At 70.1% G+C, this 54,758-nt stretch carries 59 protein-coding genes (2 of these 59 cut by a window edge); 28 read left to right on the top strand and 31 right to left on the bottom strand.

Annotation, left to right across the window (positions count from 1 at the left end):
• Positions 1–557, bottom strand: the 5' portion of a protein-coding gene (locus SD37_RS26010; RefSeq protein WP_044851215.1) for a TioE family transcriptional regulator. Its footprint begins 178 nt before the window's first position; 557 of the gene's 735 nt are visible here — the first part of the coding sequence; its start codon is at positions 555–557; the stop codon falls past the left edge of the window.
• A gap of 53 nt (positions 558–610) precedes the next feature.
• Entirely contained in the window at positions 611–1,087 is a 477-nt protein-coding gene (locus tag SD37_RS26005) for a DUF6194 family protein (RefSeq protein ID WP_044851214.1), read from the bottom strand.
• A 62-nt stretch (positions 1,088–1,149) separates the two neighbouring features.
• On the opposite strand from SD37_RS26005, the gene SD37_RS26000 reads away from it, so the two are divergent.
• Complete coding sequence (locus tag SD37_RS26000) at positions 1,150–1,866, top strand: MerR family DNA-binding transcriptional regulator (RefSeq protein ID WP_083255082.1); 717 nt, start codon at positions 1,150–1,152, stop codon at positions 1,864–1,866.
• A gap of 46 nt (positions 1,867–1,912) precedes the next feature.
• On the opposite strand, the gene SD37_RS25995 is transcribed toward SD37_RS26000, so the two are convergent.
• Positions 1,913–2,167 carry a hypothetical protein gene (locus SD37_RS25995; protein ID WP_044851212.1) on the bottom strand — a complete coding sequence of 85 codons (255 nt, stop codon included), beginning with the start codon at positions 2,165–2,167 and terminating at the stop codon, positions 1,913–1,915.
• A 154-nt stretch (positions 2,168–2,321) separates the two neighbouring features.
• On the opposite strand from SD37_RS25995, the gene SD37_RS25990 reads away from it, so the two are divergent.
• The 5 genes from SD37_RS25990 (at position 2,322) to SD37_RS25970 (ending at position 8,053) form a co-directional block, all read left to right on the top strand.
• The gene (locus SD37_RS25990) at positions 2,322–2,645 is read left to right on the top strand and encodes a hypothetical protein (protein ID WP_236725116.1); all 324 of its coding nucleotides are present in this window, start codon (positions 2,322–2,324) and stop codon (positions 2,643–2,645) included.
• Between the two features lie 135 nt (positions 2,646–2,780).
• Positions 2,781–4,760 carry a hypothetical protein gene (locus tag SD37_RS25985; protein ID WP_044851211.1) on the top strand — a complete coding sequence of 660 codons (1,980 nt, stop codon included), beginning with the start codon at positions 2,781–2,783 and terminating at the stop codon, positions 4,758–4,760.
• 61 nt (positions 4,761–4,821) lie between these two features.
• Positions 4,822–6,384 (top strand): adenylate/guanylate cyclase domain-containing protein, encoded by a 1,563-nt coding sequence (locus SD37_RS25980; RefSeq protein WP_044851210.1) that lies wholly within the window; start codon positions 4,822–4,824, stop codon positions 6,382–6,384.
• Positions 6,385–6,598: 214 nt separating this feature from the next.
• On the top strand, positions 6,599–7,270 hold the full coding sequence (locus SD37_RS25975; RefSeq protein ID WP_145926728.1) for a papain-like cysteine protease family protein: 672 nt from the start codon (positions 6,599–6,601) through the stop codon (positions 7,268–7,270).
• Positions 7,271–7,279: 9 nt separating this feature from the next.
• Positions 7,280–8,053 (top strand): hypothetical protein, encoded by a 774-nt coding sequence (locus SD37_RS25970; protein ID WP_044851208.1) that lies wholly within the window; start codon positions 7,280–7,282, stop codon positions 8,051–8,053.
• On the opposite strand, the gene SD37_RS25965 is transcribed toward SD37_RS25970, so the two are convergent.
• Together SD37_RS25965 and SD37_RS25960 are read right to left on the bottom strand one after the other, a co-directional pair.
• A complete protein-coding gene (locus SD37_RS25965) occupies positions 8,040–8,978 on the bottom strand; it encodes a helix-turn-helix domain-containing protein (protein WP_044851207.1) in 939 nt (312 codons plus the stop codon). The two genes, SD37_RS25970 and SD37_RS25965, sit on opposite strands and share 14 nt — an antisense overlap.
• 148 nt (positions 8,979–9,126) lie before the next feature.
• Positions 9,127–9,522, bottom strand: a complete 396-nt coding sequence (locus tag SD37_RS25960; RefSeq protein WP_044851206.1) for a RidA family protein — start codon at positions 9,520–9,522, stop codon at positions 9,127–9,129.
• Between the two features lie 92 nt (positions 9,523–9,614).
• On the opposite strand from SD37_RS25960, the gene SD37_RS25955 reads away from it, so the two are divergent.
• The 7 genes from SD37_RS25955 (at position 9,615) to SD37_RS25925 (ending at position 16,221) form a co-directional block, all read left to right on the top strand.
• Positions 9,615–10,589 (top strand): helix-turn-helix transcriptional regulator, encoded by a 975-nt coding sequence (locus tag SD37_RS25955; protein ID WP_044851205.1) that lies wholly within the window; start codon positions 9,615–9,617, stop codon positions 10,587–10,589.
• A 62-nt stretch (positions 10,590–10,651) separates the two neighbouring features.
• The gene (locus tag SD37_RS25950) at positions 10,652–10,924 is read left to right on the top strand and encodes a hypothetical protein (RefSeq protein ID WP_037314457.1); all 273 of its coding nucleotides are present in this window, start codon (positions 10,652–10,654) and stop codon (positions 10,922–10,924) included.
• Between the two features lie 69 nt (positions 10,925–10,993).
• The gene (gene glmS / locus SD37_RS25945; RefSeq protein WP_044851204.1) at positions 10,994–12,814 is read left to right on the top strand and encodes a glutamine--fructose-6-phosphate transaminase (isomerizing); all 1,821 of its coding nucleotides are present in this window, start codon (positions 10,994–10,996) and stop codon (positions 12,812–12,814) included.
• An 82-nt stretch (positions 12,815–12,896) separates the two neighbouring features.
• The gene (locus SD37_RS25940) at positions 12,897–13,256 is read left to right on the top strand and encodes a YciI family protein (RefSeq protein WP_044851250.1); all 360 of its coding nucleotides are present in this window, start codon (positions 12,897–12,899) and stop codon (positions 13,254–13,256) included.
• A complete protein-coding gene (locus tag SD37_RS25935; protein ID WP_044851203.1) occupies positions 13,256–14,440 on the top strand; it encodes an RNA polymerase sigma factor in 1,185 nt (394 codons plus the stop codon). Before SD37_RS25940 ends, SD37_RS25935 begins: the two co-directional genes overlap by 1 nt.
• Positions 14,441–14,497: 57 nt before the next feature.
• A complete protein-coding gene (locus SD37_RS25930; protein WP_145926727.1) occupies positions 14,498–15,391 on the top strand; it encodes a carbohydrate ABC transporter permease in 894 nt (297 codons plus the stop codon).
• Positions 15,392–15,393: 2 nt separating this feature from the next.
• The gene (locus tag SD37_RS25925; protein WP_044851249.1) at positions 15,394–16,221 is read left to right on the top strand and encodes a carbohydrate ABC transporter permease; all 828 of its coding nucleotides are present in this window, start codon (positions 15,394–15,396) and stop codon (positions 16,219–16,221) included.
• Positions 16,222–16,916: 695 nt separating this feature from the next.
• Here SD37_RS25925 and SD37_RS25920 read toward each other — a convergent pair.
• The 5 genes from SD37_RS25920 to SD37_RS25900 form a co-directional block, all read right to left on the bottom strand.
• Entirely contained in the window at positions 16,917–18,098 is a 1,182-nt protein-coding gene (locus SD37_RS25920; protein WP_083255316.1) for an HNH endonuclease signature motif containing protein, read from the bottom strand.
• 113 nt (positions 18,099–18,211) lie between these two features.
• Positions 18,212–19,591, bottom strand: a complete 1,380-nt coding sequence (locus SD37_RS25915; protein ID WP_044851201.1) for a GH1 family beta-glucosidase — start codon at positions 19,589–19,591, stop codon at positions 18,212–18,214.
• A complete protein-coding gene (locus SD37_RS25910) occupies positions 19,588–20,847 on the bottom strand; it encodes an ABC transporter substrate-binding protein (RefSeq protein ID WP_044851200.1) in 1,260 nt (419 codons plus the stop codon). The genes SD37_RS25915 and SD37_RS25910 overlap by 4 nt, the downstream gene beginning before the upstream one ends.
• 26 nt (positions 20,848–20,873) lie before the next feature.
• Positions 20,874–24,527, bottom strand: a complete 3,654-nt coding sequence (locus SD37_RS25905) for a BTAD domain-containing putative transcriptional regulator (RefSeq protein ID WP_044851199.1) — start codon at positions 24,525–24,527, stop codon at positions 20,874–20,876.
• A gap of 102 nt (positions 24,528–24,629) precedes the next feature.
• Positions 24,630–25,544, bottom strand: a complete 915-nt coding sequence (locus tag SD37_RS25900; protein WP_044851198.1) for an RNA polymerase sigma-70 factor — start codon at positions 25,542–25,544, stop codon at positions 24,630–24,632.
• Positions 25,545–25,986: 442 nt separating this feature from the next.
• On the opposite strand from SD37_RS25900, the gene SD37_RS25895 reads away from it, so the two are divergent.
• A complete protein-coding gene (locus SD37_RS25895) occupies positions 25,987–26,745 on the top strand; it encodes an SDR family oxidoreductase (RefSeq protein ID WP_065912978.1) in 759 nt (252 codons plus the stop codon).
• Between the two features lie 12 nt (positions 26,746–26,757).
• Here the strand turns inward: SD37_RS25895 and SD37_RS25890 are convergent, their stop codons facing one another.
• Entirely contained in the window at positions 26,758–28,758 is a 2,001-nt protein-coding gene (locus tag SD37_RS25890; RefSeq protein WP_083255081.1) for a BTAD domain-containing putative transcriptional regulator, read from the bottom strand.
• 202 nt (positions 28,759–28,960) lie between these two features.
• Between SD37_RS25890 and SD37_RS25885 the strand changes: the two genes are divergently transcribed.
• Together SD37_RS25885 and SD37_RS25880 are read left to right on the top strand one after the other, a co-directional pair.
• On the top strand, positions 28,961–29,212 hold the full coding sequence (locus tag SD37_RS25885; RefSeq protein WP_044851196.1) for a hypothetical protein: 252 nt from the start codon (positions 28,961–28,963) through the stop codon (positions 29,210–29,212).
• A gap of 74 nt (positions 29,213–29,286) precedes the next feature.
• Positions 29,287–29,922 (top strand): helix-turn-helix transcriptional regulator, encoded by a 636-nt coding sequence (locus SD37_RS25880; RefSeq protein WP_083255080.1) that lies wholly within the window; start codon positions 29,287–29,289, stop codon positions 29,920–29,922.
• Between the two features lie 11 nt (positions 29,923–29,933).
• Here the strand turns inward: SD37_RS25880 and SD37_RS25875 are convergent, their stop codons facing one another.
• The 3 genes from SD37_RS25875 to SD37_RS25865 form a co-directional block, all read right to left on the bottom strand.
• A complete protein-coding gene (locus tag SD37_RS25875) occupies positions 29,934–30,539 on the bottom strand; it encodes a helix-turn-helix transcriptional regulator (protein WP_044851195.1) in 606 nt (201 codons plus the stop codon).
• 109 nt (positions 30,540–30,648) lie between these two features.
• Entirely contained in the window at positions 30,649–31,176 is a 528-nt protein-coding gene (locus SD37_RS25870) for an EF-hand domain-containing protein (protein WP_174567855.1), read from the bottom strand.
• A gap of 64 nt (positions 31,177–31,240) precedes the next feature.
• Positions 31,241–31,654, bottom strand: coding sequence for a helix-turn-helix transcriptional regulator (locus SD37_RS25865; protein WP_044851194.1), 414 nt, complete (start codon positions 31,652–31,654; stop codon positions 31,241–31,243).
• Positions 31,655–31,742: 88 nt separating this feature from the next.
• On the opposite strand from SD37_RS25865, the gene SD37_RS25860 reads away from it, so the two are divergent.
• The 5 genes from SD37_RS25860 to SD37_RS25840 all read left to right on the top strand — a co-directional run bounded on the left by SD37_RS25860 (position 31,743) and on the right by SD37_RS25840 (position 34,698).
• Positions 31,743–33,044 carry an MFS transporter gene (locus tag SD37_RS25860; protein ID WP_044851193.1) on the top strand — a complete coding sequence of 434 codons (1,302 nt, stop codon included), beginning with the start codon at positions 31,743–31,745 and terminating at the stop codon, positions 33,042–33,044.
• Positions 33,041–33,247, top strand: coding sequence for a hypothetical protein (locus SD37_RS25855; RefSeq protein WP_044851192.1), 207 nt, complete (start codon positions 33,041–33,043; stop codon positions 33,245–33,247). The genes SD37_RS25860 and SD37_RS25855 overlap by 4 nt, the downstream gene beginning before the upstream one ends.
• A gap of 75 nt (positions 33,248–33,322) precedes the next feature.
• A complete protein-coding gene (locus SD37_RS25850) occupies positions 33,323–33,742 on the top strand; it encodes an ATP-binding protein (RefSeq protein ID WP_083255079.1) in 420 nt (139 codons plus the stop codon).
• Positions 33,743–33,783: 41 nt separating this feature from the next.
• Positions 33,784–33,960 carry a CsbD family protein gene (locus SD37_RS25845; protein ID WP_037313578.1) on the top strand — a complete coding sequence of 59 codons (177 nt, stop codon included), beginning with the start codon at positions 33,784–33,786 and terminating at the stop codon, positions 33,958–33,960.
• A gap of 78 nt (positions 33,961–34,038) precedes the next feature.
• Entirely contained in the window at positions 34,039–34,698 is a 660-nt protein-coding gene (locus SD37_RS25840) for a pentapeptide repeat-containing protein (protein ID WP_044851191.1), read from the top strand.
• 47 nt (positions 34,699–34,745) lie between these two features.
• On the opposite strand, the gene SD37_RS25835 is transcribed toward SD37_RS25840, so the two are convergent.
• Positions 34,746–35,081 (bottom strand): cupin domain-containing protein, encoded by a 336-nt coding sequence (locus tag SD37_RS25835; RefSeq protein ID WP_044851190.1) that lies wholly within the window; start codon positions 35,079–35,081, stop codon positions 34,746–34,748.
• A 71-nt stretch (positions 35,082–35,152) separates the two neighbouring features.
• Here SD37_RS25835 and SD37_RS25830 point away from each other — a divergent pair, with 71 nt between their 5' ends.
• Genes SD37_RS25830 through SD37_RS25820 form a run of 3 tightly spaced genes read left to right on the top strand, consistent with a single transcriptional unit; the run spans position 35,153 to position 36,973 of the window.
• Positions 35,153–36,088 (top strand): helix-turn-helix domain-containing protein, encoded by a 936-nt coding sequence (locus SD37_RS25830; protein ID WP_044851189.1) that lies wholly within the window; start codon positions 35,153–35,155, stop codon positions 36,086–36,088.
• Between the two features lie 51 nt (positions 36,089–36,139).
• Positions 36,140–36,580: a hypothetical protein gene (locus SD37_RS25825; protein ID WP_044851188.1), complete on the top strand. Its 441-nt coding sequence runs from the start codon at positions 36,140–36,142 to the stop codon at positions 36,578–36,580.
• 45 nt (positions 36,581–36,625) lie between these two features.
• Positions 36,626–36,973, top strand: a complete 348-nt coding sequence (locus SD37_RS25820; protein WP_044851187.1) for a helix-turn-helix domain-containing protein — start codon at positions 36,626–36,628, stop codon at positions 36,971–36,973.
• Between the two features lie 4 nt (positions 36,974–36,977).
• On the opposite strand, the gene SD37_RS25815 is transcribed toward SD37_RS25820, so the two are convergent.
• From SD37_RS25815 to SD37_RS25805, 3 genes are read right to left on the bottom strand one after another with little or no spacing between them, the layout of a single operon-like run.
• Positions 36,978–37,568 (bottom strand): ClpP family protease, encoded by a 591-nt coding sequence (locus tag SD37_RS25815; protein ID WP_044851186.1) that lies wholly within the window; start codon positions 37,566–37,568, stop codon positions 36,978–36,980.
• Complete coding sequence (locus SD37_RS25810) at positions 37,565–38,191, bottom strand: ClpP family protease (protein WP_044851185.1); 627 nt, start codon at positions 38,189–38,191, stop codon at positions 37,565–37,567. Before SD37_RS25810 ends, SD37_RS25815 begins: the two co-directional genes overlap by 4 nt.
• Before the next feature lie 56 nt (positions 38,192–38,247).
• Positions 38,248–39,462 (bottom strand): serine/threonine-protein kinase, encoded by a 1,215-nt coding sequence (locus tag SD37_RS25805; protein WP_044851184.1) that lies wholly within the window; start codon positions 39,460–39,462, stop codon positions 38,248–38,250.
• 118 nt (positions 39,463–39,580) lie between these two features.
• Here SD37_RS25805 and SD37_RS25800 point away from each other — a divergent pair, with 118 nt between their 5' ends.
• Positions 39,581–41,146: a PucR family transcriptional regulator gene (locus SD37_RS25800; protein WP_044851183.1), complete on the top strand. Its 1,566-nt coding sequence runs from the start codon at positions 39,581–39,583 to the stop codon at positions 41,144–41,146.
• On the opposite strand, the gene SD37_RS25795 is transcribed toward SD37_RS25800, so the two are convergent.
• From SD37_RS25795 to SD37_RS25785, 3 genes are read right to left on the bottom strand one after another with little or no spacing between them, the layout of a single operon-like run.
• Complete coding sequence (locus tag SD37_RS25795) at positions 41,134–42,003, bottom strand: polysaccharide deacetylase family protein (RefSeq protein WP_044851182.1); 870 nt, start codon at positions 42,001–42,003, stop codon at positions 41,134–41,136. The two genes, SD37_RS25800 and SD37_RS25795, sit on opposite strands and share 13 nt — an antisense overlap.
• On the bottom strand, positions 42,000–43,127 hold the full coding sequence (locus SD37_RS25790) for an oxidoreductase (protein ID WP_044851181.1): 1,128 nt from the start codon (positions 43,125–43,127) through the stop codon (positions 42,000–42,002). The genes SD37_RS25795 and SD37_RS25790 overlap by 4 nt, the downstream gene beginning before the upstream one ends.
• Positions 43,124–43,738 (bottom strand): DUF1989 domain-containing protein, encoded by a 615-nt coding sequence (locus SD37_RS25785; RefSeq protein ID WP_044851180.1) that lies wholly within the window; start codon positions 43,736–43,738, stop codon positions 43,124–43,126. Before SD37_RS25785 ends, SD37_RS25790 begins: the two co-directional genes overlap by 4 nt.
• Before the next feature lie 373 nt (positions 43,739–44,111).
• Here SD37_RS25785 and SD37_RS25780 point away from each other — a divergent pair, with 373 nt between their 5' ends.
• The 3 genes from SD37_RS25780 to fahA all read left to right on the top strand — a co-directional run bounded on the left by SD37_RS25780 (position 44,112) and on the right by fahA (position 46,767).
• A complete protein-coding gene (locus SD37_RS25780) occupies positions 44,112–44,645 on the top strand; it encodes a MarR family winged helix-turn-helix transcriptional regulator (RefSeq protein WP_044851179.1) in 534 nt (177 codons plus the stop codon).
• Between the two features lie 104 nt (positions 44,646–44,749).
• On the top strand, positions 44,750–45,595 hold the full coding sequence (locus tag SD37_RS25775; protein ID WP_044851178.1) for a hypothetical protein: 846 nt from the start codon (positions 44,750–44,752) through the stop codon (positions 45,593–45,595).
• Positions 45,592–46,767, top strand: a complete 1,176-nt coding sequence (gene fahA / locus SD37_RS25770; protein ID WP_044851177.1) for a fumarylacetoacetase — start codon at positions 45,592–45,594, stop codon at positions 46,765–46,767. The genes SD37_RS25775 and fahA overlap by 4 nt, the downstream gene beginning before the upstream one ends.
• A 52-nt stretch (positions 46,768–46,819) precedes the next feature.
• Here fahA and SD37_RS25765 read toward each other — a convergent pair whose 3' ends face one another.
• The 10 genes from SD37_RS25765 to bdeA form a co-directional block, all read right to left on the bottom strand.
• Positions 46,820–47,542 (bottom strand): GAF and ANTAR domain-containing protein, encoded by a 723-nt coding sequence (locus SD37_RS25765; RefSeq protein ID WP_052674911.1) that lies wholly within the window; start codon positions 47,540–47,542, stop codon positions 46,820–46,822.
• A 112-nt stretch (positions 47,543–47,654) separates the two neighbouring features.
• Complete coding sequence (locus SD37_RS25760) at positions 47,655–47,888, bottom strand: hypothetical protein (RefSeq protein WP_044851176.1); 234 nt, start codon at positions 47,886–47,888, stop codon at positions 47,655–47,657.
• Positions 47,881–48,336: a DUF6292 family protein gene (locus tag SD37_RS25755; RefSeq protein WP_044851242.1), complete on the bottom strand. Its 456-nt coding sequence runs from the start codon at positions 48,334–48,336 to the stop codon at positions 47,881–47,883. The genes SD37_RS25760 and SD37_RS25755 overlap by 8 nt, the downstream gene beginning before the upstream one ends.
• A gap of 128 nt (positions 48,337–48,464) precedes the next feature.
• Positions 48,465–49,136: a GAF and ANTAR domain-containing protein gene (locus SD37_RS25750; RefSeq protein ID WP_145926969.1), complete on the bottom strand. Its 672-nt coding sequence runs from the start codon at positions 49,134–49,136 to the stop codon at positions 48,465–48,467.
• Between the two features lie 227 nt (positions 49,137–49,363).
• The gene (locus SD37_RS25745) at positions 49,364–50,683 is read right to left on the bottom strand and encodes an ABC transporter substrate-binding protein (RefSeq protein ID WP_044851174.1); all 1,320 of its coding nucleotides are present in this window, start codon (positions 50,681–50,683) and stop codon (positions 49,364–49,366) included.
• Positions 50,680–51,681, bottom strand: a complete 1,002-nt coding sequence (locus SD37_RS25740) for a branched-chain amino acid ABC transporter permease (RefSeq protein ID WP_044851173.1) — start codon at positions 51,679–51,681, stop codon at positions 50,680–50,682. Before SD37_RS25740 ends, SD37_RS25745 begins: the two co-directional genes overlap by 4 nt.
• A 1-nt stretch (position 51,682) precedes the next feature.
• On the bottom strand, positions 51,683–52,561 hold the full coding sequence (locus SD37_RS25735) for a branched-chain amino acid ABC transporter permease (protein ID WP_044851172.1): 879 nt from the start codon (positions 52,559–52,561) through the stop codon (positions 51,683–51,685).
• 10 nt (positions 52,562–52,571) lie between these two features.
• Complete coding sequence (locus tag SD37_RS25730; protein ID WP_083255314.1) at positions 52,572–53,276, bottom strand: ABC transporter ATP-binding protein; 705 nt, start codon at positions 53,274–53,276, stop codon at positions 52,572–52,574.
• Positions 53,263–54,012, bottom strand: a complete 750-nt coding sequence (locus SD37_RS25725; RefSeq protein WP_044851240.1) for an ABC transporter ATP-binding protein — start codon at positions 54,010–54,012, stop codon at positions 53,263–53,265. The genes SD37_RS25730 and SD37_RS25725 overlap by 14 nt, the downstream gene beginning before the upstream one ends.
• A 98-nt stretch (positions 54,013–54,110) precedes the next feature.
• A protein-coding gene (bdeA, locus tag SD37_RS25720) for a bis(hydroxyethyl) terephthalate hydrolase (RefSeq protein WP_044851171.1) crosses the window boundary here: on the bottom strand, positions 54,111–54,758 show its 3' portion. It continues 210 nt past the right edge of the window; only the last 648 of its 858 coding nucleotides appear in the window; the start codon falls outside the window, past its right edge; the stop codon is at positions 54,111–54,113.

Here is a 54,758-nt window from a genome sequence, read left to right as displayed (position 1 = left end):
TGTGCCAGCGGATAGCCGCCTCGCCGGAGCTGGCGGGTCAGTTTGGCGTCGCGTACGTCGGCCGCGCTGTAGACGCGGTAGCCCGTCCGCGGGTCGCGGTCCGGCCGGAGCAGGCCGGCGCTTTCCCATTTGCGCAGGGTGGCCGGCCGGACGCCGAGTTTCCCGGACAGTGGCCCGACGAACAGGTCACCCCGTTCCTGCGGCACCGGTTCGAGATCCCGGAGCGCGGCCGTGACGGCTTGCAGGGTGCGGCGGTCGTCGAGCAACTGGGCGTGGCTCTCGTCGATGAGCCGGAGCGCGTCCTCGACCGCGCCCCGGTTGACCGCTTCCATGATCGAGGTCGCCGTCGCGTGGCCGTGTCCGGGGACGAGCGCGAGGAAAGCGCGCAGGGCCAGTGCGTGCCGTGGCGTGTAGGCGCGGTATCCCTGCGGGCCGCGTTCGGCGGCGGGGAGGATGCCGTCCGCCTCGTAGTTGCGGACGGCCTGGGTGGAAAGACCGTGCTCACGCGCCAGATCGACCGGCCTGAGCCGCTCGCGGTCTCGAAGGTCTCGCCCCACTGTCCAAGGATAAGCGACCCTTGAACGCTGACACCTTGTCCGGCGGCTCCGGCTCACTCGCGCGAGGATTCCGCCTTGCGTTCGAACCGGGAACGCGCCAGCCGGTAGGCCGTGCCGAGCAGTTCCCGGGTGACTTCCTCGGTCTTCGACGCCGGGTTCACCACCGCCAGCCAGCCCGCGTTTCCGTAGACGGGGTGGGCGATCACGGTGTCGGTGACGGCGGCGTCGACGTCGGTTTCGGCCGCTTCCCGAGGTGAGCGGCCGAGCCGCCGGATGAACTCCTCCTTCCCGGCGTGGATGTTCACACGGAAGGTGTCCGGGCGGTCCAGGCGCGAGGTCTCGTCGCCGGGGTAGTTCTTGGTCACCACCGTCGCGAAGGGCTGGACGTTGGTCGGCACGACGCCGTCGGGGGAGTAGTAGAAGAACGCGTCGCCCCAGCTGAGCTCCGGCCATTCGTCACCGGGAGCGGGGGTGAGGGTCAGGACGCCGTCGAAGCCCGACACGAAGGTGATGATCTCGTCGATGGTCATGTGTTCAAGCGTCACATTAAAGTGGTGGTGGAGGGTTCAAGGCGGTTTTCGATGGAGTGTGGATGCCAAGTCTCAACTCGGCCGGGATGCGTACGGCGGAGGTCGCGCGGAGGTCGGGGTATTCGGTCCAGCAGGTGCGCAACCTGGAACGCGACGGCGTGCTCCCGGCGGCGGCGCGTACGCCGTCGGGTTACCGGATCCATGGGGAGATCCATCTCCGGTCCGCGCTGGCCTACCGTGCCTTCGCCGCGGGGGTGGGGCCGGTCGAGGCCAAGCGGATCGTCCGCGCCGCGCACCGGGAACCGGTCGCGCGGCTGCTGGCCCTCCTCGACGCGGCTCACGCCGGGCTCCACGCCGAGCGCTCGGACCTGCGGGAGGCGAGGGAAGCCGTCCGCGTGATCTCGGCCGAACTGATCGGCGATGTCCGCGGCTCGGATTCGATGAGCGTCTCCGAACTCGCTACGGCACTGGGGCTCCGGCCGTCGACGTTGCGGCACTGGGACGCCGAAGGGCTCGTCGTTCCGGACCGCGACCCGCGGGGAACTCGGCGGTACACCCCGGCCCAGGTGCGGGACGCGCGGATCGTGCACCAGTTGCGGCTGGCAGGCTATCGCGTCGCACCCCTTCGGGCACTGATGCCGGAGCTGCGGCGATCCCGGCGGCTGGAGGACGTCGCCACCGCACTGGAGGCCAGGGAGGCTGCCATCACCGCACGCTCCCGGGCCCTTTTCGACGGTACAGCCGCGCTTTCCGGTCTCGTGAGTGGTAATGACGGTTAGAACCGTCATTACCACTCACGAGACCCAGGCAGCTTTCGTTCCGATGTCAGCGCGTGCAGCGCCAGAAGACCGTCGCGTCATACGGTGAGATGACGAGCTTGAAGTACTCTTCGCAGTCGGAGAAACCGGCTCGGTCCGCCTGGTTCCTGGCGTCCTGACGGGCGTAGAAGAGCGCGAGGCCGAAGTCGCTCGACCCGTGGCCGACGAATTCCCTGGTTTCCAGCGCGCTCGCGGCGGCCGGGGTGGCGAGCGTGCCCATCACGGCGGCCGCGCCGAGCAGCGCGAGCGGTATTTTCCTCATGATGACCACGCTAGAACGAGACCGGTCCGCGATTCGCCCGCTGGTTGGGCGCTCCCTCGGCCTCCGTCCGTCGTAGGTGAGTCCCCACGATGCGCGACCCGGCGATGTGAAAACGGTTATCGTTGCGCCATGTCCTCTTCTCGGAAGGCGGGCCGTGGCCGCGGTGACCGACTCCGAGCCGCCCCCGGAACGCGAACCCGGGCTGATCGACCGGATCGGCCGGCCCGACAGTTACGCCGCATGGATTTCCGGCCGGGGTCTGTCCGATGTGGACGTCAAGGTCAACGAACTGCGGCTGACCATGACCCCGGAAGTGGCCTGGCTGGTCATCATCGGCTCGGGGTTTCGAGGCGTGCTCGCCGATCTCGAACCCGGCGTCGTCGAGAAGGTCCGCGAGCGCTACCTCGACTCCCTTCGCGCCGAGGGCGTCACTGAACTCGACGCCACCACGCTGATCGGCTCCGGCATCGTCCGGTGACAATCCGGCAAAACGCCTGATCCCGGCGAAATACCCGGAAGTCCGGCCAAAGGGTCGGTGACCGGCGTGCCGGATCACCGCCCTCGGCGGCATCCGGCATGCTGGGCGCGAACACGAACGTCGGGGAGGAGTGGCATGACCGAGCCAGGGGAATCGGCGGTTCCGGAACGGGTGGAGAGCCCGGTTCGGCAGGCGGCGCCGTCGAGCAAGGCGGGCCGGTGGCTGATGGAGCACCGTGTCCAGCCGGTCGGGCCGGAAAGCCACGACGAGCACACCACTCCGCAATCGTGGTGGAAGGTCATGTGCCTCACCGGTGTGGACTACTTCTCCACGCTGTCGTACCTGCCCGGCATCGCCGCGCTGGCCGCGGGGGCGCTTTCGCCGCTGGCGACGCTGCTGATCGTCGCGCTCACCCTGCTCGGCATGCTGCCGATGTACCGGCGAGTGGCTAAGGAGAGCCCGCACGGCCAGGGTTCGGTCGCGATGCTGGAGCATCTGCTGCCGTTCTGGCGCGGCAAGATCTTCGTGCTGGTATTGCTGGGTTTCGTCGCGACGTCGTGGATCATCACCATCACGCTGTCCTCGGCGGACGCCACCGTGCACGCGCTGGAGAACCCGATCACCCCGTCGTTCCTGCACGGGCATGAAGTGCTGATCACGGTGGTCCTGCTGCTGATCCTCGGCGGGGTGTTCCTGCTCGGGTTCAGCGAGGCGGTCGGGGTCGCGATCCCGCTCGTGGCGATCTTCCTGGTGCTGAACGCGGTGGTCGTGGTCGCGGGCATCGGCGAGGTGATCGCCGAGCCCGCCGCGCTGGACCGCTGGCTGGACGCGCTGACCTCCGGCAGGGGCGGGATCGGCGGTGTCATCGGCCCGGCGATCCTGGCGTTCCCGTTGCTGGTACTCGGGTTGTCCGGTTTCGAGACCGGTGTCAGCATGATGCCGCTCGTCGCGGCCAAGGGGGAGAACGCCGAGCAGAAGCTGGCGGACCGCATCCGCAACACCCGCAAACTGCTCACCGTCGCCGCGCTGATCATGTCGGTGTACCTGATCGCGACCAGTTTCGTCACCACGATCCTCATCCCGGCGGAGAAGTTCCAGCCGGGCGGCGAGGCCAACGGCCGCGCGCTGGCGTACCTCGCGCACGAGCTGATGGGCGAATGGGTCGGCACCGCCTACGACATCAGCAGCATCCTGATCCTGTGGTTCGCCGGGGCTTCGGCGATGGCCGGGCTGATCAACATCGTGCCGCGGTATCTGCCCGCCTACGGGATGGCCCCGGACTGGGCCCGTGCCGTGCGCCCGGTGGTGCTGGTCTACACCGCGATCTGCGTCCTGGTCACGATCGTCTTCGGCGCCGACGTCAACGCCCAGGCCGGGGCGTACGCCACCGGGATCCTCGCGATGATGGTGTCGGCCGCGGTCGCGGTGGCCATCTCCGCGGCGAAACGGCGTCAGCGCAAGGCCGCGATCGCCTTCGCCGTGCTGACCCTGATCCTGATCTACGCCTTGGTGGAGAACGTCATCGAGAAACCCGACGGGCTCACGATCTCCGCGTTCTTCATTCTCGGGATCATCATCGTGTCGCTGGTTTCGCGGGTCACCCGCACGACCGAACTGCGGGTCGAGCACATCGAGTTCGACGAGCCCGCGCGCCGGTTCATCACCGAGTCGATCGAGCACGACAACGCGCTGACCATCATCGCGAACCGCCGTCAGGCCGGGGACGCGGACGAGTACCGGGCGAAGGAGGCCGAACAGCGCGGCATGAACCCGGTCCCCGGCGCCGCCGACGTCCTCTTCCTCGAGATCGACGTCATCGACCCGTCCGGTTTCAGTGACGTGCTGAAGGTCCGCGGTGTCGAGATCGAAGGTTTCCGTGTCCTGCGTGTGGAAAGCCCGGCCGCGCCGAACGCCATCGCGGCCGTCCTGCTCGCGCTGCGCGACGCCACCGGTGTGCGGCCGCAATGCCATTTCGAGTGGAGTGAGGGGAATCCGCTCGGGCATTTGTTCCGCTACCTGATCCTCGGCCGCGGCGACACCGCCCCGGTGGTCCGCGAGATCATCCGCACCAGCGAACGCGATCCCGCGCTGCGCCCCGGAATCCACGTCGGCTGACCCCGCGTGGGGAGTTTCGGTGTACATTCGTTCACTCAAACCGGGTGAACGGTGGGGACGGGTGCGACCAGTCAAGGACTCCTCTGCGCAGAGCCGAGGTCAAGGGCCGTTCGGCTCATGGCTGCTCGGTCCGCTGTACCAGGACACGGCCGTGTTGCGCCGTCGCGTCCAGGGGCTGCTCACCGGGACACTGATCGCGACCAACGTCATCGGCGCGCTGGTCGTGGTCGGGCTGGCGGCGCTGCTCATGCCCGCTCCCGGCATGTCCGGCGACCTGGTCCTGGTCACCGCGATCGCGGTACCCGTGTACGTGGTCTCCGCGGTCGTCGTGGGGGCCCTGTGGGGTACCCGCGGCGCGCTGCGGACCTTGCGCTGGGCCGCCGACGGACGGACGCCGACCGACGCGGAGCGTGCCGCGAGCCTCCGGGTCCCGTTGCGCCTGACCCTGGTCCAGGCGGTGCTGTGGGGTGTCGCGACCGCGGTGTTCGGGGTGCTGGCCGCGCTGGTGCAGCCGCGGGTCGTGCTGACCGAACTGCTCGTCGTCGCGTTCGCCGGGGTGGTCGTCTGCGCGATCGCCTATCTGGCAGGCGAATTCATCCTGCGGCCATACGTGGCCTTGGCCCTGGCGGGCACCGCGCCGGAGCGGCCGCTCAGCGGCGGGGTCAACCTGCGGATGCTGCTGTTCTGGTGCCTGGGCACCGGGGTGCCGGTGGCCGGGCTGGTGGTCACGGCGGTGCTGGCGTGGGTGCGCGGCGACGTGTCGACCACGAAGCTCGCCGTCTCGGTCATCGTGCTCGGCCTGGTGGTGCTGTGCTTCGGGCTGCTGGTGACCGTGTTCACCGCCCGCGCCGTGGTGAACCCGATCCGGTCGGTGCAGCACGCGCTGGGCCGGGTCCGGGCCGGGGATTTCGCCGTGGAGATCCCGGTCTACGACGGCACCGAACTCGGCCTGCTGCAGGCGGGCTTCAACGGGATGGCCGCCGGGCTCGCCGAACGCGAACGTTTGCGCGACCTCTTCGGCAGGCATGTCGGCGAGGACGTCGCGATCGAGGCGATGCGCACCTCCGCCGAACTCGGCGGCACGGTGCGGACGGTGTCGGTGCTGTTCGTCGATCTGATCGGTTCGACGACGCTGGCCGCGAGCCGCCCGCCCGAGGAGGTCGTCGGCCTGCTCAACCGGTTCTTCGCGGTGGTGGTCGACGAGGTGGACCGCCATCACGGGCTGGTCAACAAGTTCGTCGGTGACGCCGCGCTCGCGATCTTCGGGGCGCCGGTGCGGCTGGCGGATCACGCGACGCTCGCGCTGTCCGCCGGCCGTGCGATCGGGCGCAGGCTGGCCGCGGAGGTACCGGAATGCCCGGCCGGGATCGGCGTGGCGACGGGTGAGGTGGTGGCCGGGAACGTCGGCGACCCGCGGCGGTTCGAGTACACGGTGATCGGGGATCCGGTCAACGAAGCCGCCCGGCTGACAGAGCTGGCGAAGAACGTCGAAGCCCGGTTGCTCGCTTCGTGGACGGCGATCGAGTCGGCGGCCGAAGCCGAGGCCTCGCACTGGAAGGCGACAGAGGATGTCGTCTTGCGGGGCCGGACCCGGTCCACGACACTCGCGACACCGAAGTCCTGAACTGTGGCGGATTCACAGCCTTTGTGAACGGGGCGTGAATCTTGCGCGAGGGACGCGTCTCGCCGTCCCCGGACTCGTCGTTTCCTGGCACTCATCGCGACCCGGACGCTGTGAACGATCACAGCGCCGCTCTCGCGTCCGGTGCGGGCGTTGTCCCCGGAAGTCCTGGCGGCGCACGGTGATCTCCCCCATCCCCGGGTCAAAGGAGACATCCGTGATGAGACTTCCGAGGGCCGCGCTGGCGACCGGTGCCGCCGTCTTCGCATTGAGCATGCTGCCCGCCACCGCCCTCGCGCAGCCCGGTGGCGACGGAGACCGGCCCACCGGCCTGATCAAGACCCTGACCCACACTCAAGTGCGTGAGGTCGCACCGGTGGCGGGGACCGCGAGCACGGTCGCCGTTTCGGCCGCCTCCAAGCAGCTGAACTACACCCAGCAGGTACAGCAGTACAACCAGTGGTGCTGGGCCGCGGACGGTTCGAGCATCGAGAAGGCACTGGGCGGAACCGCGAGCCAGGCCCAGTTCTGCGCCGCGGGCAAGGGAACGTCGGCCGGATACTGCCCGAACCAGGCGGCCCAGATCTACGAGATCGTCCGCGGTTTCCGGGGCACCGGCTTCTCCGCGCAGGACGCGGGCGGCCCGATCGGCTTCAGCTCGGTCGTCAGCCAGATCGACGCCGGGATCCTGAACCTGACGGGGATCTACTGGACGTCCGGTGGCGGGCACGCCGAAGTGATCTACGGCTATGACTCGGCGAACCAGTCGATCATGGTCGGCGACCCGTGGCCGACCTACCAGCGCTACCAGACCTGGAACTACAACCAGTACCGCAGCAACGGCCAGTTCCGCTGGAACGACACCATCGTCAACATCCGGAAGGGCTGAGACGCGGTCATGAAGCAGATCTGCCGGAAGTTCTCCCGTGGTCTCGTGGTCGCCGTCGCGCTGCTCGTCCCGGCCGCGCCGCCCGCCGCGGCGGGCGAAGGAGTCGTCCCGCCCTCGGCCGACGAGGTCGCCGCCGCGGTGCGCGTCGCCGGTGAGCCGGGAGCGATCGGTCTCACGAAATCGAACTTCCGGCAGGTCGACCACATCGAACCGCGGCGGATCACGGTCAGCGGGCACGGCGTGCCGGTGTACACCCTCAATCCCGACTTCGTCCGCGCGACGGCCGGGGCACCGGCGGGTGTGCTGAAATCCATCACCGTGACGGCCACCGCCGATTCCGGCCAGAAGGCCACCCTGCAGGTGATGCCGGAGGGGCCGGGGGCGTGGGTCGCGGCGGGCGCGTTCTCCGGGAACGACGAAGAGACCTTGAACGCACGGCTGCGCCCCGGTTCGGTCCTGCTCAACGAACCCCAGATCAACGGCTGGTACGACCTCGGCCGGGACGACGTCGTACTCCTGCAGGCGAGCCTGCCGCAGACGCCGGTGGGGAAGTCCGTCCCGCTTTCCGAGTACCAAAAGGATGTGCACGGCCGCTACGGCGACAAACTGGCGGGCTCGGAGTATCAGCGCAATCGCGGGATCGGTTTCGCGCAGGCCGGTGCCGAGCCCGTCGAAAGCGGTCTGCCTGCCGGGGTCGTGGCCGGGCTGATCGCGGCGGGCGCCGCCGGGCTGGGAGCCGTGCTGTTCGTGGTGCGCCGGAAGCGCCGCCTCACTCCCAGATGAGGTCGATCCCGGCTATCCCGACGCCGAGATCCTCGAAGTACGCGCTGACCGTCGCGCCCGGACCGCAGAACAGCGGTTCACTGACCACCGGCGCGAGTTCTTCGCGCTCCCGCACGGTTTTGACGCAGCGGGCGGGGATCGCGTCCGGGTCGAACCGCATCCGGAGCAGGTAGGCCGACATCCGGGACCGCACCGTCCGGTGAAAACAGGTCGACCGGATCGAAGCGGCGAGCCGCAGCGTGAAGGCGAAGGTATGCGTTTCTCCTTCGGCCAGGCCGCGATCGAAGAGCAGCTCGAACACCATTCCCGGCGACGAAGCGCTTCGGCGCACCCTGCCTCTGCGGCAGCCGTCGGCGGCGAAGACCGTCGTGGCCTCCATGTCGGTGCCGGGTTCGTCCTGGTGGGTCACCACGAAGCCGTCCGCGCCGGATCGCCGTGCCCGCACCACCATCGTCGAGGTGATCTCCGAGATCCGGCCTTCCGCCGTCATCGTCAGCACGTCGACGACGGTCACGACGTCGAGCTTCGCGTTTCCCGCCGCACCGGGGGATTCGCTCAGCTCGTCCAGCAGCGTGCAGGTCTCGCTCCAGCTCTGGCGCAGTTCCGCGAGGGAAGGCCTGCGGTCGCCGTCGACGGCGGGCCGCCGTTGCGGGCCGATCAGGACGACCAGGCTGTCCGCGGGGAGACCCAGCACCGCTTCGAGCGCGCGGACGACGTCGAGTGATCGCGGTGTCGACGGATGCCGGAGTCCGCGCTGCCAGTAGCTCAAGGTCGATTCGGCCACGGAAACGCCGCGCGCGGCCAGATGCGCCCGGATACGGGACAGGGACAACCCGCGCTGGTCGACCGCCTCGGAAAGCGCCCGGGAGAAAGGACCGAACCTGACCGCGCTCGCTGTGCCGGGTTCCTTGCGTTGCTGGTACATGGGCCACCCCCACCACCGCCGGATTGGCGCACAGCATGCGCAGTCCGGCGGCGGACGGCAACCGTCTAAGGTCGAAAACCGGACTTTCTTCCCGGCCGTCTCGTGAGTGGTGATGACGGTTCTAACCGTCATCACCACTCACGAGGCCTCAGGCGACGGCGGTTCCTTCGAGTTCGATCATCAGGGAGGGGAGCGCCAGCCGGGTCACCCCGAGCATCGTGGTGGCCGGAGCCACCCCCGCCGCGCCCAACCGCGACGCCAGCACGCCGTAGTGCTGGAAGAGCAGATCGACGTCGGTCGTGTAGACGGTGAGCCGGACGAGGTCCGAGAGGGCCATACCGGCCTCGCTGAGAACGGCCTCCAGGTTGTCCAGGCTCAGCGCCAGCTGCGCCGCCATGTCACCGGCGTGCCGCGGTTCGCCCTCGCCGCTCATCGCGGTCTGCCCAGCGCAGTACAGGGTCCGGGTCTGTCCGGTGACGACCTCGCCCTGGTTGTAGCCCATCGCCACCGACCACGGCCACGGGTTGACCGCCGTTCGTTCCATTGCCACTTCTGCTCCATTCGTTTTCCTCGACAGCGGAAGCCTCCCAGCGAATCACGACATCCTGTGTCGTGTATTCCGCTACGGTTTCCGTCATGCGTGCCGACCGTTTGGTCTCGCTGGTCCTGCTGCTGCGCCAGCGCGGTCGGCTGTCCGCGGCCACGCTCGCCCGCGAGCTGGAGGTGTCCACCCGCACCGTGCTGCGCGACATCGAGGCGCTGTCCGTGGCGGGCGTCCCGGTCTACGCCGAACGCGGCAGGCACGGCGGTTTCGCGTTGCTGCCCGGTTTCCAGACCGAGCTCACCGGGCTGACCCACGACGAGGCCCTCGCCCTGCTGATCGCCGGATCGCGGCGCGGCGCGCAGGCGTTCGGCCTCGGCTCCGCGCTGGCTTCGGCCATGCTCAAGGTGGTCGACGCGCTCCCCGAAAGCCATCGGGACACCGCCGCCGGCGTGGCCGAGCGGTTGCTCATCGACCCGGAGACCGATCTCCTCTCGCGCCGCGTGATCGCCGAGGAGGTGCCCGACGCCATCGTCGCCGAGGTCCGGCGCGCGGTCTTCGCCGGGCACAAGCTCCGCATCCATTACGTGGCGACGGGCCAGAAACCGCGATGGCGGACGGTCGACCCGATCGGCCTGGTCACCGTGCGGGACCAGGGTTACCTGCTGGCCACGCGATCCGGCGAGGACCGCACCTACCGGCTGTCCCGGATCCGGGCCGCCGAGGAACTCGACGAACCCGCGCAGCGACCGGACCGGATCGATCTCGACCGGGCCTGGAAGGACCGGGGCACGCGGTTCCGCACCGGTGGCGACCAGGTCGCCGTGCTGGTGCGGGTGCATCCGGCGCGGCGGGTGGAGCTGCTGGACACCGCGCTGGCCGTCCTGTCCGAAGAGGCGGACGAGGACGGGTGGCTGCAGCTGGAGGTGACCTTCCAGGATCCACGGCACGCCGAGTGGGCGCTGTGGCAGCTCGCCACGAGCGCGGAGGCGCTGGCCCCGCCGTGGTTGCGCGAGTCCCTGCACGACCGTGCCACCGCGATCGCGGCCCGCTACGAAGCCTCGGACTGAGCTGAATCGTCAGTTCTTGCCCGATTTCGGGCAAGAACTGGCATTTCGAGACCTCGCTGTGCATGATGGGGACCGTGGAGGACGCGGACATCGTCGAACAGGTGGCCTTGTCGACAGGTCTGTCGACGGCCATCGCCGTACGCGTCGTCGAGGACGTCCTGGCGTTCTACCGGCAGCCGGTCGAGGAGTACGTCCGGTCGCGGCACGCCCGGTTGCAGGGCGAGGGCAGGAAGAACCCCGAGATCTTCGCCCTGATCGCCGGTGAACTGAGCAGGCGGCTCGTCGCGCCTCCCGATCTGTCCGAGCGGCAACTGCGCCGCATCGTCTACGGGTGACGGACCACGTCGCGAGGCCGAGCCTTCGCGCGCGTCCGTCCGTTCTTTCTTTTGTGAGGGTGACTCGTCATGTGCGGAATCGTCGGCTACATCGGTGGCCAGAACGCCGCCCCGATCCTGATCGAGGGGCTGACGCGGCTGGAATACCGCGGCTACGACTCGGCCGGGATCTCGGTACTGGGCGGTAAAGGCGCCCAGGTGCACCGGATCGTGGGGCGGGTGCGGAATCTGACGGCCGCCCTGCCCAAGCGGCTCGCGGGCAAGGTCGGCATCGGGCATACGAGATGGGCCACGCACGGCCCGGCGACCGAGGCGAACGCCCATCCGCACGTCTCCGAGGACGGCCGGATCTCCGTGGTGCACAACGGGATCATCGACAACGCCGTCAGCCTGCGCGAGCAACTCGGCCAGGCCGGGGTGACCTTGACCTCCGAGACCGACACGGAGGTGCTCGCCCACCTCATCGCGCGGTCGGGTGCCGAAACCCTCGAAGACGCGGTCGTCGAGGCCGTTTCGCGGATCACCGGCACCTACGCGATCGCGGTGACCGACACCGAGCACCCTGACCGCGTCGTGGTCGCGCGCAACGGTTCGCCGCTGATCATCGGCGTCGGCGACCGGGAGATGTTCGTGGCCAGCGACCTCTCCGCGCTGGTCCGCCACACCTCGCAGGTCGTGCACCTCGACGACGGCGAGTTCGCCAGCGTCTCGGCCACCGGCTACCGCACCTTCACCGTCGACGAGAGCGACACCGGCAAGGCCGCGACCGCGATCGACATCAAGGCCGACGACCTCGACCTCGCCGGTCACCAGCACTACATGTACAAGGAGATCCAGGAGCAGTCCGACTCGCTGGAGCGGATGATCCGGGGCCGCCTCGACGACCGGTTCGGGGTGTCCCGTTTGGACGGTCTGAACCTGACTCCCCGTGACCTGCGCGGCTTCGCCAGGGTGAAGATCCTCGGCTGCGGTTCGGCGTACTACGCGGGCCAGATCGGCGCGACCATGATCGAGGAGCTGGCGCGGGTGCCCGCCGACGCCGAAGCGGCGTCGGAATTCCGCTACCGCAACCCGATCATCGAAGCGGACACCCTCTACATCGCGGTCAGCCAGTCCGGCGAGACCGCGGACACCGCCTTCGCCGTCGAAGAGGTCAAGCGCAAGGGCGGCCGCGTGGTCGGCCTCGTCAACGTCGTCGGCTCGACGATCGCACGCGCCTGCGAGGGTGGTCTGTACCTGCACGCGGGGCCCGAGATCGCCGTCGCCTCGACCAAGGCGCTCACGAACATGGCCGTCGGGTTCGCGATGATCGCGCTGGCACTGGGCCGGGTCCGCGATCTGTCCAACGCGGACGGGCAGCGGATCGTCGCGGCGATCCGGGCGCTGCCGCGGCAGGTCGCGGAGATCGTCGCGGCGGAGGCGGAGATCGCCGAGCACGCCAAGACCTGCGCGGACGCCCGGAGCCTGTTCTTCGTCGGCCGCGTCCGGGGCTTCCCGGTGGCGCGCGAAGGCGCGCAGAAGTTCAAGGAGATCTCGTACCGGCACGCCGAGGCCTACCAGACCTCGGAACTCAAGCACGGCCCGCTCGCGCTGATCGACGACTCGGTGCCGACGGTCGCCATCGTGCCCTTCGACGACCTCGCCGACCGGAACCTCGCCGCGGTACAGCAGATCAAGGCCCGTAAAGGCCCGGTTCTGGCGATCACCCATGACGACGTGGACTTCGGCGATCTCGACGTGCCGCGGTTCGTGGTCCCGCGTTCGGAGCCGGAACTCGACCCGATCCTGCTCACCATCCCGCTGCAGCTGCTGGCCTACCACGCCGCGCTGATCCTCGGCCACGACATCGACAAGCCGCGCAACCTCGCGAAGTCCGTCACCGTGGAATGATCTCCGCCGGTGGTGTCGAATGGCGCCCCGCCCGTTCGTGGTCAAGGTGAGAGACCGGCCTGATCCGTCGAAGGAGTTCGCCATGAGGCAGTACCTGCTCGCCGTCCAGTTCGACGAGAGCGCGCCGCCGGAGCCCGAAGAAGAGGTCCAGGCGATGATGGCCAGGACGGGCAAGGTCACCGACGAGATGAAGGCCGCCGGTTCGTGGGTGTTCGTCGGCGGGCTGCGGCATTCGGACGCCGCCACGGTCGTCCGCCCCGGCAACGGCACCGTCACGATCACCGACGGCCCGTTCGCCGAGACGAAGGAACAGCTCGGCGGGTTCTGGGTGATCCAGGTCGACGATCTCGACCAGGCGCTGGCCTGGGCCGAGAAATGCGCGCTGGCCTGCGGGCAGCCGATCGAGGTACGCCCGTTCGACGACGGTTCGCGTCGGCGCTGATGGACCTGGACGGCGTTTACCGGGCGGAGTACGGCCGTTGCGTGGCAACGCTGACCCGGCTCCTCGGCGACATCGGGCTCGCCGAGGAGGCCGTGCAGGACGCGTTCGCGGTGGCCGTCCAGAAATGGGACGAGGCACCGCCCAACCCCGGCGCGTGGATCGTGACCACCGCCCGCAACCGGGCGATCGACCGCCTGCGCCGGGAATCCACCAGGGAGGACCGGCACGCGCAGGCGTTGCTGCTGTGGCAATCCGACGAGCCGGAGGAGGTGGGACCGGTGCGCGACGACCAGCTCCGCCTGATCTTCACCTGCTGTCATCCGGCGCTTTCGCCGCTCGCGCGGACCGCGCTCACCCTGCGTCTGCTCGGCGGGCTGGAGGTGCCGGAGATCGCGCGGGCCTACCTCGTGCCGGAGGCGACCGTCTTCCAGCGGATCGTCCGCGCGAAGAAGAAGATCCGCGACGCGGGCATTCCCTACCGGGTACCGGGGGACGCCGAGCTGCCCGATCGGCTGGCGTCCGTCCTCACCGTGCTCTACCTGATCTTCAACGAGGGCTACACGTCCACGTCGGGGGAGCTGCTGCGGACGGACCTGTGCCTGGAGGCGATCCGCCTGGCACGGGCGCTCGCCGACCTGATGCCCGACGAGCCCGAGGTGATCGGGCTCCTGGCGCTGCTCCTGCTCGCCGAAGCGCGGCGCCCCGCGCGGGTGGGGCCTTCGGGTGAGCTGGTCGTCCTCGCGGACCAGGACCGGTCGCTGTGGAACCGGGAGCTGATCGCCGAGGGACATGACCTGGTGCGGCGCTGCCTGCGGCGGGACCAGCCGGGGCCGTACCAGGTGCAGGCCGCGATCAACGCCGTGCACACGGACGGGCAGGCGACCGACTGGACCCAGGTGCTGGCGCTCTACGACCAGCTCCTGCTGCTCAGCCCGACGCCCGTCGTCGCCCTCAACCGCGCGGTCGCCGTCGCCGAGGTGCACGGTCCGGCGTCCGCGCTGGCCGTCGTCGACGAGCTGGACCTGCCGGGTTATCACCTGCTGCCGGCGACCCGCGCGGATCTGCTGTCCCGCCTGGGGCGCGTCGCGGACGCCGTCGCCGCCTACGACGAGGCGATCGCCCTGGCCACCAACGACACGGAACGGACCTTCCTGGAAACCCGGCGGTCACGTCTCGTCTCGTGAGTGGTAATGACGGTTCTAACCCTCATTACCACTCACGACTCAGGAGGAGGTCTCCGGTTGAGGCGAACGGGCGAGCGGCTCGCCGGCTACCTGATGACAGCGCCGTTCTACGTCCTGTTCGGCGTTTTCGGTCTCTTTCCCTTGCTGTACACCGCCTGGGTGGCGCTGCACCACTGGCATCTGATCAACGGCGACACCGGATTCGCCGGACTCGGCAACTTCGCCGTCCTGCTGCGGGATCCGCATTTCTACAACGCGCTCTTCAACACGGTCAGCATCTTCGTCCTCGCGACCGTCCCGCAGCTGCTGGCCGCGCTCGGGCTCGCCGCGCTGCTCGATCGTCCGTTGCGCGCGCGGACCCTGTGGCGCGCCAGTGTGCTGCTGCCCAACGTCGTCTCGGTCGTCGCGGTGGCGCTGGTGTTCGGCCAGCTCTTCGCCGAGGACTACGGCCTCGTCAACTGGGCGCTCGGGCTGGTCGGCCTCGACCCGGTGGACTGGCGGTCGGATCGGTTCGCCTCCCACGTCGCGGTGAGCGTGATGGTGATGTGGCGCTGGACCGGCTACAACGCGCTGCTCTACCTCGCCGCCATGCAGTCCGTGCCGCAGGAACGGTACGACGCCGCCATGCTCGACGGCGCCTCGCGCTGGCGGACGTTCTGGTCGATCACCGTGCCCGCGATCCGGCCGACCATCGCCTTCACCGTCGTGGTCTCGACCATCGGCGGGTTGCAGCTGTTCGCCGAGCCGCAGTTGTTCGACGACACCGGGGTGGCCGGGACCGGCGGCGCCGATCGGCAGTTCCAGACCCTCGCCATGTACCTGTACGAAAAGGGGTTCGGCGAATTCGACGCCGGATACGCGGCGGCCATCGCGTGGCTGCTCTTCCTGCTCTCGGCCGGGTTCGCGCTGGTCAACTTCTCGCTCGTGCGCCGCGTGCGGGGCGGTGAGTGACCGTGGCCGCGAGGGAACGGAGAGGCTTCGTCGTCTACGGGCTGCTGCTCGCCGTCGGTATCGCTTCGCTCTTCCCGTTGTACTGGTCGTTCGTGGTGTCCTCAAAGGACAATTCCGCGCTCGGCGAAGCCACCCCGCCGTTGCTGCCCGGCGGCAACCTGGTCGCGAACGTGCGCCGGGTGTTCGAGACTGTCGACTTCTGGCTGGCGATGCAGAACTCGCTGATCGTCGCCGGCACGGTGACCGTGTCGAACGTCCTGCTGTCCAGCATGGCCGGATTCGCCTTCGCCCGCCTGCGTTTCCCCGGCCGTGACTCGCTCTTCCTGGTCGTCATCGGCACCGCGATGGTGCCCGCGCAACTCGGCGTCATCCCGCTGTACCTGGTGGTCGGCGAACTCGGCTGGTACGGGCGGCTGGAGGCGGTGATCGTGCCCGGACTGGTGGGCGCCTTCAGCGTGTTCTGGATGCGGCAGGCGTGTGAGGAGGCGATCCCGGGTGAACTGCTCGATGCCGGACGCGTCGACGGCTGTTCGCCGATACGGCTGTTCTGGAGCGTCGCCCTGCCCGCCGTCCGGCCCCAGGCCGCCGTGCTCGCCATGCTGACGTTCATGACCGCCTGGAACGACTTCTTCTGGCCGCTGATCGTGCTCGACCCCAACGAGCACCCGACCGTCCAGGTGGCGTTGTCGCGGCTGGCCAGCGGTTACTTCACCGACTACTCGCTGATGCTCACCGCGGCGACGATCGGTGTGCTGCCGGTGATCGTGTTGTTCATCCTGCTGGCGAGGAAGGTGGTCGACGGGGTGATGCGGGGCGCGCCGCGGGCTTGACGGCCGTGGTCGAGCCGGGAGCTTGGGGCCCGGGCTGGTGGCTCGGGGGTGGTCGTTTTTCGGCGATGCCTCTGGGTGGCGGTGTTTTCGTGGCTGTTGTCAGGTCAGTGCATGGGGTGGTGGCGTGGCACCAGTGCGAGGCTGTAAGTGGACGACGTGGTGGTTTGGGGCATGGCCATTTTCGGCGACAGCGTCTCGTCGCGTGGCCGGGTGGCTCATGTTGTGGTCGCCGGTCGCGTTGGGATTCCGGGTCTCGCTCTGCCGCCCGGTCATGGTCGTTTTTCGGCGACGCCCTGGGTGGCGGGTGATTTCGTAGCCGCTGTCAGGTCAGTACATGGGTGGTGACGTGGCACCATCGCAAGGCTGCGCATGGACGACGTGGTCGTTCGGGTCGTGGCCGTTTTTCGGTGACAACGTCTCGTTGTGTGGCTGGGTGGCGAATGTTGTGGCTGCCGGTCGCGTTGGGGGTTCGGGCTTCGCTCTGTTGCCCGGTCATCGTCGTTTTTCGGCGACGCCCTTGGGCGGCAGTGATTTCGTAGCCGCTGTCAGGCCAGAACCTGGGGCGATGACATGGCACCCTTGCAAGACTGCGAGCGGACGCCGTCGTCGTTCGAGTCATGGCCATATTTCGGCGACCAGCCCACCGCCGAAGGCCGCTCGCGAACAAGGCACCATTGCCGTTTTCCGGCGATGCTTCAGAACGGTGGCGGTTCCTCGGTGCGGGGTTCGTGCAGTGGAGGTGGCGTGCTTTCGCAGCTGTGTCCCGTGGGCGTGGTGATGGTGAGAGTGCCGTCCGAGCCCAGGTGGTAGTTCCAGCCAGGTTCGTCCTTCAACCGGTGATCGCGGCGGCAGAAGCTGACCAGCTCGATATCGGCGGTATGGCCGCCGAATTGCCACGGCAGGGAATGGTCGAGGTCGCAGGCCTGGGCGACGCGGTGGCAGCCGGGTCTTCGGCACTCGCGGTCCCGCACGCGCACGAACTCGCCCAATCCCGCGGTGGGCCGATACCGGTCGCGGCCGAGGTCGAGCACCTGCCCGGACAAGGGGTCGGTGACGATCCGCCGCAGCACCGTGTCCGGCCCGTCGGCGATGTGCCGGGCCAACGCCGCCGGGATGTGCCCGTGCCCGGCCAGTTCGGCCGGGTCGTCGTTCAACCCCAGGTAGGTGTTCAGGTCCATGTACAGGAACAACTCGGACCGTTCACTCTTTCCGCCCTGGCCGCCGAGCAGGAGATCAAGGGCCACATCCGCGCGCAACTGGTCCAGGGTGCGGGCCTCCCCGCCGGTCTTGAGCGCGCGTGCTTCACGGTCGATCCGCGTGTACGCGGCGGCCACCTTCTCGACGGGGCCGTCCTCGACCTCGATCGACGCCACCCCCGTCTCTCCTTGGCGCAGCGAGAGGCGACGGCCGGCACGACCCCGCTCCACGCGTTTCGTCGCGCCGTCGCGGTCGGCCATCATCGCCGCGTGGTTCGCCGCTTTCCGGATCTGTTCGGAGTTTCGGCCCGGCAACCGGTCTTCCAGCACCTCATCCACCGCACGGGCGTCTTCGTCGGACAGCCACGCCGTGGCCGAGGCGACCTTCATCGCCCCGTAACCGCCCACCAGACCGCGATCCAGCAGCCCCAGTGTTCGTGGCAACCGCGTCGTCAACGCCTCCGCCGTGGCCACCAGCCCAGCCGCATGACCGTCCACAACGGACAACTCGAACGCGACCTCCTGCGCGACGCTCGACGCACCGCCGCGGTGACGGCTCAGCTGCCCCAGTGCACGGAACCGGACCGCTTCCAGCCGTGCGATCCCTTCCGACGCCGCTACGGCCGCGGCGACAGCGTCCTTGTCCTCCAACGAATCCAACGCGGCATTGACCTCCTTCAAAGCGTCCGGCTCGGTGATTTCCTTCAAGAGCGCCACAGTGGCGTTGAGAGTTTCCACGCTCAGAACATACGACCGGCCACCGACAGTTTTCGGCGACGTAAGGTCCAGAACCGCTAAAGACCGTTGCGTGCCACGACTTCCGCGAAGAACCGGCCACTGTCCTTGACCACCCGTTCCTGCGTGGCGAAGTCGACGTGCACGAGGCCGAACCGCTGCGTGTACCCCATGGCCCACTCGAAATTGTCCAGCAACGACCAGGCAAGGTAGCCGCGGACATCGGCGCCGCCCTCGATCGCGTCGTGCACGGCGGCGAGGTGCCCGGCGAAGTACCGCACGCGTTTCGCGTCGTGCACGCGTCCGTCCACGACCTCGTCCTCGAAGGCGGCGCCGTTCTCGGCGATCACGAGCGGTAGGCCGGGGCAGTGATCGCGCAGCCACAGCAACAGCTCGGTGAAGGACTCCGGCCGCTGTTCCCAGCCGAGCGAGGTCAGCTCGCCGCGGGGCGGCCGGACGTCCATGCCGCGCAGGCCGGGCAGCGGGCAGTTGCTGACGGCCTCGGGATCGTCGAGCGGGACCACGCGGACGGGCGCGTAGTAGTTGACGCCCAGGACGTCCAGCGGCTGGGCGATGATCTCCAGATCGCCGTCGGCGATCGCCGGTTCGAGGGTGCCGAGATGCGCCAGATCCGCCAGCAACCCGGGCGGATAGCCGCGGCCCAGCAGCGGGTCGAGGAAGAACCTGTTGTGCAGGAAGTCGAATTTACGGGCGGCCTCGCGGTGCGCGGCATCGTCCACATCGGTCAGGACCGGGGCGAAATTGAGCACGATGGACACCTCCTGCTCGTCGCCGCCGTCCGCGCGCAACGCCTGGGCCGCCTGGCCATGGGCGAGCAGGAGGTGGTGTGCGGCGACCAGCGCGGCGCCCGCGTCCCGGATCCCCGGCGCGTGGTCGCCGTTGCCGTAGCCGATGAAGGCGGAGCAGAACGGCTCGTTGATCGTGGTCCACCGCCGGACCCGATCACCGAGTACTTTGTGGACGGTTCGCGCGTAATCGGCGAACAGGACGGGGAGATCGCGGTGGGGCCAGCCGCCCTCGTCCTGCAGTGCCTGCGGCAGATCCCAGTGGTAGAGCGTGACCATCGGGGTGATCCCCCGCTCCAGCAAGGTGTCGACAAGGTGATCGTAGAAGGCGAGCCCGCGTGGTTCGATCGTGCGGCCGTCCGGCATGATCCGCGACCACGCGATGGAGAAACGGTAGTACGGCAGGCCGAGTTCGGTCAGCAGGCCGATGTCCTGCTCGTAGCGCCGGTAGTGGTCGCAGGCCGGTTCGCCGGTGGCGCCGTCGAGCACCCGGCCGGGTCGCGCGGTGAAAGTGTCCCAAATGGACGGTCCGCGGCCGTCGGCCGTCGTCGAGCCCTCGATCTGGTATGCCGCCGTGGCCGTGCCCCAGCGGAATCCGGCCGGGAACGCGCGCGTCACGCCGTGCCCGGTCATTTGCCCGCCGCGGCGCGGCCTTCGGTCGCGGCCTGGGCCCAGGCGTCGTCGAGCGATTGCCGACCCTCTTCGACGCGGCCGAGCGCGTGCCCGTACACCGGCCGCACCTCGCCGTCGCGCAGGCCGCGGTAGTTCGGCCGCAGTGCTTCGGCGGAGGCGGCGAAGAGCTTGCCGACCGGCGCGTCGCTGAAGTACCTGCTGGTGTGGGAAAGCACGGCGCCGTCCCGGTAGGCGCCCTGCGCGCTCGGCAGGAGCCCGCTTTCGAGGAAGATCCGCTTCTGCTGCCCGGGCGCGGTGAGCCAGGCGGCGAGGTCGTACGCCTCCTTGCGGTGCGCGCCCTGTTTCGGGACGGTCAGGAACGATCCGCCCCAGTTGCCCGCCCCGCCCGGTACCGAGGTGACGTCCCATTTGCCGGCCAGCTCCGGGCCGCCCGCCTCTTCGATCTGGGTGAGCATCCAGGCGGGACAGGTGATCGCGGCGAACCGGCTCTGCTTGATCGCCACCGTCCACGGTTGCGTGAAGGTGGTGACGGCCGCGGTCTCCTTCTTCAGCGCCATCCCGCCCGCCAGCTCGAAGGCCTTGCGCACGTTCGGGTTGGTGTCGCCGACGAACCGGTCGCCGTCCTTGGCGAAGTAGTTCTCCTCGCCCTGGTTGAGCATCGCCGTGTAGATGGTGCCCGCCGAGTCGGCGAACTTGACGTCTGGCGTCGCCGCGGTGAACCGGGCACCGGTTTCGGCGAACTTCTCCCAGGTGGGCCACAGCGCGGCCACCTGCTCGCGGTCGGTCGGCAGCCCGGCGTTCGCGAACAGGTCGCGGCGGTAGCACAGGGCGAGACTGCCCATGTCCGTGCCGAGGCCCAGCACGAACTTCCCGCCGTCGGCGGTGCCCTGGTCCCATTTCCAGGTCGGCCAGTTCTCCCGCAGGCTCTGCGCGCCGAATTCGGAGAGATCGGTGAACTTGTCCTTCGACTGACGGAACTTGGGAAGGTACTGCTCCTCGATGGCCACGACGTCCGCGGCGCCCCGTCCGGCGCCGAGACCGGTGGCGAGCTGCCGGTGGTGCGTCTCGAAGTCGGCGACTCGGCCCTCGACCGTGATCCCCGGATGGGCCTTCTCGTACTCGTCGAAGAGTTTCTCGTAGCCGAACTCGCCGAAGGTGGCGACGGTGAGCTTGATCGGCCCGCCGGATTCCGGTTGCCCCGAACAGGCGGTGAGCAGCAACACGGCGGCCGTCAGTCCGGCCAGCAGGCGGGTCATGGTTCTCCTCGGTCGGGCGGCGACGTTCACGCGAGTCGCCTGGGTAGCTGATCGCCGACGGTCAGCCGGGAGTCGGCATGCAGTTTGGTCAGCACCCGCGACACCAAAGACTGCACCGTCCTCCTCGGCAGGCTCAGTTCGGCGGCGATCTCCGGATTGGACAGTTTCGCCGCCACCAGCCGGGCGACCCGCAGGTCCAGCGGGGACAGCGTCCCGGCGTGCCGCGGACCCCGCTCGGCGCGGCTCAGCACGCCGTAGGGGCGCAGCCTGCTTTCCGCCCGGCGGATGCTCCAGGCCGCGCCGACCGGCCCGAGCACCTCGCACGCCTCGGTGAGCGTCTGGGTGGCCGACTCCAGGTAGCCGGCGCGGCCGAGCAGTTCGGCGGCGTCCTCCAGCGCGGCCGCGAGTTCGATCGGTCGGCCGACCTTGCGGTAGTGATCGGCCGCGGCCAGCGCGCCTTCGGGATCGCCGTCGATCAGGGCACGGCACCGCCCGTCGGCGGCGGTGGCCCTGGCGGGCACGGTCTCCTGGCGCGCCTCTTCGGCACAGACGTCGAGCGCTTGCCTCGCGGCGTCGTCGTTCCCGGCCGCGAGCGCGACCCGGACGACGTCGGGCAGCCACTGGTGGCGCAGCATCATCCGGGCGTAGTCGGGACGCAGCACCGGGGTGAACAGCCGGAGCGCGTCGTCGAGCCTGCCGCGCTGTTCGGCGGCCATCGCCTGGGCGGCGAGGTAGAAGTCGCAGCTCTCGCGCTCGGCGGGGTTCGACGGCGAATGCGCCTCGGCCGCGTCCAGATGCGCGCGGACGGAGACACGCTCGTCCCGGTGTCCCGCGATGAGCGCGGCGACCCCGTGCAGCAGCAGGGCGGCGGCGCCCTCGTCGCGTACGCCGTTGAAGGTGATCGCCGGTCCGTCCTCGGTGACCGAGTCCAGTTCGGCCATCGCCTCGTCCCAGCGGCCGGTCCAGAAGTAGTGCACGGCGGCCGAGACCTGCGGGCCGGTCGGCAGGCCGTGCCGCGCGGCCGTCGCGTACCCGGCGCGCAGTGTCGCGTCGGCCTCGGTGAGCCGGTCGAGGTTCTGCAGGGTGAAGAGGCGGTTGTCGAGCAGGTCGAACCGCAAGGTCGCGAGTTCCGGTTCGTCACCGGCGGTCTCCAGCGCGGCGTCGACCGCGATCAGCGCGCGGTCGTGCTCGCGGCGGATCGAGTGCACGAGCCACAGGGTCTGCTGCGCGTGCGCGGCCGGGTAGCGCTCGCCCGCCTCGGCGGCTTCGGCGTGCAGGCTCCGCGCGATCCGCTCGGTCTCGTCGAGATCGGCGAGGGCGCCGCGGCGGAAGTTCGCGAGCAGGGTCCGGGTCCTGGTGCGCCACAGCTCCGGCATCGACGGATCGTCCGCGGTGTCGGCGAGCGCTTCGATCGCGCCGGGGGTTTCGCCGCGGCGGTACCGCAGCGCGGCGAGGATATGCCGCATCTCGGCCAGATCCGCCTTGTCGCGGACGATCTCCACCGCCTGCCCGGCCTCGGCCTCCGGCGCCTGTTCGAGCCGGAACAGCACCCGCACCAGCGCGGCGATCAGGATCTCCCGCTGCTCGCGGGTGGGCACCGGGCTCGCGAGCGCGCCGCGGAGGAGGTCGACCGCGATCCGCGGCGCGCGGTTGGAGACCGCGACATGGTTGCCGGTGAGCCAGCCGACCAGCCACGGGTCGACCGGCGCCGGTTCGGCGGCCAGCTGCTCGGCGACCCGTTTGATCGGCGCGCCCGCCCTGGCGAGGGCCTCGGCCGCGCGCCGGTGCAGTGCGGCGCGCGCCGGTTCGGCGATGCCGTCGTAGAGCGCCTGCCGCTGGAACGGATGGTGGAAGGCGAGTTTGTCGCCGGCGTATTCGATCACCCCGGCGGTGGTGGCCGGTTCCAGCTCCCGCAGGACCTCCAGCGGCGTCTTGCCCGTCAGCGCGGCGACGTCCTCGACCGCGAACTCCGCGCCCAGCAGCGAGACGGTGCGCAGGATCTCGGTCGTGGCCGGGTCGAAGCAGTCCAGTGTGCGGCCCACCGCGGCCAGCAGCGACCGCGGCGCGTTCTCGGTGCCGTCCAGCGTCACCTCGGCCACACCCGCCCTGGTCCGCAACGAGCCGGTGCGCACCAGATCGTGCGCGAGTTCCCTGGCGTAGAGCGGGTTCCCGGCCGCGCGGTGGATCAGCGGGCGGAGGCTCGGCCCCGGTTTCGCCGCCAGGATCACCTCGAACACGGCGGCGATCTCGTCGTCGGTCAGCACCTCGACCGGCATGATCTCGCCGTCCCGTGCCTCGACACCGCGCCGCAGCTGGGCCAGATCGTGGCGGCCGTGCCCGGTACGCGTGGCGGCGACGAGCAGCAGCGGCAGCTGGCGGGTGGCGGCGGCCAGGCGCTGCCACAGCAGCACACTGGCCTCGTCGGCCCAGTGGAGGTCGTCGATCACCAGTACCAGCGGGCCTGCCGCGCAGGTCTCGTCGACCAGTGCCAGCAGCTTGTCCACAGTGGACAAAACTGGGTCCGCGGGGCCCCAGTTCCCGTGCGTGGGCTCGGTGTGCAGCGCACCGGCCAGCTTGGCCTTGGCCGGATCCGCCGAACCGTGGTGCACTCCGAGACACTCCATGATCACCTGCAGCGGGAACCGTTGCTGGAGTTCGTCGGCCGCGGTCCAGGCCAGCTGGCAGCCGCGTGCCCCGGCGCCCGACAGTCCGGCGATCAGTAGCTCCGACTTGCCGATGCCCGGTTCGCCCTCGATCCAGACCGGGCGACCGCGCCCGGCGAGGAGGTCGTCGACGAAGCCGTCCAGCCGTCCGACCTGCCGCGCGCGGCCGGGCAGGTATGCCGGGCCGCCGCGTTCGATCGCCTTGGCCACCGGCGGCGGCACGATCCGCAGCGCGGCCTTTTTCGTTCCGGTGACAGGTTTTTCGGTGCCGTCGAGGATGCGCTGATGCAGTTCCCGCAGCGGGCGCCCTGGTTCGACCCCGAGTTCGTCCCGCAGCACTCGTCTGGCGTCGCGGTAGACGGTCAGCGCCTCGGCCTGCCGTCCGCCGGCGTGCAAGGCGCGCATGAGCGTCTCGTACAGCGACTCGCGCAACGGGTGCCGCTGGATCAGCGCGGCCAGCTCGGCGACGAGTTCGCGATGGTCGCCGAGGCCGAGCAGCGCGGTGGCCCGCAGTTCGGTGGCGGACAGCTGGAGTTCGGTGAGGCGGACGCGCTCGGTTTCGGCGAACGGACCGGAGATGCCGGAATAGGCCTCGCCGCGCCAGCGGTCGAGCGCGGTGGTGAGCCGCGCGGCCGCACCGCGCTGATCGGCGTAGGCGAGCAGCCGCCGGGCGGCCGCGGTCTCCTGTTCGAACAGGGCGACGTCGAGCGCGCCGGGGTCCAGACGCAGCCCATAACTCGATCCCGAGGACTGCAGCATCTCGTGCGCGGCGCCGCCCGCCTCGCGGATCGCCCCGCGCAGACCGGAGACGTAGGTGTGCACACTGCCGGTGGCGCTGGCGGGCGCCGCTTCGCCCCAGACGGCGGCGATCAGCTCGCCGAGCGGGATCGCCTGGCCGCGGCGTGCGGCCAGGGTGGCGAAGACCGCGCGCTGGCGGGTGGGGCCGAGCTTCAGCTCGACGTCGTCGATCCAGGCACGAGGCGGCCCGAGCAGCTCGACGCGTAACCCGTTCGTCACGCCGGCTCCCTTTCCCGTCTTCACCGAAAGTGGCCGGATTACTACTGTGCCACGCAGTTTAGGACGTCCTCATGGAGGTTCGGTTGCGCACCCGGGGCCAGTTCAGCGGCTCACGACGATCTCTCGCTCCACACTCGCCAGCTTCTCGGGATTGCGCACGTGGTAGGCGCCGGTGACGTAGCCGTTCTCGACCCGCATCGCCAGTACGCCGTCGATCTCCCCGTCGACACGGATGAGCAGTCCCGGGCCACCGTTGATCTGAACCGGCTCGACCGACCTCTCCGCGTCGCGTTTCCACCAGCCGACGGCCAGCAGACGGGCCACCCTGTCCGCACCCACGACCGGCCGCAGCAGGGCATGTTTGACTCCGCCGCCGTCGCTGAGGGCGACGACGTCCGGCGCGAGGATGTCGAGCAGGCCCTGCAGGTCGCCGGTTTCGACAGCCGCTTGGAAGGCCTGGAGCGCGGCCCGGTGTTCGGCGGGAGTGCCGGTGCCGCGGGGTCTGCGCGCGGCGACGTGCGCCCGTGCCCGGTGAGCGATCTGGCGTACGGTGCCGGAGGTTTTGCCGACGGCTTCGGCGATCTCGTCGTAATCGAGAGCGAAGACCTCGCGCAGCACGAACACCGCCCGCTCGGTCGGCGCGAGCGTCTCCAGCACCAGCAACATCGCCATCGAGACGTTGTCGGCCAGCTCCACGTCGTCGGCCACGTCCGGTGCGGTCAGCAACGGCTCCGGCAGCCACGGACCCACGTAGGACTCCTTGCGCCTCCCGAGCGTCCGCAGCCGTTTGAGCGCCTGCCGGGCGGTGATCCGGACCAAGAACGCGCGGGGGGACAGCACGGTCCCGAGGTCCACGCCCACCCAGCGCAACCACGTCTCCTGCAGCACATCCTCGGCGTCGGTGGCCGAACCGAGCATTTCGTAGGCCACGGTGAAAAGCAGGTTGCGATGGGTCACGAACGCCTCGGTGGCCGACTCCATGGCGGTGTCCGTCTCTTGTCCTTCTCGTTCGCTCATCGTCGGCTCCTGTCTCTTCGTGAGCGTGCCAGGCCATACGATCCCGGCCGCCTTCCCGTTGTGACGCCCGCGGCCGGTGTCCTGTGTCACACGGCCGGCCTGTCACGGGAAGCGGGCCGCCGGGATCTCTTGGTCGCAACGACGCCGAGTGGAAGGAAGTCCCGGCCATGTCCGTGACAACGAAGGGTGTGCGGTCACGCATGCCCCACCCGATCCCGTTCGTCCCCGAGATGGCCGAAGTCGCCGGCGGCCTGCACAAGGTCCTCAGGAACGGTGCGATCCCCGTGACGACCGTCAACCTGCTGCAGCTGCGTGCCGGGCAGATCTTGGGCAGCACGTGGAGGCCGTCCTCACCCCGCTCATCGCCAAGCCGATCCCCGGAATGCCTCCCGGCCAGAACTACAGCGACTGACGTTTCCCGCACTCGAGAAAGGCAAGAAACATGAGCACCGGCAAAATCGCAGTGGCGGGCGCGACCGGGCGACTGGGACTCCACGTCGTCGACGTCCTCACCGAACGAGGACACCAGGTCGTGCCGATGTCCCGGGCCACCGGCGTGGACATCATCACCGGTGAAGGTCTCGCCGAGGCCCTCAGTGGTGTCGAGGTCATCATCGACGTCGCCTCCTGGCACGGCTCGGAGCAGGAAGCGGCGACGGAGTTCTTCCGCACGTCGGCCCGCAGGCTTCATGAGGCCGGCCGTCAGGCCGGGGTCGTCCGGATCGCCGCGGCGTCCATCATCGGCGCCGACAAGGCCACCGCCGGTTTCGTCGCCGCCAAGAAGGTGCACGAGGAACTTCTCCTGGCCGGCCCTCTTCCCGTTCGTATCCTGCGGGCCGCGCAGTTCCACGAGTTCGTCGGCCAGCTCCTGGCCTGGCGGCAGGGGGATGTCGCCTACCTGCCCGCCCTTCCCCCCCAGCTCGTGGCCTGCCGCACCGTCGCGGAGGAACTGGCCGACCTCGCCACGGACCCCGATGACCCGGCCCCGGGAACACCGATCCCCGAAATCGCGGGCCCCCGCAAGGAGATCATGGCGGAGGCGGGCAGGCTCCTCGGCGCCCGCCGCGGTATCGAGGTCGTCGTCGTCGACGGCGCCGGCATACCCGACGCCGAGATCGCCGCCGCCGGCGGTTTCCTGCCCGGTCCGCACGCCAAGCTCGCGGGGCCCACGTTCCTGGAGTGGCTCGATACCCAACCCTGAGCCGGACCGGTCTCAACCCGGTCGAGGAGCCGGAGGGGTCGTCGCGCCGGGCAGCAGCAACGCGGCGAGTTCGGCCGCCAGGCTCTCGTGCTGCTCCTCGGTGAGATTCCGTTGGCGCGAGAGCAGATGGAGCAGTTCGACCGCGGGCCCGGCGGGCAACGCGCCGACGTTGTCGAGCAGCCACCGCGGGATCCATCGCGCGGTCAGTTCGTCGCCGGCCTGGAGCAGTTGCTCGGCGACGCGGTCCGCGGGTGCCCCGGACTTCACCATGGTCTCGGCGATCTCCTGGTGCAGTACGGAGCGGATGGCGGGCGGGGTGTTCGCGGCGAACACCGAACGCTCCAGCGGGATCCGGAACCGCAGACGTTCTTCGCCGGTTTCCAGCACGCGTGCGGCGAGCGCTTCTTCGACAGCCGCGGTGAGCGCCTCCGGTTCACGGCCGGTGACACCGGCCAGCTCGGCGATCGTGAACGCCGAGCCGAGCAGCGCGGCTGAATTCAGCGTTCGCGCGCACGGCACGGAAAGCGTGGCGAGCCGGGTTTCCACCGCGGTGGCGAGCCTGCTGTGCGGCGCGGTGGTGAGGTCGCGGCCGGCGGCGAACTCGGCGAACAGCTCGCGCAGGTAGCCGGCGTTGCCGGCGGTGTACTCGGCGGCGAAGCCGAGGAACTCCTCGCCGGGGTCCCTGGCCAGGAATTCCTCGGCGAGCGCGGCGACGGCCGGGCCGTCGAACGGCGGCAGCGAGACGATCTCGGCGTCGAGCCCGGACCGGAGATCGTCGAGCGTGCGGCGCCGGGGGAACGGGCGCGCGGAGCCGATCAGCAGCAAGGGGAATCGCCCGGTGAGCCGGTGAAGCCGCTGCCAGTCGAGCAGGCTTTCCTCGTCGGCCCAGTGCAGGTCTTCGAAGACGAGCACCAGCGGCCCGTCTTCGCACAGTTCGGCGACCGTGTGCGCGAGGTCGTCGTGCGCGTCGCAGCCGAGGCAGTCGCTGATGAGGCTGAGCGGGACCGCGCTGGTCAGCTCGTCGGCTTCGACCCGGCACGTGCGGCCGCGCACCGGGGCGAGGGCCTCCGCGAGGAGCGCGCTCTTGCCGCTGCCCGCCTCGCCGTCCAGCCACACCGTCCCGCCGCGGCCTTCGTCCAGCAGGGCGGACAGGCGGTGACGGACCCGGCTCAGTTCGACCTCACGGCCGACGAAGGCGGAGGGGCGTTCGGGCAGGGACCGCGCGGGCCGATGCCGTTCCGGCTGGTCCCGGTGGTGCAGCGACGGATCGCCGTCGAGCACCCGTCGCCGCAGTTCCAGCAGCTCAGGGCCGGGTTCGAGACCGGACTGCTCGACGATCGTCTCGCGGGCGTGGTCGAACGCGGACAAGGCGTCGGCCTGCCTGCCGTCCCGGAACAACGCGGTGATCAGCATCCGATGCAGGCCTTCGCGCAGCGGATGCCGTTCGACCAGCTCGGCCAGTTCGCCCGCGAGGCCGTCGTGGACGCCCAGGTGCAGCGCGACCTCGGCCCGGCGTTCGAGCGCGTACAGGCGCAGCTCGTCCAGCCGGGCGCGCTGGGTCTCGGCGAACGGTCCGGGGATCGCGTCCAGCGCGGGACCCCGCCACAGCCCGAGCGCGGCGCGCAGCGACTCCAGTTCCCGGTGGTGCGCCCCGGCGAGGCGATGCGTGCGGGCCCGGTCCAGGCCTGCTTCGAAGACATGGACGTCCACCTGCGGTTTCGGCAGGTCGAGGCGGTAACCGGCGCGCGAGGCGACGAGCGGCCTGCCTGCCGGTTCGAGAGCGCGGCGCAACGCGGACACGTAGTTGTAGACGATGCCGGTGGCGGTGTCCGGCGGCCGCTCACCCCAGACGGCGTCGATGATTTCCTTGCGGGAGACGAACTGACCGGTGTGCAGGGCGAGTACGGCGAAGACCGCCTGTCGCTGAGCGGGCCCGAGCTTGAGCTCGCCGTCACCGTGCAGGGCGGTGGCGCCGCCCAGCAGCCGCACCGTCAGCGAGGGAACCTCGTCCATGACCTGCCGCCTGCGCCCGACTTCCGAAAAAGACCACCCTGCCCGGGGGAAAACCCTAGTCGCGCCGCGAGGGGGCCCGCAATCGAGGTGCGACCGGGCAGAACCGCGCGTTCTCAGGGGCAGAAAGCCCTCCTGCGGTGGTCGGCGGCGGCCGCGGCTGTGCATGCTGGGCCGGTCCGGCGGCGAGAGTAGGGCGGTTGCGGTGAGCCAGGATCGAGAGCCCTTCGCCGGCGACGTCCTGCTCGACCTCGCCTACAGCGGCAGGCTGGTGCTGGGCACCGACGAGGCCGAAGCGCGCATCGCCGAGCTTCGGCGGACGCTGGCCTTCGGGTACGCCCAGCTCGCCGACCCGGATTTCGACGGCGCAGGGGACCGGCTCCGCGAGCTTCTGCGCGAACTGCCCAAGTACGTCGAAGCGTTTCAGCTGGCCACGAAGTCCTTCACGCCTCGTTGAGAATTCGTGAAGAGCTCCTTCGCAGACTGGGTCCCATCCGACTGGGGCCGCGGATCAAGCGGAGGGGACGAAACGTGGACACGGAAATCCGGCAGCTCACCGTGGCGGTGCACGCGCCCGACCCGATCACCAGTGCGGGCCTGGTCAGTCAGCTGGGCACGCAGCAAGGGATCGAGATCCGGGACTGGGAGCAGCGCGCCGAGGCCGACGTACTGGTCTTCGCCGCCGAGTGGCTGACGCCCGAGATCGTGCTGGTCCTGCGGCGGCTGGCCGCGGAGGCCGGGAAACCGGTGGTGCTCGTGGTGAGCCAGATCGGCGAGGCGGAACTGGTGCCCGCCATCGAATGCCGGGTGGTCGCGGTCCTGCCGCGCTCCGCGACGACCGGTGAGCGGCTGGCGCACGCGATCCGGGCGGCGTCGACCGGCGGTGGCGTACTCCCGCCGAGCCTGCTCGGCGAGCTGCTCAAGCACGTCGAACGGATGCAACGCGAGGTCCTCGACCCGATGGGCGTCAACACCGCCGGGCTCACCACGCGCGAGATCGACGTGCTGCGCCTGATGGCCGACGGGAAGGACACCGTCGAGATCGCCGGGGAGCTCAGCTACTCCGAACGCAGCGTCAAGCACATCATCCAGGGCATCACCGGACGGTTGAACCTGCGCAACCGGCCGCACGCCGTCGCCTACGCGGTGCGGGCCGGCGTCATCTAGGCGTCTCCGCGTTAGATCAGGCCCGCCCGGATGGCGGCCGCCACCGCCTGCGCCCGGTTCCGCAGCGCCAGCCGCCGCTGGGCCCGGTGCAGGATGTTCTTGATGGTGCGCTGGGAATAGCCCATCTCCGCACCGATCTCCGCGGTGTCCCTGCCTTCCGCGATCAGCCGCAGCACGCGGATCTCGCGTTCGTCGAACAGCGCGGACCGCTCCGGCGCGCCCACCAGCGCGTCGTATCCCGCGGCCAGTTCCCGCGGCGACGTCAGAGCCGCCGTCCGCGCGGTCATGACCTCGGCGATCAACCGCTCCGCCCGTGCCGCCGCGTACGGCAGCAGACAGCGGACACCGGCGGCCGCGGCCGAACGGTGGCCGTCCGGGGGCAGCGGCCCGGCGATCAGCACGCCGGGCAGGACGCCCTGTTCGGTCACCGCTCGCCGAAGTACCGGGAGAGCGTGGTCGAGCGGATCCTCCGCGACCACCAGGACGTCCGCGCCGCGGCGGGCGGACGGCACCACGTCGAGCACCGCGGCCCGCGACAGCATGTCGATCAGGCCCGCCCTGGTCAGCGGGTCGGCCGTGTAGACGGCCACTCTGAGGTCCGTGGCGTTCGCGTCCACGCCGCCATCTTGAGCCTGGGGGAGCGCGCTCGACGCTGTGCCGGGCGGGACCCGGCCCGTAAGGACGCCGGATCCGCCCGAAAGCCGGACACCGCGGCCGCGCGGGCGGTCAGGCCGCGAGCGGTCCGAACACGAGGGTGCCCGGCGCCTCGGCGTCGTCGCCCGCCCAGAATTCGAGCCACAGCGCGGCGAACTCGCTCCGGGACAACATGCCGTCGCCGTCGGAGTCCAGCAGCGGGAACGTGGTGTCGGTGTCGGTGGGGCGGCCGTTCCAGACCTCGATCAACCGGCGGTACTCCGCCGCGGAGATCAGGCCGTCCCCGTTCTCGTCGATCGCTTCGAACATCGCGTCGGCCGTCGCGGTCACGGCCTCCGGTGTGTCCGGCAGCCGGTCCACCACCAGCAGGACCTCGTCGAGGGTGACCTTGTCGTCGCGGTCGCGATCCGAGGCGGCCAGGAGGGTCGTCCACCAGCTCAGCATGATGCCGGTCAGGCGTGGCCCGTCGTCCTGGCCGCGCACCCGCGACCAGCGCTCGGCCAGTGCCCGGAAGTCCTGCTCCTGAAGGAAACCGTCGCCGTCGACGTCCATCGCGGCGAAGACCCCCGAGATCTTGCGCCGCTGCAAGTCGCTTGCCATGTGTCCGAACGATAGGACCGGACGCCGGAGCGGCACATCGGCCATTCAGGGCCACGGCCTTCCACTATCGGGGGACGGGAACCTCCTCACTGAGCGCGTCGAGAATCTTGCCAAGCGCGGACTGTGCCACCGCCGAGGTGTACGGGCCGACGGCGACGAGCGACGCGATCAGCGCCGAAGCCTCGCCCGGCGTCAGTGAAATCGGCGGCAGCGCGGGCCGGGCGTCGATGCCGTAACCACCGCGAGGTCCGCGGTGGATGGTGATGGGTACGCCCGCTTCACGCAGCCGGGTGATGTCTCGTTCCACGGTCCGCAGGCTCACTCCGGTCGCCGTCGCGAGGTGCGCGCCCGCCACCCGGCGCGGTGCCCGTACCCGCAGCAGTTCGATGATCGCGTGCTGCCGTTCGACCAGCGGCACCGCCTGGTGCAACTGGGTCATCCCCGCGATTCCCCCGGAACCGACCAGCCGCTGGGGCATTTCCGCTCCCTCGAATTCCGTATAGCCGACCCCGCTCTGACGTCTATTGGATCTTAGGCTGATTTTCCGTTCTCATGATTGGACTTCCATGCCTTCACTGTTCGCCTTTCCCGGCGATTTCCGGCGTTTGTGGATCGGCCAGACGGTCAGTGCGTTCGGCGACAAGGTTTCGCGGATCGCCTTGCCGACCGTCGCTTTGCTCGGACTCGGCGGGACGGCCTGGGACGTCGGCTTGCTGGCCGCGCTGCGGTTCGTACCGTTCGTGCTGATCGGCTCGGTGGCGGGGGTGTGGGTCGACCGGGTCCCGTACCGGAAGACGATGATCTTGGCCGATGTCGGCAGGCTGGTGGCGATGGGTTCCATCCCGGTCGCGTACCTGTTCGACGTTCTCGCGCTCGGCCAGTTGTTTGTCGTCGCCGGAGTGGTGGGCGTGCTGACGGTGTTCTTCGAAGTCGCGGCGCAGTCCTGTCTTCCGGTGCTCGCCGGACCGGAAGGGATCGTGGCGGGCAACGAACGCCTGCAGACCTCCCGTGCGGTCGCCGAGGTCGGTGGAGCGGCCGCCGCGGGCGGATTGATGCAGATCCTGGGCACCGCACTGGCGATCCTGGCCGACGCGCTGTCGTTCCTTGTCTCACTGGTGTCACTGATGCTGATGCGCCACCGAGAACCACCCGCGAGCAAGCAGGCGAAGCCACGTTCGGCACTGAAAGAGGCCAAGGAAGGCCTGTCGGTCTTGCTGTCCGACGCGCGGCTGCGCAACCTGATGTTCGCGAGTGCGACGGTGAATCTCGGCGTGGCGACGGCGAGCACGCTCGTCCTGGTGTTCGCCTACGAGCACGGACAACTGGGCCCGGGCGCCGTCGGTCTCGCGTTCGCCATCGGCACGGCCGGGCTCATCCTGGGAGCGGTGTCGGCCGGGGCGATCGCCCGGCGTCTCACCCTGGGCCGGACGCTGGCGATGTCGATCTTCGTGACCGGCCTGGCTTTTGTGATCCTGCCCATCGTCGGGCAAGGTGCCGCGCTGACCGCGTTGATCGTGAGCCAGTTCCTCATCGGGTTCGCCGACTCGGTCTTCGACATCCACGTGCTCAGCCTGGTGCAGCGGATCACCCCGCCGGAGATGAGGGGCCGGGTCAACGGGACCGCGCTTTCGGTGGTCTTCGGCACCGGGACCCTCGGCGGGGTCACCGGCGGCCTCGTGGGAACCGTGTTCGGCACCCTGCCCGGACTGGCGATGGCCGCGGGGATCATCTGCTGCGGAGCGGTTTTCGTCCTCGTCGGACCTTTGCGGACGATGCGTGACGACGCGAGCGAGTCGACCGGCACGGCGGTACGCTTTCAGCAGAGTCCTGAAGACGCGCGGCAGCACCTCCACGGAGGAGAACGATGACCGCCGAAATCGAACGGGCGGCGCACGCCTATTGCCCCGCCTGCAACACCGATCCCGGCCGGGGTGACCCGGTCACCGCGCTCTGCGGGGCCACCCACCCGTTCTGGGGGCGTCGCGAGCGGCCGGTGAACAACTGCCCGGCGTGCGAGACCCTCGCCGCGAAAACGTTCTACCCATGCGGTCACACGGGGAGCGAACGTTGACCGTTAAGGCTCGCGCATTCGGGGTATCCGGGTTCGGTGAGCCCCTGACGGGTCACCGAACACAGGGAGGTCCCCGTGTACACCAAGCAGGCCGCGCGGACCGCTGACCAGGTCGCGAGTCTGCCTCTGCGGGCCGATGCGGACCTGGCCGAGCCCGCCCGGGTGCGGGCCTGGGCGCGCGCGAAACTCCCGGACCTCGCGGAAGAGGAACTCGCGGACACGATCCTCGTACTGGACGAACTGGTGTCCAACGCGTTGCGGCACGGCAAGCCGCCGCGCCGGGTGCGGTTGGTGTGGCTGCCCGGCCGGTTGCTGGTCGAGGTGGACGACTCCGCCCCCACACCTGCCGTCCCGCGTCCACCCACGGACGACGGCGGCCGCGGCCTCGCGCTGATCGACGCGTGCGCCTCGGCCTGGGGACAGGATCTCCGCGACGACGGGAAGACCGTATGGGCCGAACTGGCCAAGACGCAGTCCGTTTCAGAGCGGGTATGACGGGTATCCAGAGGCACCGGACCACAACGAACGGAGGCCCGATGAACGACAAGGCCGAGAACAAGGCGGAAGAACTCAAGGGTAAGGCCAAGGAAGCCGTCGGGAACGCCACGGACAACGAGCAGTGGCAGGCCGAAGGCAAGGCCGAGCAGGGCAAGGCCAACGTGAAGCAGGCCGGAGAGAAGATCAAGGACGCGGTGAAGGGCGTTCGGGACTGAGCCGACGGCCGAATGGGGTCCGCCTTCGGGCGGGCCCCTTTTCCGCGTGCTCGGCCGGTCGCCGGGTACGGTCCGGCCATGGAATTCCGGGATTTCGACGGCGTCAGGATACGGCGGCCCTCGGTCGAGCGAGCCGGCCTCGAAAGCGAGGAGGCCTTGTTCCGGGGCGACTTCGATTTCGACTCCGTTCATCTCGACGGAGGTGACCACGACGGGGTCCGCGGGGGAGGGGAGATCACGCGCTCCCTCGTTTCGGACGTGCATCTGGCGAACGCCCGGCTCGACAGGCTGGCGTGGTCCGATGTGGTCTTCGAAGGGGTCGACCTGTCCAACGCGGTCATCCGCGAGCTGACGGCGCGCCGGGCCGAGATCCTTGACTGCCGGGCGATCGGGCTCGGCGTGTCGATCACCTCCGCCTCCGATCTGTACGTCGAAAACGCGCGATTCGACTATGCGTCGGTGGACGTCGTCCGCGTCAAGAGCGCGGTCGTGTTCTCCGGATGCTCGTTCCGGGAGACCGTGTTCTCCGGCGACCTGTCGCGGCTGACCTTTGTGGACTGTCAGTTCACCGAAACGGAATTCGCGGCGACGGGGGCGGTGGGCTGCGATCTCCGCGGCTCGCGGCTGTCCGGGGTCCGGGGGCTGCTCACGCTGCGCGGGGCGAAGATCACGAGCGAACAGGCCGTCTCGCTGGCGGGGATCATCGCGGCCGAGAGCGGTTTGTCGGTCATCGGCTGAGCCGCGCCGCGGGCGTGCCAAGCCACTCACGACTCACGCGACCAAAGTCATCCCTCCGGGTAGAAGACGAAGAGCGAGCACCCGGTGGCCGAAGCGGGCACATGCCAGGAACCGGCCGGAGCATGCAGGAAAGTGCCCGCCGGGTAATCGCGCGCGCCGTCGTTGAAGGTGCCCGAGAGGACGTACACCTCCTCCGGGCCCGGTTCGTGGACGTCGCGGCGCGGCCATGACGTGCCGGGATCCATTTCCAGCACGTTGGCGTGCGCCCCGTTCGGTCCTGTCCACAAAGGACGCACGCGGATCCCGGGGAAGATCTCGCGGACGGGGGAATCCTTGACGGAGACGGAAGTGTAGCCCTCTTGGGCGAGGATCTCGGGGTGCATGACCCCATGCTGCCGCCGGCGCCGCGCCGCCGGAAAGTGTCGGACAAGACACCATGGGGTATTTTCCTGCCATGCATCGTGTGACGGCCCTCGTGCGGCCGGTGCAGTCGACGTTCGAACTCGGCATCGCCGCGGAGGTCTTCGGGACGGAGCGGGCCGGGGTGCCGCGGTACTACGACTTCGACGTCTGCACCGAGAAACCCGGCCCGGTACCGACCACCGCCGGATACGCGATCTCCGTGACCCGCGGCCTTTCCGCGCTGGCGGCCGCGGACACCGTGCTCATCCCGGGCTGGACCCCGGCGGACGCGCCGTTGTCCGCTCCCGTGCGCCGGGCGCTTCTGCGCGCGCACGCCAGGGGAGCGCGGCTCGTCACGATCTGTTCCGGGGTGTTCGCGCTGGCCCGCACCGGGCTGCTGGACGGCCGTTCGGCGACGACGCACTGGGCGTGCGCGGCCCGGCTGCAGGAGGAGTTCTCCCGGATCCGCGTGGAAGCCGACGTGCTCTACGTGGACCACGGCGACGTCGCCACGAGTGCCGGGGCGGGCGCGGGGATCGACCTCTGCCTGCACCTCGTCCGGCGGGACCATGGGGCCGCGCACGCCGCTCTCGTGGCGCGCCACATGGTGATGCCGCCGCATCGCGACGGCGGTCAGGCGCAGTTCGTGCCCGCCCCGTCGCCCTCGGATGAGCTGGACGGCCTCCTCGATTGGGCGGGCGCGCGCCTCGGGACGCCGTTGTCGGTGAGTGAGCTGGCCGCGCACCTCAGTGTCTCGCCGCGCACCCTCGCCCGGCGGTTCGCCGACCGGCTCGGCACGACGCCCGGGGGATGGCTGCTGACGCGCCGGGTGACCGAGGCGCGCACCCTGCTGGAGGAGACCGATCTGCCGGTGGAGGTGATCGCGGCCCGCGTCGGGCTCACCTCCGCGGTCAACCTCCGTCGCCGGTTCCGTGCCCAGGTCGGTACGACGCCGGGTGCCTACCTGCGGGCGTTCCGCGGCTCGTGACCCGCCCGGGTGCCGGGGTTTGGGGTGCGCGGGCGTGGGTATTACCCCCTCGTGTTGCTCCAGCACCGGCGCGTCGAAGCCGGCGCGCGGCCGGATCGGCTGGTCGCGCTGATCTTCCACGTGATCGCCGGGGTCGGGATCTCGCGGCGGACGGCCGTGCGGATCGCCAGGGACCTGCGCGGGGAAGGTCTCTTGCCGGATCCGGTCCTGGTCTCCCGCGAAGATCTAGACCGGGTGGTCTCCGCCCTCCAGCTCGTCCTCGAAAGCCGTGTCGACAAAGGACTGCTCGCCAAAGCGCTGGAGGACGCCGTCCTGCTGGACGAATACCGGTCGCTGCCCGCGCCGCAGCGGGTCGTCGTCGAAGCGGTGGTCGAGCGGCATCGGTCCATTCCCGCCGTCGCGGCGGAACTCGGGTTGAGTCCGGAGGAGGTCCGGACCCGGTTGAACGAGGCCCTGCGCGGTGTCGCCGCGTCGGCCTGGGTTTCGCCTTGAGCGGAACAGCGCACGCGGGCCCCGTCCCGATGACACGATGACCGTATGGCGGACATCCTACCTTTCCACCAGAAGCGCGCCTCCACCGCCGATCGCGAGCCGGAGCCGCTGTGGCGTGACGTGCTGGGCCAGAGCCTGCGCGCGGCCAGGGAGGAACAGGGCGGCCGCCTCGTCGACGTCGCGGAGCGCGCCGGGATCTCCCCGCAGTACCTGTCGGAGATCGAGCGCGGCCGCAAAGAGCCTTCCAGCGAGATGATCGCCGCGGTCACCGGCGCGCTCGGGGTCGACCTGGCGGATCTGCTCGTCGGCATCGCGGGCTCGGTCCGGCGGCGCCACGGCACGGGTCTCGCGGTCGGCCGCCGCCCGGCGGGACCCGTGCTCATGGCCGCCTGAGCGGTCAATCCCGCTGATCGAGGACGCGGTCCGCCAGCCCGTAGGCGACAGCGCCCGCCGCGTCGAACACGCGGTCCCTGTCGGTGTCGTGCCGGAGATCCGCGACGCTGCGGCCGGTGTGGGCGGAAAGGATCTCCTCGAGCTGCGTCCGCACCCGCACGACCTCGTCGGCCTGGAGGATCAGGTCCGGGATCGTGCCGCGGCCCTGCGCCGCGGGCTGGTGCAGCACCACGCGGGTGTGCGGCAGCACGAACCGGTGCCCGGCCTTGCCCGCGGCCAGCAGGATCGCCCCCGCCGCGACGGCCTGGCCGACACAGGTCGTCGCCACCGGCGCCTTGATGAAGCGCATGGTGTCGTAGAGCGCGAGCATCGCGGACGGGTCGCCGCCCTCGGTGTTGATGTAGAGGTTGATCTCCTGCTCCGGGTTGTCCGCCTCCAGGTAGAGCAGCTGGGTGATCAGCGCGTTCGCCACGCCGGAGTCGATCGCGGTCCCGAGGTAGATGATCCGCTCCGACAGCAGATGCGAGTAGACGTCCATGATCCGCTCGCCGGCGGGACTGCGGGAGATGACGTTGGGGATGGTGTAGCTGCTCATGCGCCGACACCCCTTTCCGAGCCGAGACCGAGTTTGTGGGTGCGCACGGGGACGACCTGGTCGAGCCGTTCGACGACGTGATCGATGAAGCCGTATTCGCGCGCCTGCTCGGTGGTGAACCAGCGATCGTGCAGGGAATCGGTGAAGATCCGGTCGATGGGCTGCCCGGTGTCCTCGGCGATGAGGCCGAGCACCGTGTCCCGGGTGTAGCGCAGATCGTCCGCCTGCACCTCCACCTCGACGGCCGACCCGCCGATACCCGCCGAACCCTGGTGCATCAGGATCCGCGCGTGCGGCAGGGCGAACCGCTTGCCCGGCGTGCCCGCGGAGAGCAGGAACTGCCCGGCACTGCACGCCAATCCCAGCGCGAGGGTGGCGACATCGCACGGCACGAGCCGCATCACGTCGCGGATCGCCAGCATCGACGGGACCGAGCCGCCCGGCGAATGGATCCACAACGCGATGTCCTTGCGCGGATCCTCGCTCGCCAGTGACAGCAGCTGGGTGGTGAGCACCGTCCCGTTGTCGTCGTCGAGCGCGCCGTCGAGGACCAGCACACGCTGGCTGAAGAACCGTTCCCGGAGCCGTTGGTCGAAGAGTGCCTGTTTCTCGTTGTCGGTCATGCCCCGACCATGCCGCCGGGGCCCGGCTGTCCGCCGGTTTCTCTGCTGTGAGCGGATCAGCCCACAGCAGGACGCTTGGCAGGGACGAACCAGGCGACGCCCGCCACGATGAAGGCGAAGACGAGAACGAGGACATCCATGGTGAAACCCGGCTGAACCGGAAGGCCGAGGTGCATCCGATCCTCGCCCACGAAGGTCAGCAGACACAGCGAGAGCAGGGTCAGCAGCGCGGAGACGCTGAGCATGATCTGCCCCGCCCGGACCCTGACGAGCAGGCTTGCGCCACCCGCCACCGCGGCCACTCCGGCGAGGACCAAGCCGGCGTCTCCCACCGTGATCGACAGATGCGCGAACTCGAAGAAGTAGTACGCCTGATGCACCAGCATCGCGTTCGCGAGCAGTGCGAAGCCGAGCACCATGCCGGCCACCCCTGCCAGGACCGCGAACACCGAGGGCGGCCTCAGCCCTGGCCGCTGGGGCGCTGGGGTTTCGACCCCGCTTACGGCCTGGGCCAGCAGCGGGAACGCGTGGTCCGGCAATATGCGTGCTTGCGGGGCCTTCGCCAGCAGCCCCCGGAGGACGTCCGCGAGCGGGCCGTATGTCCGGGTGAAGGACGGCTGCTCGTTGACGACGGCGTACAGCGTGGCCGCGACGTTCCCCCGCTGGAAGGGATTCCCGCCCTCGCTCGCGCTGAGCAGTGTCACGCCGAGCGACCAGAGATCCGAGTGGGGAGTGCCTTCGTGCCCCGCGATCGTTTCGGGGGAGAGGAAGGCCGGTGTGCCTGCCGGATCGAGGGCCTTGGCGATCCCGAAACCGGTCAGCTTCACCGCGCCGTCGGGGCACACCAGGATGTTCGCGGGCCGCACGTCCCCGTGCACGACGCCCGCCGTATGCGCGGCGACGAGCGCGCCGAGCACCCTTCCGCCGATTTCGGCCACGAACCGCGCCTCCAGCGGACCGGACGACGTCAAGTCCTCCAAGGTCCGCGCTTCCACGAGGTCCATCACGAGGAAGGCCGCCCCGTCCGCGACCACGACCTCGTGGACGGGCACCACCGACGGATGATCCACTCCGGCCATCGCCTCGCGCCGAAGCCGTTCCACGAGCGCCGCACGGGTCGCCTCGTCGACGGCGGGCAGCGGCAGCTCCTTGATCGCGACCTGGCGGCCGCCGGATCCGTCCTCGGCACGCCACAGCACGGCCGCCCCGTCGTCGCCCAGCTTCTCGAGCAAGGTGTAGCGCTCGGCGGTGGTGCGTGAAACAGCCGTCACAGTTGGTCTCCTCGAATCCCGAAGTGCCTTCGAGCGCACGCTAATTCGCGAGCATGAAAAACCGATGAAATGGCCGATCATCCATGAAGGACCCCTCGGGCTGGATATATTCACAGCCATGCTGAGCCTGGCGGCGCTGGTCGCGGACCCGGACCTCGAACTGAGCGTGGTCGTTCCCGGCCGCGACGGGGCACTGGACGAGCAGGTGCTGTGGGTGCACAACACCGAGCTGCCCGACCCCGCGCCGTACGTCCGCGAGCGCGAGGTCGTGCTGACCAACGGCCTGTGGCTGGACCGCACCGATCCGGCGGACTTCGTCGCGCGCGTGGTCCGCGCGGGAGCGGCGGGGATCATCTTCGGTCTGCGCGTCGAGCAGCCCGACACGCCGCCTGCGCTCGCCGAGGCGTGCCGGGAAGCCTCGCTGCCGCTGCTGGAGATCTCGGTGGCGGTGCCGTTCACGGCGGTCACCCGCGCCGCGGCGGCGATCCAGGCCAGGGGCAGGCAGCACGCGCTGATGTCGCTGGTGCGCCGAGGGGACGAGCTGACCTCGGCGTTGTCGAGGGGCGCCGGTGCTTCCGGGGTGCTGGCGGTCCTTCGCGGGGAGCACGAGCTGCCGCTGGCGGTCGTGGACCGGATGGGCCGGGAGCTGGCGGCGGCCGGTGCCGTACTCGACGCCGGGCAGCTGCGCGCCGCGGCGGAGGCCTTGGCCGGGCATCCACCACCGCTGGAAGCCGATCTGGGCGCGGGGACGCGGGCGGCGCTGTTCCCGGTCGGCGCGATCGGCGAAGCGGACGCCGCGCTGCTCTGCCTGCGTCCCGTGGCCGAGCTGACCCAGGGGGAGCGGGACGCGCTGGAGCAGACCGCCCGGTACCTCAGCCTGGAGGTCGCGCGGCATCAGGCGGTGCAGGCGATCGAGATGCGGTTCGCCGTCGAACTGCTGGACATGGTCCTCTCCGGCGCGCAACGGGCCGCGGAGGTGCCGGGCAGGCTGCGCGCTTTCGGGGTCGACCCGGACGGGCCGCTCGCGGTCTTCGCGCTGGCGTTCGCGGGTGACGACGACACCGCGACCCGGCCGGGGATGGCGGAGGCCGTGACCGATTTCCTGCTGGCGGACGGGTTGCCCGCGGTCGTGGCGGCGGGCAGCCGGGACGTCGTGGCGGTGCTGTCCTGGCGGTCGGGAACGCGGTCCCCCGCCGCGCTCGCACCCCGGCTGGCGGCGGCGGTGGCACACCGGTCCGGGGGCGGGCGCGTGGTCGTCGGCCTGGCCGATCCCGTCTCCGGCGCGGCCGGGCTGCGCACGCCGTTGTTGCGCAGCCGTGAAGCCTGTCGCGTGCTCCGCGGCAGGCGCGGCGGCCCGGTGGCGGCGAGTTTCGCCGAGCTGGGCAGTTACCGGTTGCTGCTGGAATCGCACGACGAGCAGTGGCGCCATGCCTTCGCCGACGCCCTGCTCGGTCCGCTGCGCGAGCACGACCGCGCCCGCGACGGCGACCTGGAGACGACACTGCGGGCGTTCCTCGACCACGACGGCCAGTGGGCGGCCACCGCCGCCGCCCTGTACGTGCACGTCAACACCCTGCGCAACCGGCTCGCGAAAGTCGCCGAGCTGACCGGCCGGGATGTCGGGCGGACGGCGGACCGCGTCGACCTGTTCCTCGCACTGGAGGCGGCGGCTCAGTCCGGATAGACCGCCGGGTCCACTTCCAGGCGCCGCAACGGTTCGGCGGGCAGTGCCGGATCGGCCAGCGCCGCGGCCGCCACGTCCCGGCACCGGGCGAACCGGACGTCGCCGAGGCCGAGCCCGAACTCGATCAGCGCCCGTACGGCGGCCAGCCGTCCCGGCCTGCCCGACAGGAACGGGTGCAGGCACAGGTTGAACAGGCACCGGTGGCGGCGCATCGCGTCCAGTTCCGCGCGCCACATCTCCAGCACCCGCACCGGGGAGGTGATCACCGAACCGATCTGGGGCGCGGGAAGGAACGCGTACTGCTCCCAGTCGTCGAGCGACCAGTGCACCGGCAGTTCGGCGATCCGGCCCGCCCCGGTTTCGATCAGGTAGGGGCGATCGTCGGCCATCAACGACGAGTCGTAGCTCAGGCCGTATCCGGCCACCAGGTCCGGAGTGTCCCAAGTGGACTCCCAGCCCGCCGCGCGATGCCCGCTGATCTCGATGCCCTGGCTCGCGAAGACCGCCATGCCGCGTTCGAAATCGGCCCGCTGTTCGGCGGCGGTCATCGTGGTCGGCGGGCGGTGGCTGTAGGAGTGATGGGCCACCTCGTGCCCGCGTTCGACGATCGCGGCCGCCAGGCCGGGCCGCTGTTCGGCGACCCAGCCCGGCACGAAGAACGTCGTCGGCACGTCCAGTTCGCCGAGGAGGTCGAGGATGCGCGGCACCCCGACCCTGGGCCCGTACGCCTGATGCGACATGGTCGACAGATGATCGGCGTAGCCCCGTCCTCGCGCGAGGATCGGGGATTCCGCGTCCACGTCGAAGGTCAGGGTCGCCACCGCGGCCGCGCCGCCGTGCCAGCTTGTTTCCGTCACGCCTGCCGACTCTCCCGCCACCGGCGCGCGTTCGCCACCGTGACCGCCGGGGTGACCATCGCCCGGTCGAATTCGGCGAGCGGTTCCGCCGCCGCGACGCGGGCGGGCAGATCGGGGTTGGCCAGCGCGCCGTGCCCGAGGGAGAGCAGGTCGGCGTGCCCGCCGGTGAGCACCTCGTGTGCCTGGGCGAGGTCGTGCATCCCGCCGTTGGCGATCACCGGCAGCCCGGTGACCTTCCTGGCGAGGGCGGTGATGGTGCCGCCGTCGGCCAGTTTCGCGGTCTCCAGCCAGTTCCGGCCCTCGCTGGCGATGTGCAGGAAGTCCGCGCCCGCTTCGGCGACGGCGGCGAAGATCACCTCGGCGTCGGCGCGGCCGCCGGGCCAGCGGTAGGTGAAGTCGTTGACCTTGGTCTGCGACAGCCGGACGCCGGTCAGCAGATCCGGTACGGCCTTGGCGACGGCGGAGACGACCCTGGCGGTCAGCCGGATCCGGTTGGCGACCGGTCCGCCGTAGGAGTCGGTGCGCTGGTTGGTGTAGTCGGTGAGGAACTGGTCGAGCAGGTAGCCGTTCGCCGCGTGCACCTCGACGCCGTCGAATCCGGCCCGGCGGGCGCGTTCGGCCGCGGCGGCGAAGCTCTCGACGACGTCGTCGATCTCGGCCGCGGTCAGCTCCCGGGGTACGGGCCAGGGTCCGGAACCGCCGTACGCGCGCATCATCTCCCCGAGGGGCTTGACGGCCGACGGGCCGACGGTGTGCTCCCGGTGCGGATTCCCCTGGGAGATCGCCCCGGCGTGCATGAGCTGGGCGATCATCCGCCCGCCCGCCGCGCGTACCCCGGCGGTGACCACTCGCCAGCCCGCGACATGCTCGTCGTTCGCGAGGCCCGGCTGGTTGAGATACCCCTGGCTGGCGGCGGTGTCGGGATAGGTGCCCTCACCGAACACCAGCCCGAACCCGCCGCGGGCGAACTCGGCGTAGCAGTCGGCCATCTCGCCGGTGGGGGTGCCGTCCGGCCGCGCCGAGACGCGGGACATGGGCGCGACGGCGTAGCGATTGCGCAGCGCGAGACCGCCGAGGGTGATCGGCGCCAGCGCGGGGTGGGCGTGGTCGACGGTGGTGGTCATGATCGGGTTCCTCCATTGTGGACGGTTTCGATGGCGAGTGGGGAGAGGCGGCCCGCGCTGATCCGGACGAGATCCTGCGGGCAGGCGGAAAGCACGACGACGCAGTCCAGTTCGGCCCGTAGCGTCACCGCGTCGCCGGGGCGCGACGACGCGGTGAGCCGGCTCAGCCGGCCGTCTTCGCCCACCGGGACGCGCATGAACACGTTGATCGGCTGGGGAACGGCGCCCGTGAAGGACAGGCCGATCTCGTCCAGCGCTTCAGCCAGGTTCGCCGCGCAAGACCGGTGACCGGGAGCCCCCAGCGCGGCGTACCGGGCCGGGTCGCAGGCCGGGATGAGCATGTCGTGCTCGCCGGGGGAGGTGTCTTCGACCAGGGTCAGGATGGGGCGGCGGCGGTCGGTCACGAAGGACTCGCCGATGGCGGGGAACAGCCTGTCGATCGCGGCGCGGGTGTGCGCGGCGCTGTGGTGCTCGGCCGGTTCGGTCCCGCTGTCGGTGAAGGCGAAGACGTCGCCGACCTGGCCTCCCTCGACGTCGATCACCCGGACCAGGTCTCCCGCCCGCACCCGGACGGCCCTCGCGGTCCCCGGTGGCACTTCCGTTCTGCTCATGCCTCCAGCAAACCGGTCTCGGCGGGTGGTTCGCCATGGAGGAACATCCACGGATTCCCGGTCCAATTGTAGAGATCTCCACCTGTCCCTCGCCCGGGAGCCTTGGTCGCCTCCTCGGTGGGCGTTGTCCGTGAAGGCCTCCTTGAGGGACCCTGAGTCCCTCAAGGAGGCCTTCACGGACTTGATGATCGCCGCAGGTGGCACGCGGGAACCAGCAGTCACAACAGGTGCGGGTGAAGGCCCCCTTCCCGCGGCTCAGCCGAGGAAACTCGACCTTCACACCTTCACACCTTCAGGCATTCGCGGCGAGGGGGAAGCGAGGCAAAGTAGTTTCGACTTTGACCACTTTCGCGGGCCGGGCTAGGGTTCGGCGATGGAAGACGTGGACGCGGCCGGACTGGACTTCTGGTCGTTCGTGGCGCTGGCGAACCGGCGGCTCGCGCAGGAGTACGGCTTCCGTCACCAGCTGGCGACCGAGGTGCTGCTGACCCTCAACCGCGCCTCGGACCTGGTGACCTACGACCTCGAAGCCGCCGTGCACCGGCCACGCGGCCGATCGTGGTCGGCGTTCCGGCTGCTGTTCGTCGTCTGGCTCGCCGGGCCGCTCGAACCGACGAGCACCGCCCGGCTGACCGGGATGAGCCGGGCCGCGGTGTCGAATCTGGTCAAGTCGCTGGTCGCGGACGGACTGCTCGACCGCGTCCCGGACGAGCGCGACGGTCGTTCGGTGCAGCTGTCGCTCACCGAGGCGGGCCGCGAGGAGATGGTTTCGGTCTTCCGCGAGCACAACGAGCGCGAATTCGGCTGGACGAACGCGCTGACCGAGACCGAACAGCGCATCCTCGTGATGCTCCTGGGCAAGCTGATCACCAGCCGCGAAGAGTTCGGCACCCGCAGCCGTCGCTAGGTTCCCGTCTCGCGGAGCGGCAGCCCTTCCCGTCTCCCGGACGAGCGGACTACGCTGCCGGTCAGGTAGTAAAAGTATGAACTAAATCGGCGAGGAGGCCGGCTATGGCGGACCGCGGACGGATTCCCCCGCTTTTCGCGGGGCTGTGCGACGACGCTGCTGTGTTCCCCCCGGGTTCGGCGCCGCTGCCGGACGCCGTCGCGGCACACGACGAGCACGTCTCCGCGTGGTACTCCGGCCTCGTCGGACCGCTGGTCGTCGCCGCCACCGCGCTCGACCACCTTGCCGGCGTACTGAGTGAACGCGCCGCACCGCTGCCGATCGCGGTGACCCTGCCGGGCGGTCCCGAGCAGCTCGACGGTGTGCTCAAGGCCGTCGCCGCCCTGCCGGTGGAACTCGAAGCCCTGGAGATCGCCGTCCCGGCGGGGATGACGCCGGACGAGGTGCTCGCCGCGATTTCCGCCGCCACCGCGCCGGTGTTCGTCGAGATCCCGCGCGACGAGCGGCGGATCCCGTTGCTGACCGCGCTTTCCGGCACCGGCCACCGCGCGAAGTTCCGCACCGGCGGCGTCCGGGCCGAGCTGTACCCCGACGAAACCGAACTCGCCGCCGCGATCCGGGCGGCGGTCGGGGCGGGCGTGCCGTTCAAGGCCACCGCCGGGCTCCACCACGCGCTGCGCAACACCGATCCGGAGACCGGCTTCGAACAGCACGGGTTCCTGAACCTGCTGCTCGCCACCGACGCCGTCCTCCACGCCGACGGTGACCCCGAAACCCTGCTCGCGGAACGGGACGGCGCGGTCGTCGCCGGGCGGGTGCGGGCGCTGGACGGGGAGCGCGTCGCCGCCGCCCGGGCGGGTTTCACCTCGTTCGGCACCTGCAGTATCACCGACCCCCTGACCGAGCTGGCCGGCCTCGGCCTGCTCGAAACGCCCCGAGGAGAGGCATGACCACGATCGACATCCCCGCCGGTTCCCTGTTCGGCCTCGGCAACCTGCCCTACGGCGTCTTCTCGATCGACGGTGACTCGCCGCGCGTCGGCGTCCGCGTCGGGGACTCGGTCGTCGACCTGGCCGCCGCCCTCGGCGACGACGTGTTCGCCGCGCCGTCGTTGAACCCGTTCATGGCGCAGGGATACGACCGCTGGGTGGCGGTCCGGGAGCGGATCCGCGAGCTGGTCTCCGGCGAGATCCCCGACGGCGCGGTGCATCCCGTCGCCCAGGTGAGCCTGCACCTGCCGATCGAGGTCGCGGACTACGTCGACTTCTACGCTTCCGAGCACCACGCGTCGAACGTCGGCAGGCTGTTCCGCCCCGACGCGGAACCGTTGCTGCCCAACTGGAAACACCTCCCGGTCGGCTATCACGGACGCTCCGGCACGGTCCTGGTCTCCGGTACGGACATTGTGCGCCCGAGCGGTCAGCGCAAGGCCCCGGCCGACCCGGCGCCGGTGTTCGGGCCGAGTACCCGCCTGGACATCGAAGCGGAGCTGGGGTTCATCGTCGGCGCGGGAACGCCGCGGAACACCCCGATCTCCCCGGATGCCTTCCCCCGCCACGTTTTCGGCGCGGTCCTGCTCAACGACTGGTCGGCCCGCGACATCCAGGCATGGGAATACGTTCCGCTCGGCCCGCATCTGGGCAAGAGCTTCGCGACCTCCATTTCCCCTTGGGTGGTACCGATCCTGGCCCTCGAAGCCGCCCGGATCCCGCTGCCCGGCCAGACGGATCCGGAGCCGCTGCCGTATCTGCGGGAGAGTGCCCCGTGGGGCCTCGACATCGACCTGGTCGTCGAATGGAACGGCGAAGAGGTCGCCCGCCCGCCGTTCCGCGAGATGTACTGGTCGCCTGCCCAGATGCTGGCCCATCTGACGGTCAACGGCGCGTCGTCGCGTACGGGAGACCTGTACGGCTCGGGGACGATCTCCGGCCCGGAGAAGCATCAGCGCGGCGCGTTCCTCGAATTGTCCTGGGGCGGCAAGGAACCGCTCACGGTCAAGGGCGAGGAGCGCACGTTCCTGCTGGATGGGGACGAGGTCGTGATCACCGGATCCGCACCGGGCGCGGACGGCGCGCGGATCGGGTTCGGCGAGGTGCGTGGCCGGGTGCTGCCGGCGAGCTGAGGCCCTGCCTGGCCTCGTGAGTGGTGATGACGGTTCTAACCGTCATCACCACTCACGAGGGCTCCTGGGGAGAGTCGAATCGCAGTTGCCGGTCGAGTACCGCCTTGGCGACCTCGGTCACCGGCCGCTGATGGCTGAAGGCATGGGCACGCAGCCGGAGCAGGGCGTCTTCGAGGCTGATCTTCAGTTCGGTGGCGAGCATCCCCGTCGCCACGTTGACGTCGTCGTAATAGCCGACGACGTCGGGGCGCGCCCACAGCGCGTTCTGCCCGCCCTCGCCGGTGCTGTCGGTCAGCAGGGCCGTCGTGGCCAGTTCGGCCAGCGCGAGGCCGTCGCTCAGTTCCTCCGGCGACAGCGGACCCGCCGCGCGGCGGTAGAGATCCAGTGTGCCCAGCGCGATCGCGCCGATCTGCAACGGGAAGGCGAATATCGCGCCGAGTCCTTGCCCGGCGGCGGCGTCCGCGAAGCCCGGCCAGCGTTGTTCGTCGATGGTGAGGTCGCTGACCAGCACGGGACCGCCGGAGGCGAAGGCTTCCACGCCTGGACCTTCACCGACGGTGTACTGCAGTTCCTCCAGCGAGATCGCCCAGTCCCCGTCCGCGGCTATCAGCTCCTGGTCGTTATCCCGCACGCGCAGGGAGATCGCGGAACCGTCGATGGCGAGTGCCTCGACGGCGACCGCGCAGACCACACTGACCCAGCCGATTCCGGAGCCCCGCTCCGAGACGCGTTCGGTGACGAGCCGCCACAGCCGTTCCCGGCGCCGACCGTCCACCGCCCGCAACCTCCGTCACTGAGAACCCGGTCGTAAACACTGCCCCGGGTCCATCATCGCGCACCCGGCCCACTCTGTCGCACTCGCGAACGAACTCGGACCGGGGGAGGTTTCAGTCCCAGCGGGTGTCCGGATCGGAGCTCCCGTCGGCGGCGGCGTCGACGACGGCGATCATCCGCTGGGCGTCGTCCCGGTGCTCCCGGCCGTCTCGCAGGTCGTAACTCGCCGTTCTCCGGTCGCAGGCGTTCCAGACCTGGAGGATCCCGATCGCCCGGCTCACCTCGGTGCGGGTGCGGACTCGCTCGAGCAGTTCCTTCGCCATTTCCTGCCGGTGCGGGTCATCCACCGTTCTCACGGTCCTCCACCCGCGGTGAAAAAGCCAGGACGGACTCGGGAGCGCGATAAGCGGCGAGCCGGCGCATGAGGTCACCTTCGTCCTTGAACGGCGGCGGATTCACGAATCGCGGGGTGCGTTCGCCCGCGAGCATTTCCCTGGCGAATCCGGCCACCGACCGCGGTGGGGCCAGTAACTCGTCGCCAAGGTACCCGACGACGATGAGGTCCTCGCCGCTGGTCGTCTCGACGGCCAGCGCCCAGCCGTGCTGTTCGTTCCACACCAGCGCCACGTCCCGATCCGGGCGGTCGGGAAGCCGCCGGTCCAAGGCGATGTAGGCGCCGGCCATCGGCTCCGCCTGCGTGCAGAACGCGTCACCGTGCAGGCCCAGTTCCCGGCTCACCCGTCGCACATAGCGATGCAGCCCGAGCAGCGCCGCTTCGCCGAAGTAGGTTTCCATGCCGATCGCCACCTCACGTCCAGTGCCTCGTCACAACGGCGCCTGCTGCTTGACGCGGCGATGAGGTTCACGCCAACGGACTGACAGGATGTCCGTTCGGCATGCGGTCCAAACCCCGTCGGTCGTTCTCAGGGAAGCCTGGCGCCCCGGACGAACCGGGCCGCGACGTCGTGGAGTTTCGTGTTGGTGTGCTGCGACTCGGTGATCAGGCGCCGGAAGGCCTCTTCCGCGGTGATCCGGTGGACGGCCATCAGGATGCCCTTGGCCTGTTCGATCACCGCCCGGTTCTGGATGGCGGTCTCGAGTTGCCGGTTGACGGTGCGCGCGTCCTCGCGCTCGCGTCTGTTCCGCAGCCCGAAGCCGACGACCGTGGCGTAGAGCCGGAGCAGATGCGAGTCTTCGTCCCGGAAGCCGTGGGTGCCGAGGCCGAAGAGGTTCAAGGCTCCGGTCAGCCGTTCGTCGACGTCCAGGGGAGTGGAGAGGTAGCTGCCGACCCCCGCTTCTTCGGCCGAGGCGGTGAAACGCGGCCAGGACTCGCGGGCCTCCTCCACCGAGAGCCGGACGGTCCGGCCGGTGCGCGCGGCCCGCAGGCAGGGACCGTCACCGGTCTCGTACTGGACGCTGTCGACGGCGAACGCGCGAGGGTCCGTCCCTGCGGCCGTTTCGGCCTTGTCCCCGCGGACCACGGTGATGCTGGCCATGTCCGCACCCGGTACCGCCCGCACCGCCGTGGCGCAGACGGCGTTCAGGAGCACCGCCTCGTCCGATTCGGTCTCCAGCGTCCTGGTCAGCGCGGCCATCGTGGTGGCCAGTTCGTCCAGGTGCTCGATGCCGGGTGCTCGGCGCGCCACCGCGGGCTGCTCCTTTCTCTGGCGACAGCAAGCGGGCGGCCTCGCGGCACGCCGGAATGGAAACCGCTGGGACCCAACGGATCGGCATCGATTTTACCCTGGTCGGAGTGGGGCGGCAAAAGTTGATCAAGGTGCCGGAGAAGGACGCCGGCCGCGCACGACCGGCGTCCTTCGCGCTATTTGCCCGCCTTCGCCTCCGGTATGCCGTTCGGCGGCGGGGCGTCGCTTGCCGCCGAGTCGTTCGCCTCGATGGGTGCTTCGCCGATGTCGGTCACCAGGACCGGGGTCAGGTCCTTGCCCACCCCGCCCTGGAGTTCGACCACCGACATCCCGGAGATGCCCAGATGGCTTTCGCCGGTGTAGCGGAACGGCGCCAGGCCCGGCCCTTCCATCGTCTTCCCGGACCGCTGGATCGCCTCGACGATCCCCTCGCGGGTCAGGTCCCGCCCGGCCGCCTGCAGGGCCTGGACGAAGGTGTAAGCCTGCGCCATCCCGTAGATCCGGTAGTTCGTCAGCTCCCCGCCCTTGCCGTGCCCGCTCCAGACCTTCTGCCACAGCTTCGTCCACGCGCTGTCCGGGGCGTCCACACCCGGCAGGTACTCGGTGGTGAGGACGCCGTCGATGAGCGACGCGCCCTGGGTGACCTTGCCTTCGGAGAACCGCGCGAGCAGCGAGCCGACGAGGGCCGGGTCGGAGCCGACGTTGCTGTAGAACCATTTCGGCTTGAAACCGATCTTCAACGAAGCCAGCTGGGAGAGCGCGGTGTAGGAGGGGACGGTGAAGCCCAGCACCAGATCCACGCCCGCGGCCTTGAGTTTCGCGATCTGCGGGGCGACGTCGGTGTTGCCCGGCGAGTACTTCGCGACCTCCACGATCTGCTTGTCGAGGAAGCGGCGCGCACCCTTCTCGCCGTCGCGGCCGAAGTCGTCGTCCTGGAGGAACAGGCCGACCTTGGCCTGCGGCAGGTTCTTCCGCACCCAGTCGCCGATGATCTTGCCTTCGATCTCGTAGTCCGGTTGCCAGCCGAAGGTGAACGGCGCCTTCTTCGGGTCGTCACCCCAGCGCAGCGAGCCGGACGACACGAACAGATCCGGGACCTTCGAGCTGTTCAGGAATTCGACGACCGCGCTGTGCGTCGGCGTGCCGAGGCCGCCGACCATCGCGAAGATCTCCTCCTTGAGTACCAGCTCGTTGGTGACCGCGCTGGTGTTCGTCGGGTTGTACCCGTCGTCCTTGACCACGAACTCGATCTTGCGGCCGTTGATGCCGCCGTTCGCGTTCACGTAGTCGTAGTACGCCTGGTGGCCGCTGGGGATCTCGCTGTACCCCGGCGCGGCGACGCCGGTCAACGGGAAATGCGCGCCGATCTTGACGGTGGTGTCGGTGACGCCGACGGACGAGCCCTTCTCCCCGCCCTCGGGTCTGCCACCCGCGCCGCAGGCTGTCGTGACCGTCACGGCCAGGAAGAGGGCCAGGGCCCGGGACCAGCGTTTCATGAACTTCGCCTCCAGTGGATGAGTTTCCGCAGCCCGCCGGTGAGGCCGGCCGGTGCGAGCAGCACGATCAGGACGGTGACCAGGCCGTAGCTCAACGGCGCCAGCTGTGCGGCCTGGACGTCGGACAGGCCGAGGTCCGTTCCCGCGCCGGTCACCAAGGGCGGCAGGAATGTCAAGAGCGCCGCCCCGGCGAGCGCGCCGGTGAGACTCCCCAGCCCGCCGAGCACCACCGCGGACACCAGCAGGAGCGACAACGTCAGCGCGAATCCGCTCGGCGCCGCCAGCCGCGCGGACAACGCCATCAGCGCCCCGGCGAGTCCCGCGCAGCCCGAGCTGACCACGAAGGCCTGCACCCGGGTGCGGCCGAGGTCGATCCCGGCCAGTTCGGCGGCCACGTCCCCGTCGCGCACCGCGCGCCAGTTGCGGCCGACGCGGCCACGGGAGAGGTTCGCCAGCAGGACGAACACGAGGATCACGGCGAACCAGGAAACGTAGGCGAGATACCGGATCGGCGTGAGGTCCTGGCCGGTGGCGAAGTACGCGGCGTCCGCCAGCCAGCCGGGGATCTCCGGCATCCGGACCGGCAGGCCCTGCTCCCCGCCGAGTGTTCCGCCGAAGAACAAGGGGATGCCGGGGACGGCGACGGCGAGCGCGAGCGTCGCGCCGGCGAGATACGGCCCGTGCAGCCGGGCCGCGGCGACGCCGACCAGCGTGCCGACGGCCAGCGTGACCCCGACGGCCAGCAGCAGGACCACCGGTAGTGGCAAGGCCGCCGTCTTCAGCAGCAACGCGGCCGAGTACGCGCCGACCGCCATGAGCGCGCCGTGGCCGAGGGAAAGCTGTCCGTTCAGTCCGGTGAGGACGGTCAATCCGCCCGCGGCGATCGCGAAGTACGCCATCGCGGTGAACTGCGCGTTGAGGAACGGGCCGGTGTTCTCCAGCACGAGAACGACGACGACCAGTGCGGCGAGGGCGAGCAGCAGTGACCTGCGCGGCATGTCAGACCCTCCGCTCGCGGACACTCGCGAACAGCCCGCCGGGTTTGAGCAGCAGGACCACCATGAGGATCCCCAGCGCCGCGAGCGGGACCAGCTCGGCGCCGACGTACCCGCTGACCAGGCTCAGGGAGAGGCCCAACACGACGCCGCCGACGACCGCGCCGACCGGGCTGTCCAGGCCACCGAGCACCGCCGCGACGAAACCGTAGACGACCACACCGTCCATATAGGACGGATGGACCAGTCCGCCGCCGGCGATCAGCAGCCCGGCCAGGGAACCGGCGAGGGCGGCCAGCGCCCAGCCGAGGGTGAGCATCCGCCCGACCCGCACCCCGAGCAGGCGGGCCACCTCCTGGTCGAAGGCGGCGGCCCGCATCCGCAGGCCGAGATCGGTGCCACGGAACAACAGCACGAGCCCGGTCAGCACCACCGCGACGGCGGCGACGGTGAACACGCCGAAGCCGGTCAGCGCGATCGTCGTGCCGCCGACCTGGAAACCGGTCAGCCCGAACGGCGCGGGGAACGACCGGTACCGCGCGCCGAACACCAGCGCTGCCAGCGCGTGCAGCACGATGAACAAGCCGAGGGTGAGGATGACGGCGTTGATCTCGGGCTTCCCGGAGACGAACCGGACCACGAACCGTTCCACCACGGCGCCGAGCAGCAGCCCCGAAAGCAGGGCGACGGCGAAACCGAGCCAGTACGACCAGCCGGCGTCGATCAGGACCAGCGCCAGGTAGGTGGTGATCATCGCCATCGGCGCCTGCGCGAAGTTCACGATCCGCGTCGCCCGCCAGATCAGCACCAAGGCCAGTGCGAAGGCGGCGTAGACCACGCCGAGGGTCAGGCCGGTGAGCGCGGTGGTCAGCAGTTGCTGCACGAGGCCCCTTTCAGAATCCGAGGTAGGCATGCCGGAGGTCGTCGTCCGCGACGAGCGTGGCCGCGTCCCGCCGGACGACGACCTCACCGAGGTTGAGCACGACGCCGTGGTCGGCGATGGACAGCGCGCTGCGCGCGTTCTGCTCGACCAGCACGACGGCCAGCCCGTCGTCGCGGACGAGAGCGCGCAGCAGGTCGAAGATCTGCGCCACGATCCGCGGCGCGAGGCCCAGTGACGGCTCGTCGAGCAGCAGGACCTTCGGCCGGGACAGCAGCGCGCGGCCGATCACCAGCATCTGCCGTTCCCCGCCGGAAAGGACATGCGCGAGGCCGTTCCTGCGGTCGGCGAGCACCGGGAAGAGGTCGTAGATCCGGCGCAGGCCGTCCGCCGTCGCGCGACCGCGCGCACCCAGGGCACCCAGCCGCAGGTTCTCCTCGACGGTCAGTTCGGCCAGGACACCGCGGCCTTCGGGGACGTGGGCGAGGCCGAGCGCGGGAAGGTCCTCTGTGGACACTCCGGTGAGGTCGCGGCCCGCGAGGGAGATCCGGCCGCCCGACGGCCGGACGAGCCCGGAGATGGTGCGCAGCAAGGTGGTCTTCCCGGCGCCGTTCGCGCCGAGGACCGCGGTGATCTCACCGGGGGCGGCGGACAGGCTCACGGAATCGAGCGCCCGGACCGGGCCATAGCCCGCCGAGAGGTTCTCAACGGTCAGCACCGGCCACCTCCTCGCCGAGGTAGGCCGCCTGCACGGCCGGATCCGCGCGGATCTCGTCCGGGGTGCCGCGGGCGATCACCTTGCCGAAGTCCAGCACCACGATCTCGTCGCAGACCGCCATCACGAGATCCATGTGGTGTTCCACGAGCATCACCGACATGCGGTCGGTCAGACCCCGCACCAGCGTGCCGACGTCGGCGATCTCGGCGGCCGAGAGCCCGCCCGCCGGTTCGTCGAGCAGCAGCAGATCCGGTTCGCCCGCCAGTGCCCTGGCGAGGGCGACGCGTTTGCGGACCGGATAGGGGAGACTCGCCGGGTAGCGGTGGGCGACGTCGGCGATGCCGAAGTCGTCGAGGTAGGCCATCGCCCGCTCGGTCAGTGCCTTCTCGTCCCGCGTCAGTCCCAGCAGGGACGAGAAGAAACCCGCTTTCGCGTGCCTGTCCGCGCCCACCAGGACGTTGTCCAGCACCGTCATCCGGTCGAACAGGCCGAGTTCCTGCAGGCCGCGGGCGATGCCGAGGCGCGCGAGGTGATGGGGGCGCAGCCGCCGCAGTTCGGTGCCGCGCCAGGTCAGCGTGCCGGCGTCCGGCCGGATGAAACCGCACGCCACGTTGAACAGCGTGGTCTTCCCCGCGCCGTTCGGGCCGATCACGCCGAGCACCCGGCCCGGGGCGACGGTCAAGGAGACGCCGGACAGCGCGACGAGACCGCCGAACCTCACCGACACGCCGGACATCTCGAAAGTCGACAGGGTCACGCAGGGAACTCCCAACGGCGAAAGGGGACGCGGGGTGGAGATCAGGTCCCGGCGCGGCGCGCCGGGACCCGATGCGCTCAGGCGTGCGGGCAGGTGTCCCGGTAGTCGCTGATCGTGCGGTCGTCCGGGGCGGGGCAGAGGAACTGCTCGTAGCGGGTGTCGTTGTCCACGAACCGCTTCAGCCACGAGATCGTGTACTTCGCCATGGTCGTGTTCGCCGTGTTCGGGAAGAAGTGACTCGCGTTGTCCAGCTCCATGTACGCCTTCTCCGCCGAGGCGGGAATGCTGGTGTAGAACGGGATCGAATGCGAGGCCACCGGCGCGACGGTGTCGGATTCGCCGCCGATGACGAACGTCGGCACCCGCAGCGAGGACCACGACTTCTGCGTGTTCCACGGCGCGAGCGGGACAGCCGCCTGCAGTGACGGCCGGTCCTGTGCCGCTTCGAGCGAACCGCCGCCGCCCATCGAATGCCCGGCCACCGCGAGGCGGGAGGTGTCGATACGGGAGCGGACGCTGCTGCGCTGGGTCAGGTAGTCGAGCGCGGCCAGCAGCTGGTCGCCGCGGCTGTCGGGCTGGTCGTAGATGGTGTTGGTGTCGATCGTGAACACGACGAATCCCTGCGACGCCAGCCGCGGGCCGATCCACGCGATGCTCGACTGGGTCGCGGTGAACCCCGGCGAGATGGCGACCGCGCCGAACGTGCCCTGCGCGGTGCTGGTGGG

The sequence above is a fragment of the Amycolatopsis orientalis genome (genome assembly GCF_000943515.2).
GTDB classification, from domain to species: Bacteria; Actinomycetota; Actinomycetes; order Mycobacteriales; family Pseudonocardiaceae; genus Amycolatopsis; species Amycolatopsis orientalis.
The sequence above is the reverse complement of the archived record's forward strand: the minus strand, read 5'-3'. Positions and strand labels throughout refer to the sequence as shown.

Coding starts and splice junctions, on each gene's coding strand:
- glmS (WP_044851204.1), top strand. CDS start 10,994: ATGTGCGGAATCGTCGGCTACATCGGTGGCCAGAACGCCGCCCCGATC.
- SD37_RS25820 (WP_044851187.1), top strand. CDS start 36,626: ATGGCGGACATCCTACCTTTCCACCAGAAGCGCGCCTCCACCGCCGAT.
- SD37_RS26005 (WP_044851214.1), bottom strand. CDS start 1,087: ATGACCATCGACGAGATCATCACCTTCGTGTCGGGCTTCGACGGCGTC.
- SD37_RS25810 (WP_044851185.1), bottom strand. CDS start 38,191: ATGACCGACAACGAGAAACAGGCACTCTTCGACCAACGGCTCCGGGAA.
- SD37_RS25995 (WP_044851212.1), bottom strand. CDS start 2,167: ATGAGGAAAATACCGCTCGCGCTGCTCGGCGCGGCCGCCGTGATGGGC.
- SD37_RS25890 (WP_083255081.1), bottom strand. CDS start 28,758: ATGGACGAGGTTCCCTCGCTGACGGTGCGGCTGCTGGGCGGCGCCACC.
- SD37_RS25955 (WP_044851205.1), top strand. CDS start 9,615: ATGCGTGCCGACCGTTTGGTCTCGCTGGTCCTGCTGCTGCGCCAGCGC.
- SD37_RS25915 (WP_044851201.1), bottom strand. CDS start 19,591: ATGACCGGGCACGGCGTGACGCGCGCGTTCCCGGCCGGATTCCGCTGG.
- SD37_RS25835 (WP_044851190.1), bottom strand. CDS start 35,081: ATGCACCCCGAGATCCTCGCCCAAGAGGGCTACACTTCCGTCTCCGTC.
- SD37_RS25800 (WP_044851183.1), top strand. CDS start 39,581: ATGCTGAGCCTGGCGGCGCTGGTCGCGGACCCGGACCTCGAACTGAGC.
- SD37_RS25860 (WP_044851193.1), top strand. CDS start 31,743: ATGCCTTCACTGTTCGCCTTTCCCGGCGATTTCCGGCGTTTGTGGATC.
- SD37_RS25965 (WP_044851207.1), bottom strand. CDS start 8,978: ATGTACCAGCAACGCAAGGAACCCGGCACAGCGAGCGCGGTCAGGTTC.
- SD37_RS25940 (WP_044851250.1), top strand. CDS start 12,897: ATGAGGCAGTACCTGCTCGCCGTCCAGTTCGACGAGAGCGCGCCGCCG.
- SD37_RS25775 (WP_044851178.1), top strand. CDS start 44,750: ATGGCGGACCGCGGACGGATTCCCCCGCTTTTCGCGGGGCTGTGCGAC.
- SD37_RS25855 (WP_044851192.1), top strand. CDS start 33,041: ATGACCGCCGAAATCGAACGGGCGGCGCACGCCTATTGCCCCGCCTGC.
- fahA (WP_044851177.1), top strand. CDS start 45,592: ATGACCACGATCGACATCCCCGCCGGTTCCCTGTTCGGCCTCGGCAAC.
- SD37_RS25845 (WP_037313578.1), top strand. CDS start 33,784: ATGAACGACAAGGCCGAGAACAAGGCGGAAGAACTCAAGGGTAAGGCC.
- SD37_RS25960 (WP_044851206.1), bottom strand. CDS start 9,522: ATGGAACGAACGGCGGTCAACCCGTGGCCGTGGTCGGTGGCGATGGGC.
- SD37_RS25900 (WP_044851198.1), bottom strand. CDS start 25,544: ATGAGCGAACGAGAAGGACAAGAGACGGACACCGCCATGGAGTCGGCC.
- SD37_RS25895 (WP_065912978.1), top strand. CDS start 25,987: ATGAGCACCGGCAAAATCGCAGTGGCGGGCGCGACCGGGCGACTGGGA.
- SD37_RS25970 (WP_044851208.1), top strand. CDS start 7,280: ATGAAGCAGATCTGCCGGAAGTTCTCCCGTGGTCTCGTGGTCGCCGTC.
- SD37_RS25840 (WP_044851191.1), top strand. CDS start 34,039: ATGGAATTCCGGGATTTCGACGGCGTCAGGATACGGCGGCCCTCGGTC.
- SD37_RS25790 (WP_044851181.1), bottom strand. CDS start 43,127: ATGACCACCACCGTCGACCACGCCCACCCCGCGCTGGCGCCGATCACC.
- SD37_RS25725 (WP_044851240.1), bottom strand. CDS start 54,012: ATGTCCGGCGTGTCGGTGAGGTTCGGCGGTCTCGTCGCGCTGTCCGGC.
- SD37_RS25950 (WP_037314457.1), top strand. CDS start 10,652: ATGATGGGGACCGTGGAGGACGCGGACATCGTCGAACAGGTGGCCTTG.
- SD37_RS25985 (WP_044851211.1), top strand. CDS start 2,781: ATGACCGAGCCAGGGGAATCGGCGGTTCCGGAACGGGTGGAGAGCCCG.
- SD37_RS25870 (WP_174567855.1), bottom strand. CDS start 31,176: ATGGCAAGCGACTTGCAGCGGCGCAAGATCTCGGGGGTCTTCGCCGCG.
- SD37_RS25865 (WP_044851194.1), bottom strand. CDS start 31,654: ATGCCCCAGCGGCTGGTCGGTTCCGGGGGAATCGCGGGGATGACCCAG.
- SD37_RS25830 (WP_044851189.1), top strand. CDS start 35,153: ATGCATCGTGTGACGGCCCTCGTGCGGCCGGTGCAGTCGACGTTCGAA.
- SD37_RS25780 (WP_044851179.1), top strand. CDS start 44,112: ATGGAAGACGTGGACGCGGCCGGACTGGACTTCTGGTCGTTCGTGGCG.
- SD37_RS26000 (WP_083255082.1), top strand. CDS start 1,150: ATGCCAAGTCTCAACTCGGCCGGGATGCGTACGGCGGAGGTCGCGCGG.
- SD37_RS25755 (WP_044851242.1), bottom strand. CDS start 48,336: ATGGAAACCTACTTCGGCGAAGCGGCGCTGCTCGGGCTGCATCGCTAT.
- SD37_RS25740 (WP_044851173.1), bottom strand. CDS start 51,681: ATGCCGCGCAGGTCACTGCTGCTCGCCCTCGCCGCACTGGTCGTCGTC.
- SD37_RS25750 (WP_145926969.1), bottom strand. CDS start 49,136: ATGGCCGCGCTGACCAGGACGCTGGAGACCGAATCGGACGAGGCGGTG.
- SD37_RS25910 (WP_044851200.1), bottom strand. CDS start 20,847: ATGACCCGCCTGCTGGCCGGACTGACGGCCGCCGTGTTGCTGCTCACC.
- SD37_RS25785 (WP_044851180.1), bottom strand. CDS start 43,738: ATGAGCAGAACGGAAGTGCCACCGGGGACCGCGAGGGCCGTCCGGGTG.
- SD37_RS25745 (WP_044851174.1), bottom strand. CDS start 50,683: ATGAAACGCTGGTCCCGGGCCCTGGCCCTCTTCCTGGCCGTGACGGTC.
- SD37_RS25935 (WP_044851203.1), top strand. CDS start 13,256: ATGGACCTGGACGGCGTTTACCGGGCGGAGTACGGCCGTTGCGTGGCA.
- SD37_RS25815 (WP_044851186.1), bottom strand. CDS start 37,568: ATGAGCAGCTACACCATCCCCAACGTCATCTCCCGCAGTCCCGCCGGC.